The following is a 57,671-nucleotide window of genomic DNA, read 5'->3' on the forward strand; positions in this document are numbered from 1 at the left end:
TGTGATCTCTTATATGGGGCCGGCATTCGTTGGGATTATTACCGGATCAATGGTGATTGAAAGCATTTTTGTTTTGCCCGGAATTGGTCAGCTTTTTGTTAATGGCGCGTTAAACCGAGATTATTCTTTAGTACTCAGTTTAACCATTTTAGTGGGAACATTAACCATCATTTTTAATGCCATCGTCGATATTTTATATGCGGTGATTGATCCGAAAATTCGTTATTAATGGAGTGCCAAAAAAATGATAAAAACAAAAGAAAATCAAGCACTGATGGAAAAATTGGGCGAGCAATTAGAACAGGTTGAAGGACGCAGTTTATGGCAAGATGCAAGACGCCGTTTTTTCCGTAATAAAGCGGCGGTGATGAGCTTGTTTGTGCTGTTTTTAATTTTACTTTTTGTCACCTTTGCGCCAATGTTAATGCCTTTTAGTTATGATGACACGGATTGGGCAATGATGGCTTCACCGCCAGATGTTGAATCAATGCATTATTTAGGCACAGACGGATTAGGACGAGATCTTCTGGTTCGCCTTGCCATTGGTGGACGAATTTCCTTATTAGTAGGGATTGCTGGCGCATTTATCGCTGTTTTAGTTGGTACGCTTTATGGGGCAACAGCGGGTTATGTGGGCGGCAAAACCGATGCCATTTTAATGCGTATTTTAGAGATCTTATATTCTTTCCCCTTTATGTTCTTTGTGATCCTATTGGTGACCTTCTTTGGGCAAAATATTTTGCTTATTTTCGTGGCAATAGGAATGGTCTCTTGGTTGGATATGGCGCGTATCGTGCGTGGACAAACGCTCAGTCTCAAACGTAAAGAATTTATCGAAGCAGCGATTGTATGTGGCGTTTCGCCTCGGCAAATTGTATGGCGACACATCGTTCCAAATGTGTTAGGCGTTGTCGTGGTTTATGCCTCTTTACTCGTGCCGGGAATGATCTTATTTGAATCCTTTTTAAGTTTCTTAGGGCTAGGTACGCAAGAACCACTTAGTAGCTGGGGCGCATTATTAAATGATGGGGCAAAATCAATGGAAGCCACCCCTTGGCTACTGATTTTTCCAGCGGTTTTTTTAGTAATTACATTATTTTGTTTTAATTTTATTGGTGATGGCTTGCGTGATGCGCTTGATCCAAAAGATCGATAAGGTGAGAAAATGAAAAACGAAAAACACCCTCTCCTTGATGTACAAGATTTAAGAGTCACCTTCAAAACACCAGATGGTGAGGTTACCGCCGTGAATAATTTAACCTTTACCCTCAACGCAGGGGAAACCCTCGGTATTGTTGGGGAGTCAGGCTCGGGCAAATCACAAACTGCCTTTGCATTAATGGGATTATTGGCGGATAACGGTAAAACCTCTGGTTCTGCTCGTTTTAATGGAGAAGAAATTTTAGGTTTATCCTCATCACAATTAAATCGCTTAAGAGCGGAGCAAATTGCGATGATTTTCCAAGATCCAATGACCTCGTTAAATCCTTATATGAAAATTGGCGAGCAGCTAACCGAAGTGCTGGTCTTACATAAAGGGTACAGCTATAAGCAAGCCTTTGAAGAATCTGTAAAAATGTTAGATGCGGTGAAAATGCCAGAAGCACGTAAACGAATGGCAATGTATCCACACGAATTTTCTGGCGGGATGCGTCAGCGTGTTATGATCGCAATGGCATTATTATGCCGTCCAAAATTATTGATTGCCGATGAACCAACCACCGCCTTAGATGTAACAGTACAAGCACAGATTATGACCTTATTAAATGAGTTAAAACACGAGTTTAATACAGCAATTATTATGATTACTCACGATCTCGGCGTGGTGGCAGGGAGCTGTGATCAAGTGCTGGTGATGTATGCGGGAAGAACAATGGAATATGGTTCAGCGAAAGAAATTTTCTATCAGCCAACGCATCCTTACTCCATTGGTTTAATCAATGCAGTGCCACGCTTAGATTCTGAAGAAGATAAACTCTTAACGATTCCGGGCAATCCGCCGAATTTATTACATTTGCCAACGGGCTGCCCGTTTAGCCCACGTTGCCAATTTGCCACGGAACAATGTAAAGATAGCCCATTATTAGAGGAATTTGCACCAAATCGTTTACGCGCGTGTTTTATTGCCCCTACTCAGCTGCTAAGAGGAAATTAAGATGAAAAAATTATTACTTGAAGTCGAAGATCTTAGCGTACATTTCAACGTGCAAAGCAACGAAGGCTTTTTATTTAAGAAAAAGCAAACCTTGCACGCGGTAAACCACGTCTCGTTTAAATTATATGAAGGAGAAACCTTAGGCGTGGTAGGCGAGTCTGGCTGTGGAAAATCCACCCTTGCTCGCTCGATTATTGGTTTGGTGAAATCCGCAGGTGGCAATATTTTGTGGCTAGGTAACGATCTCAGCCAACAAAGCGAAAAACAGTGGCATAGCACGCGTAAAGATATTCAAATGATTTTCCAAGATCCCTTGGCATCACTCAATCCAAGAATGACGATTGGAAATATTATTGCTGAGCCACTGAAGATTTACTTCCCGCATTTATCTGCACAAGAAGTCAAAGAGCGTGTGCAAGCAATGATGTTAAAAGTAGGCTTATTGCCAAATTTAATTAACCGCTATCCACACGAATTTTCGGGCGGTCAGTGTCAGCGTATTGGCATTGCTCGTGCATTGATTATTGAGCCTAAACTGATTATCTGTGATGAACCTGTTTCTGCTCTTGATGTTTCCATTCAAGCACAGGTGGTCAATTTACTTAAATCGTTGCAAAAAGAAATGGGGTTATCACTGATTTTTATTGCACACGATTTAGCGGTGGTAAAACATATTTCTGATCGCGTTCTGGTGATGTATTTAGGTAATGCGGTGGAGTTGGGGACTTATGACAAGGTCTATCACGAAACCAAGCATCCTTACACCAAAGCGTTGATGTCTGCTGTGCCAATCCCAGATCCGGATTTGGAACGAGGTAAAAAAATTCAGCTACTCGAAGGTGATCTCCCTTCCCCGATCAATCCCCCTTCTGGTTGTGTGTTTCGTACTCGATGCCCATTAGCGGATACAGAATGTACATTAAGCAAACCGCGTTTAACGGGGAATAATCAGCATTTGGTTGCTTGCTTTAAAGTATAACTGTGACAGTTGAAATTAAAGTGCGGTATTTTTTCAATAGATTTTTTATCGTAAAAATCAAAGAAAAAGCACCGCACTTAATAATCGGATTAGTTTAAATATTTAAATACCTTGATAACCTTTAAAACCCCAGCCACATTGCGAGCAACCTCTGTTGCGGCATCAGCTTGTTGTTGAGTGAGGTTTCCCATTAAGAACACTTCACCGTTTTCTGTGATGACTTTGACATCGGTGGCTTTTACCCCTGAATTGACAAAGAGTTTGGATTTAATTTGGGTGGTGATCCAGCTATCTTGGCTGATTTGCCCAAGCGAGATCGGAGAGCCTACACGCAGTTCATTATAAACTTCAGAAACATTATCAACGCCTTTGGCAAGCCCGGTGGCAATTTCTTTTAGATTTTCATTTGGCACTTGCCCGATAAGTAGAATCCTTCCGCCATATGAAACCACATTGATTCGAGCTTCGCTATCAAGTTGTTGATCTTTATTAATGGCGTGTAGAACTTTTTCTTCAAGGGTTTCATCATCAACCTGTGTTCCCACTGTTCTTGGATCAGTGGCGACTTTTGTTGCTACGGCTGTTGCCCCAACAATGCCGGCAACCGTGGCACTAACGCAGCCTTGTAGCAAGAATGCGCTGCCGAGAATTAGGGCTAGTTTTTTTAAATTCCTTGTTTTCATTGTTGTACTCCTTTTGGGTTGTAAGCGGTTGAGTGCTAGGAATGAGAAAAAAGCGTGTGGTCAATTAACTCACAAATCGTATTAATAATAAAGAGATGATGCTCCAAAATACGGCTTTCTTTTACTGTTGGTGCGGTGATTTCCAAATCCTGTTCTGTCAGAAAGCCTTGAATATGATCGTTATTCGCGCCCGTTAATGCGATGACACTGATTTCTTTATTTAGTGCGGAATTAATGGTATCTAGCACCATTTCTTCATTACCAAAAGGGGAAAATACCACCAACAGATCCCCTTGTTGTGCTATGGCATTAAATTGGCGTTGATAAAATTGCTGTTTAGGGCGATCGGCGATAATGGCGGAGCCAATCGCATTATCTAAACTCAATAGTACAGAAGGAAAGCTCGGGCGTTCTAATTCATAGCGATTGAGTAAATTCGCCACCAGAAATTGTGCATTGGCGTAAGATCGCCCTTGCCCGCAGACGATAATTTTATTACCACGCAATAAGCAGGCGACGATGTTTTGCACGGCTTGAAAAATTGCATTGGGCAATAAGCTTGAGGCTGAAATCTGGGTTTGTATGCTTTCGCTATAAAGATCTTTTATTTTATCTAACATTGTGATTTATCAGGCTTATTCATCAAGAAAATTGGGAATCCATTGTAGGTCTTGTATTGTATTACCAAATGCCACTAAATCAAAACGACAATCGGTATCTTCGAGGCTACAATCTTGTTTAGCCAGCCACATATTGGCGGCATCTAACCATTTTTGCTGTTTTTGCCAATCTACGCTTTCCACCGCAGAGCCAAAAAAATCATTTTTTCTTTGCCGCACTTCGACAAACACAATGGTATCGCCATCTTGCATAATCAAATCAAGTTCACCACATTTAAAGTGTTGGTTAGCGGCAATAAATTTTAGCCCTTTGGATTGTAAAAAAAGGCGAGCTTGTTGCTCAAAGCTCGCCCCTTGATGACGTTTAGATTTAAACATAATTAATTGCTTAATACCACCACGGAGGCATTTTGGTATTGATACCACGTCATTTCTCGTTCGATATTACAGTTTGGACCCGCACTTAATTTACCGGTTAAACCGTTGATATTGAATCCCGGAACTTGACGTAATTCATTAAATTGATTGATTAACAACCACGCATCAGCACCCATAGCATATAAACGCATTAAGGAGTAATCACCATTGGTAACGCTTGCTACTTTTTTATATTGTGCAGAATCTACATCTTTAAAGAAGGGAATATCACTAAATTCTAACCCATTCATTAATAAGCGATATTCAGGTGTGTTGTTTGAGGAATTACTGCGTGAACTTGCGAATAACTTCAGGTTAATATTGCTGTTATCAATTGCCAGTTTAATATCACTAAGCTGATTGTTCGTTGCCACAATATATAACGCTTGAATAGGTTGGCTTAAGCCTGATTGGAGCGTATAAGTGATGTCATCGGCATTATTATAAAATTTGATATTGGCATCTGTACCTGAAAGTTGTTGCCAGCGGGTGTTAAATGCAGAGGCCGTACGGCGACCAAGGTCGCTTTGTGGCACAATGATAAATGGGTTTTGAATACCTTGATCCCAAATGCGATTCGCGGCAGATTCAGCTTCGTCTTCAGGCGCTAAGCCATAATAGCAGAGCTGACCAATTGCTCGAGAATTTTCAGTAGAATTTAAGGTAAGCACGTTTAGCCCTTGCAATAAGTCAGGGCGGTTGGTTAATTTATCTACATTTTGTTTTAACAACGGACCGACAATGGTATTAATTCCCTCTAGTTTGGCTTGTTCAATGATATTTTCCACTGGTGTAGCAAGGGTATCAAAAACTTTAACCTGAATATCCGAATTCCCTCTTGCATCATCAAATCCGCGTTTAATGGTGCTACCAATGATCTGCGCATCGCCACTTAATGGAAGCAGTAGGGCAACTTGGTTTAATTGTGTTTGTTGGAAATTAAATAACCCTTGCAGTTCTGTTGGGAAGAGATAACTTGCGCTATGTCTTGGATAAGCCGCTTTCCAGCTTTGTAAGGCTTGGCTTAATTGTGCTGGGTGATTTAAGTTATCATTATATGCTTTAGCTAATGCTAACCAGCCACCTAATGCGGCACTGCCTTCTGCCGATGTGTTGTTAATTAAGCCACGGTTTGCATTGCGTAATAATGCCCAAGTGCGGTCATTATTTTCTTGTTTTCTTTGGCTGTCCGTTAATAGGGAGTCAATTTGAATACGCGCTTTCACGGCATTCATAATTTGATTACGATTTTTGGCTACACGCGCCACAACCTCATAATAGCGCGCTTGTTGTGAAGGGCTTAATAAGGCAAGATTAATCGCCTTTAAACGGCTATCCGCCGCTTTATTATTCCCTTTCATCGCCGCAATATGCGCTTCAATGATCGCTTTATCAAGTAGCTGTTCTTCATTGAGATCGTTTAATTCTGCTAACATCGCTTGAGCTTGAGGGATTTTATTCTCACGCACTAAAACACGCGCGGCAAGTAATTTATAGGTTTGTTGATCTTCAAGATTTTGCGTGCGTTGAATTTGATTGATGTAATATTCAGAACTGGCATTTGCATCGTTTTTCAGCACATTTGTGAAACTGTTTCCAAATAAATTGGTACAGCCTGCTAAGAGCAATGCAAATAAAAAAGGCATTAATTGATTTTTTAAATTAATGCGTTGTAATAGAATAGTCATAATTACTCCGTTGTTGAAAACAATCTCGGGGATCTTACTTATCTCAATAATTAAAATCAAATAAAAGAAGTAAAAATGGACAATTTAACTGGAATTTTATATATCGTGGCAACACCCATTGGCAATTTGCAGGATATTACGCAACGTGCTTTACAAGTATTGGAACAAGTGGATTTAGTTGCCGCTGAAGATACCCGCCATAGTGGTTTATTGCTCAGCCATTACGGCATTAAAAAGCCTTTTTTTGCACTGCACGATCATAATGAACAACAAAAAGCCGATATTTTATGCGAAAAACTGTTGCAAGGGACAAGCATTGCATTAATTTCTGATGCGGGTACGCCACTGATTAGCGATCCGGGCTTTCATTTAGTGAGAAAGTGTCGCCAAGCGGGGATTAAAATCGTCCCAATTCCCGGCGCGTGTGCGGCGATTGCAGGGCTCTGTGCCTCAGGCATTGCGTCTGCTCGTTTTTGCTTTGAAGGCTTTCTGCCCGCCAAATCCAAAGCGCGTTGCGATAAATTAGAAAATCTTGCAAAAGAAGATCGCACTTTGATTTTCTATGAATCCACTCACCGTATTTTAGATTGTCTTGCGGATATAGAAAAGGTGTTCGGTGCAGAACGTTATGTAGTGCTAGCACGAGAGCTGACTAAAACGTGGGAAACGATTTACGGTGATGAGATAGGGGCATTACGTCAATGGGTCAGTGACGATCCAAACCGCAGCAAAGGCGAAATGGTGCTGATTGTAGAAGGCAATGTGAAGTGCGAGGAGGAAAGTTTTTCACCACAAGCCATCAAAGCCTTAGCACTTATCGCAAAAGAACTTCCACTCAAAAAAGCCGCGGCGATTGTCGCCGAGCTTTATGGTTATAAGAAAAATGCGTTGTATCAGTTTGGGTTGGAGAATTTGTAAATTCAAGCCATTAAAAAAATTGATGTGCTATGTTACCACAAAATATCGCATTCAATATTTTTTGATTTGTAAATGAACAATAACGCTATCCAGTACAACACTGTATAGCATTTTTCTGTTAGAATAGCCGCCAATTTATTTACCCTTAACCCCGAATTGAATGAATGGATAGCCAAACTGTCATCAACGCCTTTGCTGAAAATGGAGTATTAAGTCAGCACATTAAAGGATTTCGCCCACGTGCCGAACAATTAGAAATGGCGCAAGCCGTGTCGGAGGCGATTTCGCACAAGCAAGCGCTTGTGGTAGAAGCGGGGACAGGCACGGGGAAAACCTTTGCGTATTTAGTGCCTGCGTTACTTGCCGGCAAGAAAACCATTATTTCCACAGGCTCAAAAAATTTACAAGATCAATTATTTAATCGTGATCTTCCGGCTATAAAAAAAGCGTTGCGCTATACAGGGAAAATCGCCTTATTAAAAGGGCGTGCCAATTATCTTTGCCTTGAGCGTTTAGATCAGCTTATTGCACAAGGTGTGTTAGGGGATCGCACCGTATTAGCGGATCTTGCTAAAGTGCGAAAATGGAATAATGCCACCAAAACGGGGGATTTAAGCGAATGTGTGGAGATTGCGGAAGATAGCCCGATTTTGCCCCAGCTCACCAGTACTACCGAAAGTTGCCTAGGTTCAGATTGCCCTAATTATGCGGATTGCTATGTGGCAGCCGCTCGCAAAAAAGCGTTAAACGCAGATTTAGTGGTGGTGAACCATCATTTGTTTTTTGCGGATATGGCGGTAAAAGAAAGTGGCTTCGGTGAGCTTATTCCTAATGCGCAAGCCATTATTTTTGATGAAGCCCACCAAATTGCCGATGTGGCGAGCCAATATTTCGGCATATCCCTCACTTCACGTCAATTATTTGATTTATGCAAAGATGCCAATATTGTTTATCGTACAGAATTAAAAGATATGAAACAGCTTGGCGTGGCGGCTGATACTTTACTTAAAGTAGTGCAAGATTTTCGTCTATTATTGGGCGAAGGTAATCGGCGAGGAAATTGGCGAGAGTTATATGCACAACATTCAATGCATTCAGCAGATAAAAGTGCGGTGCAAAAATGCGTAGAATTATTGCAAGAGAAATTAGCCTTTTTATCCGAAGTAGTGAAGCTTTCTCTCGGGCGTTCACAAACTCTAGATAGCATTTTTGAACGTGTTGCCAGTATTCAGTTGGTGTTAAAACGCCTGCAAGAAACCCATTTAGTGGGCTATTGTTATTGGTATGAAACAATGGGGCGTGGTTTTGGCTTGCATATCACACCGCTCACTGTGGCTGATAAATTTGGTGAACAGATCAGTAAAAAAGAGGCGGCTTGGGTTTTCACCTCTGCCACCCTTGAAGTTGGGGGCAATTTTCAGCATTTTTGTCAGCGCTTGGGGATTGAAAATGCGGTGCAGAAAATTTTGCCTAGCCCCTTTAATTACCCTGAGCAAGCCCTATTATGCGTGCCACGGTTCCTGCCTGCATTGAACCAATCTCAGACACAAACGCAGTTAGGGCGAATGTTATTACCGATCATCGAAAAAAATCAGGGGCGCTGTTTTGTCCTTTGCACCTCTTATTCTATGATGCGTGGACTGGCAGATTTTTTTCGTGAACACAGTGATTTAACAGTTTTATTACAAGGGGAAACGGCAAAAAGTCAATTATTAGCACAGTTTACTACCCAATCTCACGCGGTGCTGGTGGCAACCTCAAGTTTTTGGGAAGGTGTAGATGTCCGTGGTGATGCCCTTTCTTTAGTGATTATTGATAAATTACCTTTTACCGCACCAGATGAGCCTTTACTTAAAGCACGAATGGAAGATTGTCGCTTACAGGGTAAAGATCCCTTTAATGAGATTCAAATTCCTGAGGCAGTCATCACCTTAAAACAAGGTGTTGGGCGGTTGATCCGTGATATAACAGACCGAGGGGCGGTGATTATTTGTGATAGCCGTTTGGTGATGCGTACCTACGGCGAAACCTTTTTAAAAAGTTTACCAAACGCAACGCGAACCCGAGATTTAAACAACGTAATTCAATTTTTAACAGAGAAAAAATAATGACAACTTTACTCGCTTTAGATACCTCTACGGAGGCGTGTTCTGTCGCCTTATGGCACAAAGGAGAAATAACGCATTTAGATGAATTGGCACAACGCACCCATACAAAACGTATTTTGCCAATGATTGATGAAATTTTAAACCAGTCTGGTATTACGCTCAATCAAGTGGATGCGTTAGTTTTCGGGCGTGGGCCGGGCAGTTTTACTGGCGTGCGTGTCGGCGCAGGGATTGCACAAGGCTTGGCATTAGGGGCTGATTTTCCAGTGATTCCTATTTCTAATCTGACGACAATGGCTCAGCAAGCGTATGAACAATATGGCACGACGCAAGTCCTCTGTGCCATTGATGCAAGAATGAATGAGGTGTATTTCAGCCAACTTAATGCAGAACAAGTGCGGTTGGATTCTCATCAATTTTTACAATGGAATGAGGTGGTTACTGAACAGGTGTGTTCTGCACAACAGGTACTTGAACTTGCACAACAGGGACAAGGCGAGTGGCGTAAAGTTGGCACAGGCTGGGCGGCTTATGAAGCACTTTCGCAGCTTGACTGGGCAACCGCGTCAGACATTCTTTTACCTTCCGCTAGAGCAATGCTACCGTTGGCATTGCCTTATTACTGGCAAAAACAATGGATAAGTGCGGTGGAAATTGAACCCGTTTATTTACGCAATGAAGTTACTTGGAAAAAGTTGCCGGGGCGTGAATAACGCATCAGGATTTGGCACATTCGCGAGCGAGTGATAAAATCCACAAGATTTAATAAAAATAATAAGGATAACAAATGGAAAAGCCTTGGTTTATCAATTATCCAGAGGGGGCAGAAAGGGAACTGGATACCTCCGCTTATGAAAACATCTTAGATATGTTTGATAAAGCCGTGAGAGAACATCCTGATCGTGCCGCTTATATTAATATGGGGCAGGTGCTGACCTTTCGTAAATTAGAAGAGCGTAGCCGTGCCTTTGCTGCTTATTTACAAAATGAATTGAAGTTACAACAAGGCGATCCTGTGGCGTTAATGATGCCTAATTTATTGCAGTATCCTATTGCCTTATTCGGCATACTACGCGCGGGAATGATTGTCGTCAATGTGAATCCGCTTTACACCCCAAGAGAACTCGAACATCAGCTGCAAGACAGCGGTGCCAAAGCGATTGTGGTAGTATCGAATTTTGCCTCAACCCTTGAAAAAGTGGTGTTCAATACCGCGGTTAAACACGTTATTTTAACCCGAATGGGCGATCAGCTTTCTTTTGGCAAACGAACATTGGTGAATTTTGTGGTGAAATACATTAAAAAGCTCGTGCCAAAATATAAACTCCCGCACGCCGTTACTTTCCGTGAAGTGCTTGCCGTTGGCAAATATCGCCAATATGTCCGCCCTAATTTAACACGCAATGATCTTGCCTTTTTACAATATACAGGGGGAACAACAGGCGTTGCGAAAGGGGCAATGCTTTCTCATCACAATATTATTACCAATGTATTTCAGGCAAAATGGATTGCTTATCCTTTTGTTGGCGATCATACCCGTGAACGAAAAGCGATCTTGGCGTTACCGCTGTATCACGTTTTTGCCCTGACGGTGAACTGTTTATTGTTTATTGAATTGGGTGTTACAGCAATTCTGATCACCAATCCACGTGATATTGACGGTTTTGTAAAAGAGCTGAAAAAACATCGCTTTGTGGCGATTACAGGGGTGAACACCTTATTTAATGCCTTATTAAATAATGAGAATTTCAAAGAAATTGATTTTTCACAACTTAAACTTTCTGTGGGTGGCGGAATGGCAATTCAGCAATCTGTCGCAACACGTTGGCACGAAACCACAGGTTGTAGCATTATTGAAGGTTATGGTATGACAGAATGTTCACCACTGATTGCCGCTTGCCCAATTAATGTGGTGAAACACAATGGTACTATTGGGGTTCCTGTTCCCAATACGGACATTAAAATTATCAAAGACAATGGCGAACAAGCGCAACTTGGCGAGCCGGGGGAGCTTTGGGTGAAAGGTGATCAAGTGATGCAAGGTTATTGGAAACGCCCAGAAGCAACCGCTGAAGTACTGAAAGATGGCTGGCTTGCAACGGGAGATATTGTGGTGATGGACGACTCTTACAGCTTGCGTATTGTCGATCGTAAAAAAGATATGATCATCGTTTCGGGATTTAATGTCTATCCAAATGAAATTGAAGATGTGATTATGCTCAATTATAAAGTCGCAGAAGTGGTTGCGATTGGCGTGCCACACGAAGTATCAGGCGAAACAATTAAGGTGTTTGTGGTGAAAAAAGATGAAAGCCTCACACGTGATGAGCTACGCCAACATTGCAGACAGCATCTTACAGGATATAAAATCCCGAAAGATATTGAGTTTAGAGATGAGTTACCGAAATCCAATGTCGGTAAAATTCTCCGCCGTGTGTTACGCGATGAAGAATTAGCGAAGCGTCCATCGCATTAATCGGTTTAAGCGATAAAAATAAATCAAGGGCGGACAAAAAGTTCGCCTTCATTTTATCTTCATTTGAAATAAAGCAATGCGTTAATGCCATTGCAGTATTTTTTATGAGATGTGATTAAAAATGAATGAAATAAGGTTATGTCAGCAATAAAAAAAGAAATCAAAAATCCACCGCACTTTCAAATAATTACTTCAATATTGGCATTGGAGGAAGTTTGCCAACGCGCGAGAGAAAAATCTTACGTTGCATTGGACACCGAATTTATTCGTACCAGAACTTTTTATCCAAAGTTGGGGTTGATCCAACTTTATGATGGTGAGAAGGTAAGTCTGATCGATCCTTTAGTCATTGATGATTTTTCCGCTTTTATTGCGTTGCTTGCAGATATCAATGTCATTAAAATTCTACACGCGAGTAAAGAAGATCTTGAGATTTTTTACCACTACTTCAAACAGTTACCTACACCATTAATCGACACACAGGTTGTAAGTCAATTTTTAGGTTTTGGTCATTCTATGGGATTTGCCAGTTTAATTTATCATTATTTTCAGTTAGAGCTAGATAAAGGTGCTTCACGCACAGATTGGCTCGCACGCCCATTATCCGATGTCCAATTACGCTATGCGGCAGCCGATGTTTGGTATCTCCTTCCTTTATATGAAAAAATGCAACAACATTTATTACAAACACCGTGGCAAAGTGCGGTACAAAATGAATGTGAATTATTGTTAGAAAAAATTAGCAAACCAAGAGATCCTGAACGTGCTTATTTTGATATTCCCAATGCGTGGAAATTAAATGAACAAGCGTTAATGGCGTTAAAACTTCTTGCAAAATGGCGTTTAGAAGAAGCCATTAAACGTGATGTGGCGTTAAATTTTATTGTAAAAAGCGAACATTTGTGGCTTGTGGCGAAACATCTTCCTAAGCACACTTCGGCATTACTTGATTTAGGATTATTGCCGATGGAAGTGCGAGTGAATGGTAAAAAAATGTTACAGCTTGTTGAGAAAGCAAAACGCACGCCTAAAGAAGCGTATCCCTCCCCGATTGTTCGTTTGGTTGATGAACCACGCTATCGCGCTGGATTAAAAATGTTGCAACAAAAATTAAACGAAATCACGCCAGCGGAGTTGCCCATAGAGACTATCTCAAGCAAACGAGGGTTAGAAAGTTTAATGAAATGGTGCTGGATAAAACACCAAGATCCGAATGATTTACCTGATTTATTAAAAGGATGGCGCAAAGAGTTTGGTGAAACATTGCTCAAATCTTTACAAAGTTTTTAATTATATTGCTTGGCAATTTCTTAGCACAGAGATTAGAATAGCGTTCTCTCAATGAGAATAATCCTATAGTTAAACTTTTTTGGCTATATTAGTTATCTATTATTTAAAGGAAAATGTAATGAATAAAATTATTAAATTAACCACGGCGATTATTTTTGCTCTTTTTGTTGCGGCTTGTAATAAAGCTGATCCCGCAGCAGATTATCAAAAATTAGTGGAATGGAGTTTAGCAAATCAGCAAAGTCAAGTCGCTTTTCAGCAAGAATATATGGAAAAATTATCTTCTGGTGATGAAAAACAAATCGTAGAGGCGATGAATGCGTTAAGTGCAAGAAATGCAGAAGTGCAAAAAAGCTTGAATGCGTTAGATATTAAAAGCCCTGAAATCAAACAGTTAAAAGATAAAATGCAATCTGTATTAACATTAACCTCAGAGCTTGCAAAAGATGGCTTAGCATTAATGAATAATGCGTCAGAAGAAGCGACAAAAGCCGTTCAAGCAAAAACAGAAAAAACAACCGCGGCAACAGCAGAGTTACAAAAACTTCAAGCTGAATTAGCCGAAAAATATGGTAAAAAAGCACAATAAAATCTGCTTTATCCTTTTCTAAAAGCCGCCGTTAAGGCGGTTTTTTTTCGTTTAAATTTATAGGCAGATCGGGAAGCTGGCAAAGGTGATTAAGAGAGTAATAAAAATGATAACAGCAATGATAAAAGGGATTTTAGGTGTGCTAAGGGTAGGAAAGAACAATAAAAGAGCAAACGACTTAAACATATCGCTAAACTTACTTAAATACCAGACAATTTAAAAAGCGTATCAATACAATTAATCTGGTATTTTTTCATTTATTTTTGATTTCAGCTCATCTCTTTTCAATGGAATTTAAGTCAGGGCTATATGGCGACAACCAAGGATTTCATAACTCACTTTCTCAATGAATATCAGGGTTGTTTTCCGTTTGTGAAATGTCGCATTATTCATAATGATAACACTCTTTGGAGGTAAAACACTGTTTAACCCATACCTCAAAAAGATGACCATTGACTGACCGTACTGTCAAATAACCCAACAGAGAACAGTTTTCTATTGGACAAAGCCGCTATTGCATTACTCCTATAGAAATCACTTTCATTTAAATGAACCAAATTTCTGCCCGCTATTTTGAGTTTTTTATGCTTTTCTGAAAAGCATCTCTCAGCTTAGGGCAGACTTTGGGGGGCTTCAGCGTCTTTTTTATAAGTGATACTTAGGCGTCGTAAGGCAAAGAAAATACTATTTATAGAATAGCCTAGACATTTTGTACGCTCATATTGATAAGTATCTGGATAAAGATGCACATCTTCTAATAGCGAGACATCATCAATCTTTTTGTTGTTTACTGTAATATATTTGGTTAGTACTAAGTCTTTGCGATTTTTTCTTAAATCTAGGGAGTAACTCGTTTTTGTGTCCTGTGAGGAGTTTGTGAAGGGGGTACGATGTTTGAATAAGCTTAGCTATATAGCCCTGACTTAAATTCCATTGAAAAGAAGTTGGCTGAGATCAAAAATAAACGGAAAAAATATCAAGTTGATTGTATTGATATGCTTTTTAAATTGATGGTGTTTAAGTAAGTTTAGCTATACGTGGTCGGTGAGTCTTCTATTTGAGCTTCCAAAAATGGCGTAATGTCTCGCTCTTTCAGAAAATATGTCCTCAGTAAAGCAATTGTGTTTTTATTTATTGCAGTTAGATTGTAAATTCAAGACATAAAAAAACCGCCACACGAAAATCAGGTGGCGGAGAGGTCTTAAATAAGAAAATTAGTTTGAAAAAGACAACTGCAATTTGCAGTGCACTAGCATTTACTAAGACTCACGAGGCGCGGAATAGTTCACAACTATTTTAAATTTTTTTACGTTTTTGTAAAAATGTTGTGATTTGTGCTTCAATACCTTGTGCGTCCAGTTTCAAGTCTGCCAAAATTTCTTGCTGTGTACCTTGTGGAATGAAGAAATCGGGCAAGCCTAATTGTAATAGTGCGGTAGTTTTGCACTGAGAATTTAGCACTTCAGCCACTGCGCTCCCTGCTCCGCCTTGAATCGCGTTTTCTTCAAGTGTAACCAATAAAGCGTGAGTGTCAGCCAGTTGTTGAATTAAGGTTTCATCAATTGGTTTGACGAATCGCATATCTACAAGGGTTGCGTTTAATTTTTCAGCCACTGCGTTGGCATTTGGCAATAACGTACCAAAATTTAAAATAGCGATCGTTTCCCCTTCACGCAGGACTTTACCTTTTCCGATAGGCAGCATTGCTAATGGATCAAGTGAAACGCCGATAGCGTTGCCTCTAGGGTAGCGTACTGCAGCAGGTTTACCACATTGATAGCCCGTATAAAGCATTTGGCGACATTCATTTTCATCGCTAGGGGTCATAATCACTAAATTTGGAATACAGCGCATAAAGCTAATATCGAATGCCCCTTGATGAGTTTGCCCGTCTGCACCAACTACGCCTGCACGGTCAATGGCAAATAACACGGGAAGATTTTGAATAGCCACATCGTGAATGACCTGATCGTAGGCACGTTGTAAGAACGTCGAATAGATGGCGACGACAGGTTTAAAACCTGCAATCGCTAAGCCTGCGGCGAAGGTAACCGCGTGTTGTTCGGCAATAGCAACATCAAAATATTGCTGTGGAAAACGGTTGGAAAATTCCACCATTCCTGACCCTTCACGCATAGCTGGGGTGATGCCGATTAATTTTGGATCTTGTTCAGCGATTTCACATAGCCAGTTGCCAAAAATTTGTGAATAGGTTGGGGTGGTGGATTTAGGCAATTTTCCGCTCGAAGGATCGAATTTTGGCACACCGTGAAAACCAATAGGATCTTTTTCCGCGGGGGCATAGCCTTTGCCTTTTTTGGTTTTTATATGCAAGAATTGCGGACCTTTTAGGCTGCTCATATTCTTTAATGTGCTAATTAATTCGTCCACATTATGTCCATCAATCGGACCAATATAGTTAAAGCCTAGCTCTTCAAACATTGTGCCGATAGGGGAAACAAAGCCTTTAACGTGTTCTTCCGTTTTTTTGACAAACTCTTTAATAGGCGGCACGCCAGAGAGAATTTTTTTACCGCCTTCGCGCAAAGTGGAATAGAAAGAGCCAGAAAATAGGCGAGCAAGATAATTATTCAACGCCCCCACGTTCTCGGAAATGGACATTTCATTGTCATTGAGAATCACCAACATATCGGTGTGCAATGCACCTGCGTGGTTGAGTGCTTCAAAGGCCATTCCAGCGGTAATTGCCCCATCACCAATCACACAAACGGTTTTACGTCCTGCATTTTCTTTTTCTGCCGCAACGGCAATACCAAGCCCAGCGCTGATTGAGGTAGAAGAATGCCCCACGCTTAGCACATCAAATTCGCTTTCATCACGCCAAGGAAAAGGATGAAGTCCATTTTTTTGACGAATGGTGGACATTTTATCGCGGCGTCCAGTGAGAATTTTATGCGGATAGGCCTGATGCCCTACATCCCAAATAAGCTGATCAAATGGGGTATTAAACACATAATGCAAGGCAACCGTGAGTTCTACCGTGCCTAAACCTGATGCCAAATGTCCGCTACTTTGACTAACACTTTCTAACAAATATCCGCGTAATTCATTACAAAGTTGGGGAAGTTGATCTTTATTTAAAAGACGCAAATCGTCCGGTGAATTAATCAGTGATAAAAGAGGATATTTTTCCATTGTTAATCAAATCCAAAAAGGGTTAAATTTCGACCGCACTTTAACTGAATAAGGCTTAGGCGGTGTCCAATATATTAATTTTTTCTTGTTACAATAAATTCGCTCAACGCCTTTAAGGGTGAGCTATCAAAAGATAATTCCGCTAAAGCATTAAGGGCTTGTTGATGCAGTTCTTGTGCTTTTTCTTTCGCCCCTTGTAAGCCTAGTAATTTCGGGTAAGTGCTTTTATCTGCGGCTAAATCAGCACCTACGGTTTTGCCGATTACGTCGCTTTCCCCTTCAATATCTAAAATATCATCTTGTACTTGGAAGGCTAGCCCAATGGCATCGGCATAGCGTTCGAGCTGTTGGCAAAGTTGTTGATCGGCAAAATATGGCGAACAAAGAAAGCCCATTTTTAACGCACAGCGCAATAATGCGCCTGTTTTATTGCGATGAATTCTTTCCAATTCAGCTAAGCTGACTTGCTGATGTTCTGCTTGTAAATCTAGGCTTTGCCCCAAACACATTCCTTGTACGCCAGAGGCTTTTGCTAATTCTGCGATTAAAGCAACACGTTGTTCGGCTGACAAATTAGGCGTTTGGCTGAGTAATTCAAAGGCAAAGGCTTGTAAAGCATCACCTGCAAGAATAGCGGTAGCTTCATCAAAGGCGATATGACAAGTTGGGTGACCGCGACGTAGCGTATCGTTATCCATTGCAGGCAAATCATCGTGGACTAAGGAATAAGCGTGAATTGCTTCAATGCTTGCTGCGGCATAATCTAAATGCACGAGTTCTGCACCTAACATTTTGCCTGTGGCATACACCAAGAATGGACGCACACGCTTTCCACCTAGCAAAAGGGCATATTTCATTGCGCGAGCAAGGGGGGAGGGATGCGTATCAATTTGCTCAAATTGTTGTTCGAGAAATTGATTTATCCGTTGTTGAACTTGTTGTAAATCCTGTGCAAATTGATCCATAGCAGTGGCTTATTTGTTGAGTTGCTTATTCGTTATGTTGATAGTTGCTCAATTCTGCTTTATCGCTTTTTGAAAGCAAAATTTGAATGCGTTGTTCCGCTTGTTGTAAGCGCGCTTGACCTAATTGCGCCAGTTTAATGCCGTTTTCAAAATCCTGCAAAGCCTGTTCTAAGGGTAATTCACCACTTTCTAAACGCGCAACGATGCTCTCTAATTGAGTTAAGGTAGCTTCAAAATCTAAGCTATGTTCATCTTTTGTTGGTTTGCGTGCCATTTGTTTTTCCTAAATCCAACCTGAATAAATGCCACATTGTACTGTATTTTTATGGACTTGTTAAAGCATATAGCGAGATTGTTGCACAAAAAATCACAGAAAAAGCACCGCACTTTTGTTTATCTTGCATTGCCGAGAAAACAGCGAGAAAAATTGGGGATTTGCAAAAGATGTTGTACAATATCGCCCAATTTTTGCTTGAAATAGAAGTATTCTAATGAAATTTATTATTAAACTTTTCCCTGAAATTATGATTAAAAGTGAAAGCGTGCGTAAACGCTTTATTAAAATTCTTACAGGGAATATTCGCAATATTTTGAATAAATATGATGATACTGTCGCCGTGGTGAAACACTGGGATTATATCGAAGTGCGGTCAAAAAATGCAGAAAATCACGCATTATTAATTGAATTATTAGAGCGAATTCCGGGCATTCACCATTTTCTTGAAGTGGAAGAAAAACCATTTAACAACGTGCAAGATATTTTCCAACAAACTTTGCAAGATGTTGCACATCTACTTGAAAATAAAACCTTTTGTGTGCGTGTAAAACGTAAAGGAAAGCACGATTTTTCTTCCCTTGATGTGGAGCGTTATGTTGGTGGCGGATTAAATCAACACATTGCCAGTGCAAAAGTGAAACTCAGCAACCCTGATGTGACTGTTCGCATTGATATTGAAGACGACAAAATGATGTTGGTGAAAGCACGCCATACGGGGCTAGGTGGTTATCCTATTGGTACACAAGAAGATGTGCTTTCACTTATCTCTGGCGGTTTTGACTCAGGGGTATCGAGCTATATGCTGATTCGCCGCGGCTCGCGCGTTCATTATTGCTTCTTTAATCTTGGCGGCGCGGCACACGAAATTGGTGTGAAACAAATGGCCTATCACATTTGGCATCGCTTTAGTGGCTCGCACAAAGTGCGTTTTGTTGCAATCAATTTTGAACCTGTGGTAGCAGAAATTTTAGAAAAGATTGATAACGGGCAAATGGGTGTGGTGTTAAAACGAATGATGGTGCGTGCCGCAAGTAAAGTGGCAGAGCGTTTCGGGATTCAAGCGATTGTTACTGGGGAGGCGCTTGGCCAAGTTTCCAGCCAAACACTGACCAATTTACGCTTGATTGATGAAGCCGCAGAGGCTCTAGTATTACGTCCACTTATCACCCACGATAAGGAACAAATTATTGCAATGGCAAAAGACATCGGCACAGAAGATATTGCTAAATCAATGCCTGAATTTTGTGGCGTAATTTCAAAAAATCCAACGGTTAAAGCGGTGCGTGAAAAAATTCTTAGCGAAGAAAATCATTTTGATTTCAGCGTGTTAGAAAGTGCGGTGCAAAATGCACAATATTTAGATATTCGTCAAATTGCAGAACAAACGGAAAAAGACGTGGTTGAAGTGGATACGATTTCTGTATTAGGCGAAGACGATATTGTCATTGATATCCGTAGCCCTGAAGAAACAGATGAAAACCCATTAGAACTCGAAGGGCAAGAAGTGCGTTTAATCCCATTCTATAAACTTTCTTCCCTATTTCCAGAACTGGATCAACATAAAAATTACGTCCTTTACTGCGAACGCGGCGTAATGAGTAAACTCCAAGCGCTTTATTTGAAAGAAAATGGGTTTAAAAATGTGAAGGTGTTTAGACAGATAAAATAGAGAAATCTGCATAGGTTAGATTAAATGAGAGTTAGATTAAATGAGCAGATAGGCTAGTTTAATCTAACCCTTAAATTTATCTGAAAATAAAAAGGATTAAGTAACATAATTAATTCTATTACGCCAATTAATCCTTTTTATCCTAAATTTGGTGGAGCTGGGGGGAGTTGAACCCCCGTCCGAAATTACTCTACCTTCAGTACTACACGTTTAGTCTGGTCTTTAATTTCACTTAATCACTGCGGACAGACACGCGATAACTAAGCTAGCTTGATTTAATTTAACGTTTCGATCCTCAAGCGGAGGCTTCCACGCGATCTCGTTTGGGTTTGACTCCTCTTGATCCCCGTCTTACGAGCGAAAGCTGGGGAGAGAAGGCGATGAGCAGGTTATTAAGCTGCTAAAGCGTATTGTTCGTCGTTTGCGACTATTTTTTTGCGGTTTATTTACGAGGCCAACCGCACCTCGACGTGCACCTTGGGCTTCGCTAATCCCGTCGAATCCAGAATCAGCCCCAAAAACTTGTTAATTCTATCAAGGAATTGATTGAATTTAAAGAGAAATAAAGTAAAAAGGCTAGAATATTTCTAGCCTTTCTTAGTTATAACTAGGTTCCTAAACTATTTAGTTAAACTTTCAATTTTTTCAACTGCGGCGTCTTTTGCTTCAGTTACTTTTTCTACTGCAGCATCTTTTGCTTCAGCTACTTTTTCTGCTGCTGAATTCGCTTTTTCTACTGCGGCATCTTTTGCTTCTACAGCAGCATCTTTAACATCTGCAACCTTATCCATTGCTGTGTCTTTTACATCCACTGCTTTTTCTACTACAGCATCTTTAGCACCAGTTACTTTTTCTACTGCTGCGTCTTTCATTTCAGCTGCTTTTTGGGTAGCTGCATCAGCCATAGAAGTTACTTTCTCCGCCGCTGCATCTTTCATTTCAGTCACTTTTTGAGTAGCATCATCCGCCATTGAGCTTGCTTTTTCAGTAATCGCATCTTTAGCTTCTGCAATTTTGGATACTGCAGTGTCTTTCACGTCTTTTGTAGCTTCAACTGCTGTGTCTTTAAGATCTGATGCAGCTTGAGCGACAGCATCTTTTGCTTCAGCAGCACTTGCTTTTGCTTTTTCAACCTGCTCTGAAACTTTACTTTCTTTATCGAAACAACCGGTTACAGTTAAGGTTGCACCTAATACTAATGCAGCTAATAATGATTTTTTCATTTTTACTCCTAAATAATTCAAATAATGAGATACAAACCCCACGTTTGGGTTGCATAGTCTGTAACAAAAATGTGGAAAAATAAACTACATTTACATTTTTTTACGTATTAATTTCAATGATGTTTAAAATAATGTTTTTAACTTATTGAAATCAAATAAAAAAACATTTTTTAAAATTACTATAGTTAAAGCACAGATAAGTGGTAAAAGGTATAAACAATTATCGTTTGTTGCTACATAAGTAGGCAATCAGCTTATTGTGCCTATAACTTGTAAAAATAGGATGTCCAGTGTGTTTTTTGAAGCGTGGCGTAGGCAATTATTGCCAGAATTGACTCAAAAATCGGTCATTATTTTAGGTAATGTGGGATTTCATCGTATGAGTGTCTTGTGAGAAATGGCAGAGAAATTAGGGCATAAAGTAACACATATGGGCAAATATCAAAGGATATATATTGATTGTATTACCTGATTATGCCTTAATTCAATAATGCATTATCGTCCTGTTTTTATTTTAAATAATGATAGTTAAATTATTAGAACAGATTAGAAAGGATAGAATAAAAATACTACGTTAATTTTGCTAAATTATAATAGGAAGAAAATTTGGAGCGGGAAACGAGGCTCGAACTCGCGACCCCAACCTTGGCAAGGTTGTGCTCTACCAACTGAGCTATTCCCGCAAGAGATAAGAAAATTGGAGCGGGAAACGAGGCTCGAACTCGCGACCCCGACCTTGGCAAGGTCGTGCTCTACCAACTGAGCTATTCCCGCATATTCCGTAAGGAACGGGGCGTATTATACGAAAAATTTTTACGCCCGCAAGTAAAATTATAAAAAAGTTGATTGCTTGTTTAGTTATTGATCAGAAAGCAAGGATCTCCTCTTCCTAAATAATAAATAGGCTAAGGCATTTTGATAAAATGCTCTCGATAATAAGCTAGCTCGGCAATAGATTCACGGATATCATCTAAAGCAAGATGCGTATTTTTCTTACTAAATCCTTTTAACATTTCTGGGTTCCAACGTGAGGCAAGCTCTTTGAGCGTGCTAACGTCAAGATGACGATAATGAAAATAGTTGGCCAGTTCGGGCATATATTTGAATAGAAAGCGTTTATCTTGTGCCACGCTATTGCCACAAATTGGGGAAGCCCCTTTGGGTACCCATTTTTTGAGAAAATCTAAAGTTTGTAATTCCGCGGCACGTTCGCTGAGTTTGCTTTGTTTTACACGTTCAATTAAGCCGTTTTCACGATGAGTTTTTTGACACCAATCACTCATTTTGGCAAGTAGACTATCGGGCTGATGAATTGCAAGCACAGGCCCCTCAGCAAGAATATTAAGATTTTTATCTGTGACAATGGTGGCGATTTCAATAATGCGTTCTTTTTCTGGATCTAAGCCCGTCATTTCTAAGTCAATCCAAATAAGGTTTTGTTTATCTAATTGCATTAGGGTATCCTATATCAGTGTTATTTTGATGAGTTCGGGATAGTTTAACCGAAAACCAACCGCACTTTAAGGATTTATCTTTGAGCAAACAAAAATTAACTTACAATCAGCAACGTAGAATTCGTTCTAACAACGCAAAAACATTACAACGTCACAAATTGAAGGAAAGTAAAGAAATTCAGTGGCAAGATGAAATGCTAGGTCCAACGCAAGAAGGTACAGTGGTAACGCGTTATTCTTTACACGCTGATGTAGAAAATGAGCAAGGGCAAATTTTTCGTTGTAATTTACGCCGCACTTTAGCTAATGTGGTTGTTGGGGATAATGTCGTATGGCGAGAGGGCAATGAGCAATTGCAAGGAGTAAGTGGCGTGATTGAAGCAATTCATCCACGTCGTAACGAGATTGCTCGCCCAGATTATTATGATGGATTAAAGGTTATTGCTGCCAATATTGATCGCATTATTATTGTGTCAGCCGTTGTGCCAGATTTGTCTTGGAATATTGTCGATCGCTATTTGGTGGTGTGTGAAAATGCGAGAATTCCTGCAGTGATCGTGATTAATAAAGCTGATTTATTCTCTCAAACTCAGCGAAGCGCAGTAGAAAATCAGCTTAAGGTTTATGAAAAAATTGGTTATCAAACGCTGATGATTTCCGCAAAAACTGGCGAAAATATGCAAAATCTTACCGCACTTTTGTCTAACGGATCATCTATTTTTGTCGGACAATCAGGCGTAGGGAAATCCAGTTTAATCAACAGTATTTTGCCTGATGTTAATGCTCAGGTTGGAACTGTGAGTGAAGGATCGGGATTAGGACGTCATACCACAACCTCTTCTCGCCTGTACCATTTACCACAAGGAGGAAATTTGATCGATTCACCGGGGATTCGAGAGTTTGGTTTATGGCATTTAGATGCCGATCAAATCACAAAAGGATACCGCGAATTCCAATACGTGTTAGGTACTTGCAAATTTAGGGATTGTAAACATTTGAATGATCCGGGGTGCGCCTTGCGTGAGGCTGTAGAGCAAGGAAAAATTGATCCAGTAAGATTTAAAAACTATCATAATTTAATTGAGAGTTTGTTAGAAACAAAAGATCATAGACACTTTTCAGTTAAGGCAATGGTTAAATAAAGGTTAATAACCGCATAAAAAACCGTCGCTTTAAGTGTTTTTTTGTGATTTAGTTCAAATTTTATGGTGATTGGGGTTGATTATTGTTGTGTTAAGTTGAATACTATTTCGAGATTTATTTTTAGAGATGAAATAAATACATAATTGAACAGCCGTTGTTGCTGTTTGATGTCAAAACAAAATTTATACTCAAACAATGATTAAGAGGATTTTACTATGTACTCAAAAGATGTTGAAATTATTGCTCCAAATGGTTTACATACTCGCCCAGCAGCGCAGTTCGTAAAAGAAGCAAAAGCCTTTGCTTCAGATATTACAGTAACTTCTGGGGGCAAAAGTGCAAGTGCAAAAAGCCTTTTCAAATTACAAACTTTAGGTTTGACTCAAGGTACGGTGATCACCATTTCTGCTGAAGGTGAAGATGAGCAAAAAGCAGTAGATCATTTAGTTGCATTAATTCCTACTTTAGAGTAATCACATCATTAGCCACAAATTTTACTTCCTAGAAAAAGTTCGTTTGTGGCTATTGTTCTATTTTATAGCCAAATTTAATTATTAGTTCGGAAGGTCATTATGATTTCAGGTATTCCAGCATCACCCGGTATTGTTTTCGGTAAAGCGCTTGTTTTAAAAGAAGAAAAAATCGTACTTGATACGCAAAAAATTCAAGACGACCAAGTTGACGCTGAGGTTGCACGTTTTTATGAAGGACGCAATGCAGCCATTGAGCAATTAACCGCAATTAAAGATCGTGCTTATGCTTCATTAGGTGAAGAAAAAGCCGCGATCTTTGAAGGTCACTTAATGATTTTGGAAGATGAAGAATTAGAAGAAGAAATCATTGATTATTTACGTTCTAATAAAGTGAATGCAGGCGTTGCTGCAAGCACAATTATTGATCAGCAAGTGGCAATGTTATCAGAAATTGATGACGAGTATTTAAAAGAACGTGCAGGAGATATTCGTGATATTGGTAATCGTTTAATCAAGAATATTTTAGGTATGCACATTGTTGATCTAGGTGAGATTAACGAAGAAGCTATTCTTGTGGCTTATGATTTAACGCCATCAGAAACCGCACAGCTTAACCTTGATAAAGTACTTGGTTTTATTACAGATATTGGCGGTAGAACATCTCATACTTCTATTATGGCGCGTTCGTTAGAATTGCCGGCCATTGTGGGAACAAATACGGTTACGCAGCAAGTAAATACAGGAGATTTCTTAATTCTTGATGCGGTGAATAATTGTGTTTATGTGAATCCAAGCCAAGACGAAATTGAACGCTTAAAAGCCTTAGAAGCCCAATTAGCGGAAGAGAAAGCAGAATTAGCTAAATTAAAAGATTTACCAGCACTTACTTTAGATGGACATCGTGTTGATGTGGTAGCAAATATCGGTACGATTCGTGATGTAGAAGGAGCAGATCGTAATGGTGCGGAAGGCGTAGGCTTATATCGCACAGAATTTTTGTTTATGGATCGCGATCAACTTCCAACAGAAGAAGAACAATTTATTGCTTATAAAGAAGTCGTTGAAGCAATGAATAGTCGTTTAGTTGTATTAAGAACGATGGATATTGGTGGGGATAAAGAATTACCTTATTTGAACCTACCAAAAGAAATGAACCCATTCTTAGGCTGGCGTGCGATTCGTATTGCGTTAGACCGTAAAGAAATTTTACATGCTCAATTAAGAGCGGTATTAAGAGCGTCTGCTTTCGGTAAATTAGCAGTAATGTTCCCAATGATTATTTCTGTGGAAGAAATTCGTACCTTAAAAGAAGAAATTACACGATTAAAAGAGCAGTTACGTAATGAAGGTAAGGCGTTTGATGAAAATATTCAAATTGGTGTAATGGTGGAAACCCCATCAGCCGCAGTAAATGCGAAATTCTTAGCGAAAGAAGTTGATTTCTTCAGTATCGGTACTAATGATTTAACACAATATACCCTTGCGGTGGATCGTGGTAACGAGTTAATTTCTCATTTATATAACCCAATGACACCATCTGTATTGAGCTTAATTAAGCAAGTGATTGATGCCTCTCACGCAGAAGGTAAATGGACGGGAATGTGTGGTGAGCTAGCAGGTGATGAGAGAGCCACTTTATTATTACTCGGTATGGGTTTAGACGAGTTTAGTATGAGTGCCATTTCTGTGCCAAGAATCAAAAAATTAATCCGTAATGTAAATTATCAAGATGCTAAAGTCTTGGCAGAGAAAGCCTTAGCGCAACCAACTGCCGCAGATATTGAAAAATTGGTGGCTGATTTTTTAGCAGAAAAAGCATTAAACTAGATACCAATTATTCAAGTTTTGGGCTAGAATAGCCCAAACATTCACTTAGTAGGAGACTAAAAATGGGTTTTTTTGATAAATTATTTGGTTCAAAAAGCAATAAAACCGTTGAAGTAGAGATTTATGCACCGCTTTCAGGTGATATTGTGAATATTGAAGATGTGCCTGATGTGGTTTTTTCAGAAAAAATTGTAGGTGACGGAATTGCAATTCGCCCAACCGGCAATAAACTTGTTGCCCCTGTTGATGGCGTTGTAGGCAAAATCTTTGAAACTAATCATGCTTTCTCAATGGAATCTACCGATGGTGTGGAATTATTTGTACACTTTGGTATTGATACCGTTGAATTAAAAGGGGAAGGTTTTAGACGTATTGCCGAAGAAGGTCAAACAGTAAAACGTGGTGATACCATTATTGAATTAGATTTAGAATTACTTGAAGCTAAAGCTAAATCTGTGCTTACCCCAGTGGTCATTTCTAATATGGATGAAGTTAGCCATATTGAGAAAAAAACAGGTGAAGTTGTTGCGGGTGATTCTGTTGTTCTTGTCGTGAGAAAATAAAAGACCTCATATAATCAAGCCCATTCCATTAAGTGAATGGGCTTTTTGTTATGCAGAAATGTGGTTAAACACCGGTCAAGTTTATCCGTAAAAAAGATGATTAGCTATTTACGCACTTTACTCATTATTTAAAGTGCGGTGGAATTTTTTCATAAATTTTTTGTCTTTCTATAGACTTAGCAATATTTTCTCATTTCAACAAATCTTATATTTTTTATAATCTTTGTTAAATATTTGTAAACGGATTTTAATAGTTGTAGAATAGCCCAGATATAAGTATTAGTTATCCATTCGTTGTTCAGTTTCAGATAGAAATTGAACTTAACTTCAACTTAATAAATAAGGAAAAGACTATGTCAGAAATGTTAAGAAATGACGTAGATCCGATCGAAACCAATGATTGGTTATTGGCGATCGACTCAGTAATTCGTGAAGAAGGTGTTGAAAGAGCACAGTTTATTATTGAGCAATTAATGCAGCACGCACGTGCAAATTCAGTCTCTTTACCAACGGGTGTTAGCACTGATTATATTAATACTATTCCTGTTGAGGAAGAGCCAAACTACCCGGGTAATTTAGATCTTGAACGCCGTATCCGTAGTGCAATTCGTTGGAATGCAATTATGATGGTATTAAGAGCTTCTAAAAAAGATCTAGAGCTTGGCGGTCATATGTCATCTTTCCAATCTTCTGCGACAATCTATGAAGTTTGTTTCAACCATTTCTTTAAAGCGCGTACCGAAAAAAATGGTGGCGACTTAGTTTTCTTCCAAGGTCATATTTCTCCGGGGATTTATGCGCGTGCTTTTGTTGAAGGACGCTTAACTGAAGAACAACTAGATAATTTCCGTCAAGAAGTGCACGGAAAAGGGCTTTCTTCTTACCCGCACCCTAAATTAATGCCTGAATTCTGGCAATTCCCAACGGTATCAATGGGGCTTGGTCCATTGAATGCCATTTATCAAGCACGTTTCTTAAAATATTTACATAATCGTGGCTTGAAAGATACCGCAGATCAAACTGTTTACGCTTTCTTAGGTGATGGCGAAATGGACGAAGTAGAATCTCGTGGTGGGCTTGCTTTTGCCGCTCGTGAAAAATTAGATAACCTTGTTTTTGTTATCAACTGTAACTTACAACGCTTAGACGGCCCTGTAACAGGTAATGGCAAAATCATTCAAGAATTAGAAGCGCAATTTAACGGTTGTGGCTGGGAAGTAATTAAAGTTGTTTGGGGGCGCCGTTGGGATCGTTTATTACAACGTGATACTTCAGGTAAATTATTGCAATTAATGATGGAAGTGGTTGATGGCGATTATCAAACCTTCAAAGCAAAAGATGGTGCTTATGTTCGTAAACACTTCTTTGGACGTTACCCTGAAACTGAAGCATTAGTGGCTGAAATGACCGATGATGAAATCTGGGCATTGAACCGTGGCGGTCACGATCCATTAAAAGTCTTTGCCGCATTCAATAAAGCAAAACAAGTTAAAGATAAACCTGTTGTGCTATTAGTGAAAACCATTAAAGGTTATGGTATGGGTGATGCTGCGGAAGGTAAAAACATTGCTCACCAAGTTAAGAAAATGGATATGTCGGGCGTTAAACACGTTCGCGATCGTTTCAATATTGCGGTATCAGATGAAGAGATTGAAAAATTACCATATATCAAGTTTGAAGAAGGTTCAGAAGAATACAAATATCTTCACGAGCGCCGTCAAGCATTAAATGGTTATTTACCAACGCGTGCGCCACGCTTTACCTATGAGCTTGAAGTGCCTGCGTTAGAGGAGTTTGCCCAATTATTTGAAGCCCAATCTCGTCCAATTTCAACCACAATGGCGTTTGTTCGTTCATTAAACGTATTGTTGAAAAATAAATCTGTGGGTAAACACATTGTGCCAATTATTGCAGACGAAGCACGTACTTTCGGTATGGAAGGGTTATTCCGTCAAATTGGTATTTATAACCCACACGGACAAAACTATACGCCACAAGATCGCGAACAAGTTTCTTACTATCGTGAAGCCATTGATGGTCAAGTGTTACAAGAAGGGATTAATGAACAAGGTGCAACCGCATCTTGGATTGCGGCAGCAACCTCTTATAGCACAAACAACGTACCAATGATTCCATTCTTTGTGTATTACTCAATGTTTGGTTTCCAACGTGTTGGTGATTTAATGTGGTTAGCTGGCGACCAACGTGCGCGTGGCTTTATGATTGGTGGTACATCAGGTCGTACAACGCTAAACGGTGAAGGCTTACAGCACGAAGATGGTCATAGCCATATTCAATCTTCAGTTATTCCAAACTGTATTTCTTATGATCCTGCTTTTGCGTTTGAAGTGCCTGTGATTATTCAAGACGGTGTTCGCCGTATGTATGGTCCAGAGCAAGAAGATGTGTACTACTACATCACAACCTTAAATGAAACCTATGAGCAACCTGCAATGCCAAAAGGTGCAGAAGAGGGTATTCGTAAAGGTATTTATAAATTTGAAACGGTAACTGGACAAGGTAAAGGCAAAGTTCAATTATTAGGTTCAGGTGCGATTTTACGCCACGTTCGTGAAGCAGCGAAATTGCTTGCAGATGACTTTGGTGTTACTTCTGATGTGTATAGCGTCACTTCATTTACGGAAGTTGCACGTGATGGCGCGAATGTAGAGCGTTGGAACTTATTACATCCTGAAGCAGAAGCCAAAACACCATACATTGCACAAGTAATGAATGATGCGCCGGCTGTGGCAGCGACAGATTACATCAAGCTTTATGCAGAACAAGTACGTGCTTATGTACCAGCACAAAGTTATCGTGTATTAGGTACAGACGGTTTTGGTCGTTCAGACAGCCGTGAAAACTTACGTGAACATTTTGAAGTGAATGCACATTATGTGGTGATCGCCGCATTAACTGAGCTTGCAAAACAAGGTACAGTTGATAAGAAAGTTGTGGCAGATGCTATTGCAAAATATGGCATTGATGCAGATAAAATTAATCCACTTTACGCATAATTAACATCGCTCCCCTTGCTTTGGTGAGGGGAGTTTTGAGGAAAAAAGAAAATGGCTAAAGAAATTCAAATTCCAGATATTGGTGGCGATGAAGTAACCGTTACCGAAGTAATGGTAAAAGCGGGTGATACGGTTGAAGTTGATCAATCAGTAATTAATGTTGAAGGTGATAAAGCCTCTATGGAAGTGCCTTCACCTGAAGCGGGTGTCATTAAAGAAGTATTAGTAAAAGTTGGTGATAAAGTTTCAACAGGTACACCGATGTTTATTTTAGAAGGTGCAGCTGCTGCACCAGCACCTGCCGTGGAAGAAAAAGCTGCGCCTGCTGCTCCACAAAGTGCGGGTGGTTCTGTGATTGAAATTCACGTTCCAGATATTGGTGGCGATGAAGTAAACGTGACTGAAATTTTAGTGAGCGTAGGCGATTCTGTTTCAGAAGAACAATCTATTTTAAACGTAGAAGGTGATAAAGCCTCTATGGAAGTGCCTGCGCCTGTAGCTGGTGTGGTAAAAGAGATTCTTATTAAAGTAGGCGATAAAGTTTCAACGGGTTCATTAGTGATGAAATTTGAAACGACTGCCGCAGCGCCAGCAACGCAACCAGCGGTTGAGGAGACAACTGCTCCTGCAGCAGTCTCTGGTGGCGTGCAAGACGTTCACGTTCCAGATATTGGTGGTGATGAAGTAAACGTGACTGAAATTATGGTTGCCGTGGGCGATAGTATTTCTGAAGAGCAATCATTAATCACGGTTGAAGGCGATAAAGCCTCAATGGAAGTGCCTGCCCCATTTGCTGGTGTAGTGAAAGAAATTTTAGTGAAATCAGGTGATAAAGTTTCAACGGGTTCATTGATTATGCGTTTTGAAGTTGCAGGTTCAGCACCAACTGCTGCGCCAGTGGCACAACCAGCTGCACAAGCCCCCGTACAAACTCAAGCAGCTAGCCCAGCACCAGCAGCGCAATCTGCGCAATCGGCTAACCAAGCAGAAGTTACAGCGAGTGCAAGTTTTGCTCACGCAACACCAGTTGTTCGCCGTTTAGCGCGCGAATTTGGCGTAAACCTAGATAAAGTGAAAGGAACAGGTCGTAAAGGTCGTATCCTAAAAGAAGACGTTCAAGCTTATGTGAAAGCGGCAGTGAAAGCCGTAGAAAGCGGTTCTGTCTCTGCAACATCAACAGGTGCAGCAAATGGTGCGGGTTTAGGCTTACTCCCTTGGCCGAAAGTGGACTTCAGCAAATTTGGTGAAGTAGAACAAGTGGAATTAGGTCGTATCCAAAAAATCTCTGGTGCAAACTTACACCGTAACTGGGTAATGATTCCGCACGTTACACAATGGGATAAAGCGGATATCACGGATTTAGAGCAATTCCGTAAAGAGCAAAATGTGCTTGCGGAAAAACAAAAACTTGATGTAAAAATTACCCCACTTGTATTTATTATGAAAGCGGTAGCGAAAGCCTTAGAAGCTTATCCACGCTTCAATAGCTCGTTATCCGAAGATGCACAAAGCTTGATCTTGAAAAAATACGTTAATATTGGCGTCGCAGTCGATACGCCAAATGGTTTGGTTGTACCAGTATTTAAAGATGTGAACAAAAAAGGCATTATCGAACTTTCACGTGAATTAGCGGAAATCTCGAAAAAAGCACGTGCAGGTAAATTAACTGCTTCGGATATGCAAGGTGGTTGTTTCACCATTTCAAGCTTAGGTGGTATTGGTGGTACACAATTTACGCCAATTGTAAATGCCCCAGAAGTGGCGATTTTAGGTGTGTCTAAATCTGAAATGACACCAGTGTGGAATGGTAAAGAATTCACACCACGCTTAATGTTACCATTATCACTTTCTTACGATCACCGTGTGATTGATGGGGCAGATGGCGCAAGATTTATCACCTTCATTAATGGTGTATTAAGCGATCTTCGCCGTTTAGTAATGTAATTTCCTGAGCGTTTCTCATTAATAATGGGAAACGCTGTTTAGTTAAAGTGCGGTGTAAAAATCGCAAGAATTTAACGAGGTAAAAAATGAATAAAGAGATTAAAACACAAGTTGTTGTACTTGGTGCAGGCCCAGCTGGTTATTCAGCAGCATTCCGCTGTGCGGATTTAGGCTTAGATACCGTTATTGTTGAACGTTATTCAACCCTTGGTGGAGTGTGTTTAAACGTTGGTTGTATCCCATCTAAAGCCTTATTACACGTTGCGAAAGTGATTGAAGAAGCAAAATCTTTAGCGGAACACGGTATCGTATTTGGTGAGCCACAAACCGATATTGACAAAATCCGTGGTTGGAAAGAAAAAGTTATCAATCAACTTACAGGCGGCTTAGCTGGAATGGCTAAAATGCGTAAAGTACAAGTCGTAAATGGTTATGGTAAATTCTCAGGCCCTAATACGATTATTGTTGCGGGTGAAGAAGGTGAAACAACCATTCATTTTGATAATGCGATTATCGCAGCGGGTTCACGCCCAATCCAATTACCATTTATCCCACACGAAGATCCACGTATTTGGGATTCAACAGATGCACTAAAATTAAAAGAAGTACCACAAAATCTATTGATTATGGGCGGTGGTATTATCGGTCTTGAAATGGGTACAGTATATCACGCACTTGGTTCTAATATTGACGTAGTAGAAATGTTTGATCAAGTGATCCCGGCTGCCGATAAAGATATTGTTCAAATCTACACAAAACGTATTGAGAAGAAATTCAACTTATTACTTGAAACCAAAGTGACTGCGGTTGAAGCAAAAGAAGATGGGATTTATGTTTCAATGGAAGGCAAAGCAGCGAATGAAACTCGCCGTTATGACGCCGTGTTAGTTGCAATCGGTCGTACACCAAATGGTAAGTTGATCGATGCCAATGTTGCTGGTGTAGAAGTGGACGATCGTGGCTTTATCCATACGGATAAACAAATGCGTACCAATGTGCCACATATCTTTGCGATTGGCGATATTGTTGGGCAACCAATGCTTGCTCACAAAGGGGTACATGAAGGTCATGTCGCTGCAGAAGTGATTGCAGGACAAAAACACTATTTTGATCCGAAAGTCATTCCTTCTATTGCCTATACTGAGCCAGAAGTAGCTTGGGTAGGTAAAACAGAAAAAGAATGTAAAGCTGAAGGTATTAACTACGAAGTTGCAAAATTCCCTTGGGCAGCATCAGGTCGTGCGATCGCTTCTGATTGTGCAGATGGTTTAACTAAATTGATCTTTGATAAAGATACTCACCGCATTATCGGTGGTGCTATTGTCGGTACAAACGGTGGTGAGTTGCTAGGTGAAATTGGTTTAGCCATTGAAATGGGTTGTGATGCAGAAGATCTTGCATTAACTATCCACGCACACCCAACTTTACATGAATCTGTGGGCTTAGCCGCCGAAGTATTTGAAGGTTCAATTACAGATTTACCAAATCCAAAAGCGAAAAAGAAAAAATAAATTTCTTATCTCTTTAAAGCCTTTCATTAGAAAGGCTTTTTTATTATCAAACTATTTTGCCAAGTTGTGATCTTCATCACAGTGAAATTATGACTATCATCATAATTGACTTTCTTACCCACCAAGTAAACTAAATCTACGGTTAATTGACGGAGGAGAAGTTATTATGTGGCTGACGATTTTTAGTTTTCTATTTGTAACAGGGGCAGTTGCGTGGGTCGCTTGGCAAAAAACCAAAAATGATGATTTATCAACAGCGAAAGGATATTTCCTTGCTGGACGGGGATTAAGTGGTTTAGTTATTGGTTGCTCTATGGTATTAACATCATTATCTACAGAGCAAATTATCGGTGTCAATGCGAATTCCTATAAAGGTAATTTTTCCATTATAGCTTGGACGGTTCAATCGGTTATTCCACTTTGTTTCTTAGCACTGTATTTATTACCAAAATATATTCGCAATGGCTATACCACCATTCCAGAGTTTTTTGAAAGTCGTTTTGATCGCCAAACTCGCTTGATTATGTCTGGATTATTTTTAATTTTTTATTTATTTATCGTAATTCCGACCGCACTTTATACTGGAGCAATTGCGTTTAATAAAATTTTTAACTTAGAAAGCGTATTTGGAATGAGTTACGCTGAATCTATTGTTTATACCGTGATGGCAATTGGTTTTATTGGCGCAATTTATGCCATCTTTGGTGGTTTAAAAGCGGTGGCTGTATCAGATACGGCGAATGCGATTATCTTAGTTATTGGTGCTATATTAGTCCCTATTTTTGCGCTAATTTATTTGGGAAATGGGAGTTTCATTGAAGGGCTACATATTGTTGGAACAACCCATATTGAAAAATTTAATGCAATCGGTAGTGCAACGGATGCGGTACCTTGGCCAGCTATGTTTACAGGCATTTTGATTGTAAACTTTTTTTATTGGACGACGAACCAAGCGATTGTGCAACGTGCATTAGGGGCAAAAGATTTAAAATCAGGCCAGAAAGGGATTTTGATTGCAGCCCTCTTCTTGCTTTTACTCCCTACCATTTTAAATTTACCGGGTTTATTGAGTTTTCATATTTTAGGGGAAGGAATAAATCCAATCGATTTGTCCTATCCAGAATTAGTCAATCGAGTATTACCAACCGTATTACAAGGGTTCTTTATTGCGGCATTATTTGGTGCAATTTTAAGTACATTCAATTCCTTCTTAAATTCAGCGGCAACCATTTATTGTAAAGATTTATTACCTTCACTAACGCAAAGAACTTTCAGTGAAACCGAATTAATTGTTTATGCGAAAAAGGTTTCAGCAATAATGGCAATTATCACGATCATTATTGGTCCTTTATTAATGTTTGGTACAGAGGGGATTTTCTTGCTTACTAAACGTTTTGCCGGTTTTGTCAATATTCCTATTGTTGCTTTATTTGCTGTCGGGCTATTTAATAAAACCGTATCAGGGTTAGCCGCACGTATTGCTTTATTGGTGCATATTATCTTGTATTTCCTCATTGTTTGGGTGTTTAATGTAAAAGTAAATTTTGTATATGTTATGGCAGCACTATTTGTTTTTGATGTCATATTAATGCTCGTCTTAGGGTTATTCTTACGCAGAAAAACGCCTTATGCTGATAATCTCTCTAACCAAAGCAATGTCGATTTAAGTAATTGGGAATATATTAATATTACGGTAGCCTCCCTTGCTTTAGGTTTGGTTTCACTTTATGCACTGCTTTCACCTATTGGGCTTGCTTCAGAAAATGGGAAACCACTTTGGGTGCTTGCAGCTTACGTTATTCTTCAAGTGATTTTATTTGTGGTAATTGGTCGAAATAAGAAAAAGGTGTAATCAATGAAAAATGTAATTTATATTCTTTTAGATCAAGTTAGAAAAGATATGCTCGGTGCGTATGGGCATCAGATTGTCAAAACGCCGAATTTAGATCGTCTAGCGCGAGAAGGCGTGCGTTTTAACAACGCTTTCACGCCAGCTTCAGTATGTGGACCTGCACGTACGTCATTATTTACAGGGCAAATGCCGTCCACACACGGCATTATTCGTAATGGAGAAAAAGGCGGAATAGGGGAAGTGCCTCCTGAGCAGCCTCATATCGGTAAATTGGCAGGATACAATTGCTATGTAGCAGGAAAATGGCACGTTGGCACGCGATCTGTGCCAAAAGATTACGGTATTAAAGGGCATAATTTTGACGGGTATGGCTACCCAGGAAGTCGCGTTTATAAAAATTTAGTCTTCGATCAGGCGCCAACTCAACCAAATCGTTATCCTGAATGGCTTGCAGAAAAAGGTTTCCCAACACCTGAAGTAAGTTTAGCTTATTTTGGTGACAATCCTCATCTACGCGTTCAAGAGCTGTGTGGTTTGCTTTCTGGCACAAAAGAACAGACATTACCTTATTTTATTATTGATGAAGCGAAAAGTTTTATCCAAGAATCGCTAATACAACACAAACCTTTTTTTACTTGGATTAATTTTTGGGGACCACATACTCCTTGCATTGTACCGGAGCCTTATTATTCAATGTATGATCCAAAAGACGTCGTGTTAGATCAGAGCTTCTTTAAGCCTTTAGAAGGAAAACCGGGACATTATCGTACGATTTCTAAAATGTGGGGAATGTGGGAAGCTAGTGAAGAACGCTGGAAAGAGGTCATAACCAAATTTTGGGGATATATCACATTAATTGATGATGCCATTGGTGACTTATTTGACTTCCTTGAAAAACACAATCTTTATCAGGATTGTTTTATTGTCGCCACCGCAGATCACGGCGATGCAATGGGCGCACATAGAATGATCGAAAAAGGGGAGTTTATGTTTGATACTACCTATAATATTCCTCTGATTATTAAAGATCCACAATCCCAACGTATCAACGAAGTAGATGATAATTTAGTTTATTTGCACGATTTAACTTCCACCGTTTTTGATGTTGCAGGACAACCCATTCCAGAAACTTTTCAAGGGGAAAGCCTATTGCCCATTTTACGAAAAAGTGAATCCAATGATCGCAAAGGGCTACTCGCTCAACTAGCGGGGCATTTTGTTTATTTTGAACAAAGAATGTGGCGTAGGAAAGATTACAAACTGGTCTTTAATGCAAGTGATGTAGGAGAATTGTACGATGTTCGTAATGACCCTGAAGAGTTACATAATTTATTTTCTGATCCCAAATATCAGCAAGTGAAAAAGGAAATGTTAGAAGAAATGCGGGCAGAAATGCTGAAATATAAAGATCCACTAGAAAACTGGGTATATCGTATTATTAATGAAGTGTAGTGCCATAAAAAAGTGCGGTAGAAAATTTTTGAGTTTTTCACCGCACTTTGAATTTCCCCTAAAAAAGCGAGAAACGAAATCAACTTATGAAACATAAAAGACAAACTGAATGTATTTTAGTTTATTTTAGTTAAAATCGCTTTCTGATCTGGCGTAATAATTTCAATTTGTTTTGGAGGTCTTTTTTGTCGGTGTAAAATGGCAATGATATTGTCAAATTTCACGAGATCTTGAAATTCACCATTGACTTGATATTGCGCGGTATCTACATCGGGCAGAAAGATTAAAAAGGTACTAATTTTTGTACTCCGGATCGTTTCCAGTTTTATTCCATCTTTATTCTCCACCTGATAACGAGGTTGTTCACGTTTAGTATATTTAGCTAACAGTTTGCTATCTTGACTTAATTTTAAGATAGACTTTAATTTCTCAAACTGTGCTTTATCAATGGGTTTTTCTTTAGTTTGCTTCTCCGCAGTAGTTGAATGTGCATCTATTACAGTGGTGGCACTTGTTACTGGGAGTTCTGCAACTTTGGGGGCGGTGTCGTTTCCTCTAGTGGAGCATTTTGTTTATTTAGCGGGGTGAGCGTATTTTTTGCACTTGGCTCATCTGTTTTTTCATTCTTTTGGAAATCAATAGTAGAAAACGCTGGAGGGGTTTCTTCTTGATAACTGATGTCGCTAATAAATTGCGGTTTTTCAAGCGGTTGCGTGTTTTCCCCCACTAAAGTGAGTACAACATTATCATTAAGTATATCGAAACGAATACGTTGTCCCTTTATTTGTTGGTTAATATGAGAAAAGAGTTGGTTAAGGCTTGCTTTGGGCATTTTTTCTAAATTAATTTTAGTTGAAGGATGTGCCTGAAAGCTGTAATAACCCACACCAAGTTTGTCTGCAAGAAGTTGTGAAAACTCGCCAATATTTCCTTTGTAATTTACCGAAAGCGTTGCATTTTCATAATAGGATAACGGGGGCGTTGATAACGCCACCGTGTTTATTGAAATGCCAAGTAATCCTAAGAATGTTTTGATCTTACGTAAATTTTTCTTTTTCATTCTGTTATCCTTTTTATTCTTTTACTATCCGTTTACCAAGCAAAGCCTACGCCAGCGCCAAAGGCTACATTACCAGTTTGTGAGGCGGCACCACTAAATTTGTAAGAAATTCGACCATTATCAGATAAATGACTAAGACCGACAGAAATTGCCGTGATGCCATTACTGTATCCTGTTCCCGCAGAAAGATAGCTTTGCCCCGCCCTGACAGCTGTTGGCATATTTGCCATTGCCACAGCGGTGGAAACAGCGCCTTTAATCTGTTTCACATCATGCTCCACTTTATTTACGCGTCCATCTAATCGCCTGATTTCCCGATCAAATTGTGCTACATCATGCTCCACTTTATTTACGCGTCCGTCTAATCGCCCTATTTCCCGATCAAATTGGGCTTTATTAATGGCATCTGTTGGCGCAATCCCTTCACTAATGCCGGTTAAACGGCGAGTTTCACCTTGGTTATTGTAGAATGAAACCAATTTGCCATCACGATGTCCCGCCACAGAGATAAGGCGAGAGCTTGGGTCTTGCTTCACTAAACCTAATTTCCCTTCATCAACCGCTTTTGCCATTTGATAAAGCTGGCTACCATTAACAGCATCGGTGCTTTTCTCGTTAATTAGCCCAGCGGCAACATATTGAATACGGCGTTCTTTGCCTTTATCCCCCACGGTTACCACCCCTTGAATATTTTCACCACCAGCGAATTTATAGATTTCACCGAGAATTTGGGCGGAATTATAATCTGTGGTACCCGCAGTTTCCTCGGTGCGAGAGGTGGTTGCCGTAGAGCCATTCCCTAAATTGACCGAGTTTTCAGCGGTTTGGGTAATGTTGGCACCAATGGCTACCGCATTATTATGGGTGACAACGTTATCAGCACCAATGCTAATGGCATTTTCTCCTGTTACAAGGCTATTAGCACCGATACCGACCGCTTTTTTTCCTGATACGCCAATATTCTCACCAATTCCTACCGCACTTTCGCCATTAACGATTGCCTTATTACCAATTGCAATTGCGCCTTCTTTTAAGGCTTGTGCTTCATTACCTAGTGCAACAGAATTTTTACCACTTGCCTTGGATTTATTACCTATCGCAACCGCATTTTCCGCAGTCGCTGTGCTTTCTGTACCAAACGCAATGCTATTTTTGCCGGAAGCAAAGGCATTAGTGCCTTGGGCAAGGGCGTTTTCGCCTTGATTCATAGAGGTGTTGTCGAGTTGTTGCTGTAAGCCTAATAAGGCGTTACGTTTTTCGGTTAATTCCTGCTCCAAGCGGTTTTTTTCTGCCTGTTTTTCTGCAATTTGTTGCTCTGTTTCTGCTTTGAGTTGTGTAGCATTTTGTTCTTCAGGGGTTAGCTGAATTCTTGCTATTTGATTTTCTAACGTTGAAATTTGATTATTAATACGGTTAATTTGATTTTGTTTTTCCGTTATTGCGTTAGCTTGTTTATTCGCTTCAGAAATAACTGCTTGGATTATCTCGTTTTTAGGGTCATAAACGCGTAATCCCTTATCTACTTCATTTTCAATTTCTTGCCAATTTTTAATTAACTTATCAAATTCAGCCTGTGCGGTATCGGTTAATTTGGTTGGCTTGAAATAATGAACAAAATTTGATTTATCTTTTGCTTTTTCAATAATTAATTTACGCTGTGCAATGAGTTCAGCATTAATTTTATCCCGCTCATCATCTGCAAGAGTGCTATTTTCGAGTTTAGCTAAATTATTGAGGTAATTTCCTACGAGATCATTAAACGCTTTATGTTTATCTAGTGTGATTTTAAATTCTTCTTTATCAAATGCCCATTTGTCAGTGTTCCAGTCAATTTTTTCATAATATTCATTAAAACTCTTATTTAAGCTTTTTAGTCTAGATACAGTTTCATCCTCTAGATTGACATTTGATGCTAGATTCCTAACTGCTCGATCATACGATTCAAAATCAGCATAATAAGTTTGATTGTAACTAGCAAACTCAACTTTACTTGTTAAGGGGGGTCTGTATAACCTAAAGTAATCTGATGAGTAATGCTTACCATAACTCTTTATTGTATTTAGTAGGATACTATCTTTCCCTAGAATATCTGAAATATTGGCTGGGGTTAGTATATGCCAAAGAAGAGCTTTTGCTATATAGTTAGTGGAGTTGTTAATAGTAAGATCAAGACCTTGACGATAAGGTGATTCACGAGTGACAAGATATGTGTTTATGCTTTGTTTAATACCCTCAGTATTCATTCTATAATTGTTGTCTATAACAAGTTTTTTTAGATTGTTTGAACCAGTCCTGGTGGCAAAAAACCTATCACTATTATATAAATCAGAAGATGAACGTTTGAGCTTCTTGTCAATTGCTTCGCTATTAGTAGCATATCCGCCTTGAGCATTGATATAACCATCAATAATTTTACGATAGTCTGCGGTAGTATATTGTAGGTTAGCAAAGTCTTTTTCAATTATCCCTTTCAGATCATTAGCTAATTCATCACGACGATCGTTATTACTATCTTTTAATTTATTCCAATCTAATAGATTTAAGGTATTCTCGAAATTTTTATATTCTATTTTAGTTTTGCCTTTGAATACGTTGGAATTAAAGCGATTTTGTAGCGCAGCAAGCTGGTTATTTTCCGTGGAAAGATCTTGTTCTTTTTGTTGCTTTTGCTGAGTGAGTTGATCACGCTGAGTGAGTTTTCGATCTGCTCGTGTAATTGCATTTTGATAGCGGTTCAGGTAATTGAGTAGAATAGTTTGCTCACGTTCATTTTCTTGTAAACGAAGGGTGTTGTTATTGATGAGCGTTTCAGTTGCTTTTATATTATTGACGAGCTGATTATATTCATTTAAAAGAAGGTGAAACTCTTCTTTACTGATATCGCCCCCTGTCGCAATCGCATTACTCCCGATTGCTTGGCTATGGGTTCCCGTTGCAATGCTTTCTTTACCCAACGCAATATTATTTGTGCCTACGGTAATGCCTTTTGGCAGACTATCTTCAGCAAAAGAAAAAGAGGAAAAAGTGGTGGATAATCCACAAAAAATAAGAAATGAGAGTTGATTTAGTTTAAAGCGGGAGCTACGCTTTGACTGACTGACTGACTGACTGACTGACTGACTGACTGACTGACTGACTGACTGACTGACTGACTGACTGACTGACTGACTGACTGACTGACTGACTGACTGACTGACATTGTTTACCTCCAAATTGGGTTGTTACTCTGCTTATTCACCCTATTTTTGTTTGCGTTAGTTAGGTAGAAAAAATAGCAAGGGTGATAAAGTTGGCTATTTTATATTAAATTTAAGGAGGTTGGAAAGTATTTCTTAATCCTACTGTCATTTCTTTTTAAACTGTCAATTGATAGATTGAACGTATTATTTATGACATAAAATGATGTAATCGCGATTACCTTGGTAATCTAATGGCGACTTGAGCATACAAAAAGTGCGGTGAAAAATCACCGCACTTTTGTTTTTGGGGCTTGAGCGCGTTTAAAATTTTGCTTTCCAATAACCGAGCCACTCTTTTAGGGCTTGCATATTCGCAGGCATTGCGCTGGCTTGGGGAATAAAGTGCATCAGAGTTAAGTCATAATTTTCAGGGGTAATGCCATTGCCTACGCTTGCAGGAAGAACACGAAATCCTTGTTTTTCAAATAAGAATTTTGCACGTTGCATATGCCATTGATTTGTTACCAAAATAATACGTTGAATATGTGCTTTTTCTAATAAAGCGCGCGTAAATTGTGCGTTTTGAATGGTGGTTTGTGCTTTTTCTTCTAGCCATTGTGTTGGGGTGTGGAAAAAATCTTGTAGCTCTTTTGCCATAATTTTAGCCTCCGAATTACCATTTGGACTTGCACCAGTAATCAAAATCGGCAATTGGGTTTGTTGATGTAAATAAGCAGCATAACGTAAGCGTTCAAGAGGAATGGCAGGCACAGCAAGCGGACCAAATAATTCGTTACTATCTCGTAAACCGCCACCTAGCACGACGATTGCTTGTGCTGTTTTGTAATCGGCAAGGCTGAGTGGGGGTTCTTTAACGAGGCTATCTTGCAATTTTTGTGCGGTATAGGGAATACTGAACACATACAAAATTGTAATGCCTAAAACAGCGCAAATAAGGCTCAGTTTTTTGTATTGTTTTCTCGCCAAAAGTAAAGAAAAAATCCATAAAATCAAAATATTAAATGGCGGAAGAATGAGGGCTGTAATAAGTTTGGTGAGTAAATACATAAATAATATTGAGTTGAACAATTTGCTGTTTAGCATAAAGGGCTTGTAATCTTTTGTAAAGATACTCAATCCTTTTGGAACTCTGGCGTATTCTGTTTTAAAATAGCCACTTTACGCTGATAAGTAGCTTTATAGGAAAGATGGTTAAACAATGAACGAGATTTTAGTTTCTCTGAAACAAGATTTAAAGCAAATCCTTGATGTGATCGTGGATAAAAATGATGTGTTGTATTTTGATTATCCGCTCCATCTAAATGTGGGGGATTTGCTCATTTATGCGGGAACAGAGGAGTTTTTTCAGGATTATCAAATTCATATTCGATTAAGACGTTGTTTACAAAGCTTCGATCTTGATGAAGTAAAAAAATATGTCAAGCCGACGACGACCTTAGTGTGCCACGGCGGTGGTAATTTTGGTGATCTTTACCCCGCAATTCAGGCAATGCGTGAGGCGTTGGTGCAAGCCTTTCCGAATAATCGCATTATTGTTATGCCACAAACCGCCTATTTTTCTCACCCGCAAGCAAAAGAAAAATCAGCAGCCATTTTTTCTGCGCATAAAGATTGTTATTTATTTGCACGTGATCAAGCCACTTATCAATTAATGAAAGCACAGTTTTCTGATAAGGTGTTTTTATCGCCTGATATGGCACATCAACTTTATGGTTCAGCATTGTTGCAAAAGCAACGTGCGGTGCAAAAATCGGCAGAAAAAACCTTATATTTTTTGCGTAAAGATATTGAAGCAAGCCATTTGGAAAAAAATATCCAAGCCGCATTGCCTACAAGTGCGGAAATAAAAGATTGGGAAGATATTCTTACCACTCAAGATAAATATTATGAACGTATTTGTAGCGGATTGGCGAAAATAGCCAATAAATATCATCAACCTTGGTTAAAAAATGTTGTTAATAATTTATGGTATCGCCATAGCTTGGCGGTAATTGAACGTTGCAAGGAGATTTTTCAAGGCTATGATTTAGTGGTAACAAGCCGATTACACGGGCATATTTTTTCTTGTTTGTTAGAACTCCCTAATGAAGTTTGTGATAATTCTTATGGTAAAAATTTAGGCTATTATCATCAATGGACGCAACATATTGATTTTGTGAAAGTTTATGAAGAATAAATCCTTTACAAAACTGCTGATTACCACCTTCTTAACCACGGGACTCACAATGGTGAGTTCCTTTTTACTGGCTCGTTTGCTTGCAGTGGAAGAACGTGGTGCATTGCAGCTTTTTATTACTTCTGTTACCTATGTGGTTACGATTGCCACGGGGGGAGTAGGGTTTTCTCTTGCACTTTGCATGCGTAATAACCAATATCATCATTGGCGTTATTATTTTGCGGCTTTTTTATTATTTTCACTATTTGTATCCAGCCTTGCGCTTTTATTTTTTAATATTACATCATTTCATTATTTATTTATTTTAAATGTTGTTTTTACCGCTATTTTTACGATTACCCTAGAAAAAAGTAAAATTGATGCTAATTTATCTCTTTATCGCTTACTTTCTTTGCAACAGCCTATTTTAGCCGTAGGCCTATATGGCGGGTATTATTTTCTTTTTGGTCAGCAACATTTAGAAAAAGTGGTTCAACTCTTAACAATTTTAACATCAATACAGGCTTTATTTGCACTTTATGCCCTAAATAAAATAGAAAAGCAAGTTAAGCAAAAAACGGAAATACAAAAGATTATTCCAACTAATTTCTTTAAAAATTGGTTAAAACAAAATTTACTACAAGTTTTTGGTGCGACAACAGTGAATTTAGACCGATTTCTAATTGTCGCGTTAATGGGCAATTATACCCTAGGTTTATATACTGTTTGCATTGCTTTTGATGCGTTGCTAACTCGTATTATCAATATGATGGTGGATTATTATTATTCAGGTTTACTTAATAACCTAAATCGTATTCGTGCCGTGTTAGGGCTTATCATATTAATGGGAATCAGTGCGGTGGTCATTGTGCCGTTTTTAGCAGAGCCAATTATTCATTTATTTTTTGGTAATGCCTATGTTGAAGTTGCGCCTGTGTTATTATGGTTCATTATTAATTCATTATTAGCGGGGCTTTCTTGGCTATTATCACAAAATATGCTGATGTTAGGTAAGCAAGTCTTATTATTTACCCGCCAAATTATTTCTATCCTTGTGTTAGTTGGCTTATTTTTTATTTTCAAAGATCAAGGGTTATATGGAGTGGCTTACGCGTTAATTGGCGCGAGTTTAGTGAGATTGATGATTTCACTGATTTACTATTATAAGTTTCCAATAAAAGTAATTAATTAAGTTGGATAAAATGAAAAAATTTCTTATTTCTTTAGATAAAGATCATCAACGCAGAGAACTGTTTTTTTCTCAGCCTGACACACAAGATTTTACGGTGTTTAGTGCCATTAATACGATGCAAGAGACGCCAGAAAATCTCACCGCACTTTATGATCAAGAAAAATTTTTACAACGCTACGGAAGAAACGTAACCAAAGGGGAAATTGGTTGTACATTAAGCCACTTGGCGGTATATGCCTTAATTGCCAAGGATACAAGCATTCAGGAAGATGAATATTGTTTAATTTGTGAAGATGATGCGTTGTTTAATCAAGATTTTCAATATCATTTAACGGCATTGCTTAAAGAAAATATTCAGTCAGATATTATACTTATTGGACAATCAAAAATTGATCATTTCAATCATTCAGAATTAGAAATTAATTATCCAACCACCTTTTCCTTTTTACGTCATCGTATTTCTGGTACTGGGTTTTCTTATTCATATCCTTACCGTAATTATTTTGCCGGTACGGTCGCTTATTTAATTAAAAAATCTGCAGTAAAACCTTTCTTAGCAGAAGAAAAACCCTATTGGTTAGCCGATGATTATATTTTATTTGAAAATAAATTTGCTTTAGATATACAAGTTATTCGCCCTTTATTAGCCATTGAAAATCCAACATTAATGAGTAATTTAGAAGCGGTGCGTGGCAGTGCCAAACATTATTTTTGGCAAAAATTAATGAAATACCCATTGAAAAAATTACTTGCCATTAAGCGTAATCTAATAGGTGGAAAATAATGTCTGCGCTAGCTAATTTATTTTATCTTTATGATCCTTGGTTATTTCATTTTTTCCGAATGGCATTTTTTGTTGGCGGCATTACGCTTGTTTACTTGGCTTATCAGGTGTTAAAAAAGCAACGTTCACAAGGCATTTTTATTCCTTTAGATAGTTTAATCGCAATTATTACGTTAATTGCGTTAAGTGCAATTCCAATGTGGCTACACCAAACGAAAGATTATTCTGTTTTATTACAATACAGCAAAACCCTTATTTTGTTTATTTTTGCTATTGGAATTTATAATGTTTTTTATTTTAATAAGCAGGGGAAAGGCTTGCTTATTCGAGATTTAAAAATCGGTATTATTATTCAATGGATTGTTGGCATTACAGCATTAATAGGGATTGAGTTTATGGTAGAGTTGGCGATTTCAAGCCATATCCTACTGCCACGTTTTTATGGTTCAGAACAAGAATATCGTTTATATAATCTGACTTCATCGGCGTTCTTCCAATTAAGTGCTTTTTATCTATTTTTGTTACATTTCTTACTGGCTTACAACAAAGTGCAGAATAAATTAAGTGCGGTGTATTTATTTTTAATTTTATGTATTGGGCTTATTTCAGGAAGAACATTTTTATTGCTTTCAATGGTAAGCATTGCCATTTATTTTAAATGGAAATATCTTCCTGCTGTCCTCTTATTTGGATTGCTCTGTTTAGGGTTGGCATTTTATTGCCCTGAAAATCCTTATGTCGCTCACGCATTAGAACCGTTAATTAATTTACTAAACCATCAAGGACTGACTAGTTCATCAACAGATACATTAATGAAGCGCCATTTATTTATTCCCGAATTAAACCAATTTCTATGGGGTGATGGACAATATGTTATGCCAGATGGAAAATATTATGGTCTGACAGACAGCGGTTTTTTACGCCAATTACTTTATGGTGGAATAGGGTATTTAGCTATTTGTTTTTTATTTACCGCTTATTTTGTGCGTAAAGTTGCATTAAATTGGTTTAATGGGAGCTGGCTATTTAGTTTATCTACATTATTGATATTTTCCGTATTAAATATTAAAGCGGATACTTATGCTTTCCCGGGAATAATGTTAGTGCTACTAATGTTCTTATCTTTATTTGGACAGCAAGGGAAAAATCTCTTCTTATTTAGAAAAGAAGGAAAACAAAATGTTTAGTATTATCGTGCCATCTTATAATCGGCAAGAGGAAATTCCAGCCTTATTAGAACATTTAATTCAACAAACCGTGCATAATTTTGAGGTCATTATTGTTGATGATTGTTCTAAAGAAAAGGTGTTTATCAAAAAAGATTATCCTTTTAAGGTAACCGTTATTCGTAATGATCAAAATCAAGGGGTAGCAGAAAGCCGTAATATTGGGGTAAAAAATGCAACGCAAGATTGGTTATTATTTTTAGATGATGATGACCGTTTTGAAAAGCATAAATGTGAAATTTTAGGAAAAAAAATTGCAGAAAATCCAGTGATGAATTTTATTTATCATCCTGCAAAATGCGTAATGGTTAATGAAAAGTTTAGCTATGTTACGCATCCTTTGACACAGCAAAAAGATCTCAATTTAGAAAGTATGTTATTAGCCAATAAAATCGGTGGAATGCCGATGATAGGGATTAAAAAATCTTTCTTTTTCGCTTTAGGTGGGCTTTCAACCCAATTAAAATCGTTGGAAGATTATGAATTTGTATTAAAAGTGATTTCATCACCTGAATTAAAACCGTGCTATGTCGATCACGCTTTAACTGAATGTACATTTCATACCCAACGTGCGAGCGTTTCAACGAATTTAACCAATACGGAACAAGCGATTGCATTTATTCAGAAACATTATGTGAAAACGCCTATTCAGCAACAACGCTTTGCAATAAATTCACTTTATATGCTTGCTTATCCTTATATTATGAATTTATCACGCAAGGCGAGTATTTATTATTGGAAAATGTTTAAATTAAGCAAGAATATCAAACCACTGATTATTGCAATCATTATTTTTATTTCACCGAAATTAGCCATTCATTTGAAAAGGTTTATCTAATGAAATTTTCAGTTTTAATGTCCTTATATATAAAGGAAAACCCACAATACTTGCGTGAATGCTTAGAAAGTTTGCGCGCACAAACCTTGCCCGCAGACGAAATTGTTTTAGTGTTTGATGGTGCAGTTACGCCTGAGCTAGAAAGTGCGGTGCAAAAATTTGTGAATTTTTTACCGTTAAAATTAGTTAAATTACCTGTAAATCAAGGGTTAGGTAAAGCATTAAATGAGGGGTTACGGCATTGTACCAATGAATGGGTGTTGCGTATGGATACGGATGATATTTGTGATCCCCAGCGTTTTGAAAAACAAATCAATTTTATTAAGCAACATCCTGAAACCATTATTTTTGGAGGGCAAATTGCTGAATTTGGTACGGATATTCAAGACATTGTAAGCTATCGTAATGTCCCCACTGAGGCGAAAGAGATTGTTGATTTCACGAAAATGCGTAGCCCCTTTAACCATATGACCGTGGCCTACCAAAAAGCAGCGGTATTGGCTGCGGGAGGTTACCAAGATATTCAGGAAGATTATTATTTATGGATTAATTTAGTTGCGAAATATCCGCAAAATGTCGCTAATTTACCTGATATTTTAGTTTATGCGCGTGTAGGGAATGGAATGGTATCTCGTCGCCGAGGCTTAGCTCAAGCGAAATGCGAATGGAATTTATTTAAATTAAAACGGAAAGTTCAATTGCAATCGCTTATTTCGGGATTTATCGTTTTTTTATTACGAGTTTTACCACGTTTATTACCTGTTTCATTATTGAAATTGGTATATAAATTTTTACGTAAATAATGTTTTATTTTTTAAGGAAAGCCAATGTTTAGCAAAAAGTTAATAGTGACTTCATTATTTTCAGCCGTTTTATTATCAGCCTGCTCAAGTAATGATTCCATTAAACCCGTGGGGGAAAATGCGCAATATAATAAGCCTCGTACATTAAATAATTTTGATGATTATGTACGGTTTTTAAAAGCCAAAGCCGCAGGGCAAGGAATTTCAAGTGCGGTGCTAAATGCACAACAAAATATTCAATATATTCCTAAAGCAGTGGCATTGGATAAACAACAAGCGGGGAAAGTAAAAAAACGTGATCCTAGTGCGCCAAAAGTGGTTAATCCTAATGGGGTAACGAATTATCTTAACCGCGTACTGACCACAAATAAAGTGAACATTGCGGAAGAACGTTATTGGCAACAGTTACCACAATTAGAAAGTGCGAGTAAAAAATTTGGCGTACAAAAAGAATATTTAATGGCACTGTGGGGAATGGAAAGTAGTTTCGGTTATTATCAAGGCTATTATGATGTGCTTTCCGTATTAGCAACCCTTGCTTTTGATGGACGCCGTGAGCCATTATTCAGTAAAGAATTTATTGCGGCAATGAAAATGTTAGAACATGATCATATTCAACGTCACAAAATGAAAGGCTCGTGGGCAGGCGCAATGGGACAAACGCAGTTTATGCCAAGTTCTTACCTTAGCTATGCCGCAGATGGCAATGGTGATGGTGAAAAAAGATATCTGGAAAAACCATTATGATGTCTTTGCTTCTATCGCCCGTTATTTACATACGGTGGGCTGGGACGACAAATTGCCTTGGGGCGTGGAAGTACGCTTAAATCAGTATATTAGCCCGAATTTAACAGGCATTGAAACGCACAAAGCGCGTTCATTACAAGATTGGCAAGCTCAAGGCGTTGAACTCAAATCCTTCAATTTAGAAAGTACGCAAAATCTCACCGCACTTTCTCATACAACCTTATGGCTTGTGCAACCAGATGGTGAAAATGGACGTACTTTCTTAGTTTCAAACAATTTCCGCACCTTGCTTGACTGGAATCGCTCTAATTATTTTGCGGTAAGTATAGGAATGTTTGCCGATCGTATTCGGGCGAAAGTGGGGGGATAAGGTCAGTATTTTCCCTTCTTTTTCTAAGAAGGGAAAATTTTATCCTTTCATTGCCTTAATATGCGATTTTAAAGTCTGCTCAATTTCATAAATCCAATCTAATTCAAATTGGGTGAAACCTGCTTGAATACGGGCATCTGTGTTGATCGCACCTTTAAAAATCACAATACGATATTTACGCAATAAATCGCTGAAACATTGCATTGCATCCAGTCCTCGTTTGGCAGAAAGGGCGTGATACCAATGGTTACCAATAGCAACGTGACCAATTTCATCACGCAAAATAACATCGAGAATTTTCACCGCATCAAAATCTTTGCGTTGTGCGATTTTTTCTTGCATCACTGGTGTGGCGTCTAAGCCTCTTGCTTCCAAAACACGCGGTACTAATGCCATTCGTTCCCAAATATCGTGTGCGGTAGCCTGTGCCATTTCCCATAATCCGGCGTGTGCTTCAAAATCGCCATATTCATAACCTAAGGTTTTTAAGTGATTGTTTACTAAAGTAAAATGCGTGCTTTCTTCATAAGCAACGCGTAACCAATCACGCGTAAAAGCCAACCCTTCGCCTAATTCTTTTTCCGCTTCACGGGCAAACCGCCACGCTGCATCTAAGCCTAAATTAATCGCATTAAATTCAATATGTGCAATAGCGTGTAATGTCGCTGCATAGCCTTCTTGTGTGGCAAAAGAACGTTTTGGCACAGCGTGTGGTGCAACCAATTTGGGTTTATCCGGAAACGTAGCCATTTCTTGATCTTTTTTTACCACGGGGAAATCCGCCAATTCCGCTTGTTCAATGCGAGGTAGCAGTTCGCTATATAGGGCGTTTACTTGTTCACATTTTTTCGCGGGATCTTTTTCTTGCAAGGCTTGTGTAACCTGTTCCCAAAGTTGTGTGATTAAAAGTGCGGTCATTTTTTTCCTTATTTTTCGCTAAATCGAATTAAACCTTCTTGTTGAGTGGTGGCAATTAAACGCCCTTGGCGATCGAAAATTTGCCCACGAGATAAGCCTCTTGCGCCAAAGGCGTTAGGGCTTTCAATGGCGTAAAGTAGCCAATCATTAAGATCGCTGGCACGATGAAACCAAATAGAATGATCAATGGTTGCCAATTTCATTCCTGCTTCTAAAAAGCCTTTTTGATGTGGGTGAAGGGCAGTGAGCAATGGATGAAAATCAGAGAAATACGCCAATAAGCATTGCTGAATAGCGCGATCTTGTGGGACTTCACCGTTTGCTTTCACCCAAACATATTGTTCGGGTGGCAACACCTTGCCTTGAAAAGGATTATTGATGTATTTGCTACGAATATCAAAAGGTCGGTCGGCAGTAAATTTCTCACGAATTGGCTCAGGAATATATTGTGCCAGTTTTTGCAACGCCACATTTTCAGCAAGAAAGCTATCTGGCTCACCCACATTTGGCATTGTCGTTTGATGATCAAAGCCATTTTCCTCCATTTGGAATGAGGCAGTAATATGGCAAATCGCTTGATTATGCTGAACGGCCTTCACTCGCATTGCTGTGAAATGATGCCCTTCGCGCAGCACTTCCACATCGTAAATGATTGGGTAGAGGCTGTCTCCGGGCGCGAGGAAATAAGCGTGGCAAGAATGTAATAGACGATCTTTTGGTGCAACTTGAATTGCCGCAGAAAGTGCTTGTGCTACCACCTGCCCACCAAATACTTGACGTAAACCTAAATCTTGGCTTTGTCCTCGAAAGAGAAAATCATCAAGTTTTTCAAGCTTTAGGAGTTCAATAAGTTGTTTTAATACAATACACATTTATAGTTACCTTTGATTGATTTGTTGGCATATTTTACGTTAAGTTTTACTCGTGTTAAATCTCTTTTTAGGAAGGTTCTTGTAGTCAGATCTGCAACACAAATAGCTTAATGAGTTTATTTTGTTTATGCTGACTTAGAGGATTTTTTCTCATAGATATATCTTACCTAAATGAAGCTTTTAGTTGTCATCTAGGACGGATAGCCAAAAAATTTGTAAAAAATTGTCAAAAAAGACTTGCAAAGATTTTCGAGATGTCTATAATACGCCGCACACAACGACGCGACGTTGTAGAAATTAAGATGATACAAATCGCGTCGTTCTTTTTTGCTCTTTAACAATCAATCAGACAATCTGTGTGGGCATTCGTTGATTTTCAAAAAGATTTAAAATTTAGAAATCAATGATGCTTAACTTGAAATTCGAAAAGAATATAACGTTATGTATTCATTGAGCGAGATTAAACTGAAGAGTTTGATCATGGCTCAGATTGAACGCTGGCGGCAGGCTTAACACATGCAAGTCGAACGGTAACGGGTTGAAAGCTTGCTTTCGATGCTGACGAGTGGCGGACGGGTGAGTAATGCTTGGGAATCTGTTTTATGGAGGGGGATAACCATTGGAAACGATGGCTAACACCGCGTAATATCTGAGGATTAAAGTAGTGGGACCGGAAGGGCACTAGCCATAAGGTGAGCCCAAGTGGGATTAGGTAGTTGGTGGGGTAAAGGCCTACCAAGCCTGCGATCTCTAGCTGGTCTGAGAGGATGACCAGCCACACTGGGACTGAGACACGGCCCAGACTCCTACGGGAGGCAGCAGTGGGGAATATTGCGCAATGGGGGGAACCCTGACGCAGCCATGCCGCGTGAATGAAGAAGGCCTTCGGGTTGTAAAGTTCTTTCGGTGATGAGGAAGGTGGACGTGTTAATAGCACGTTGATTTGACGTTAGTCACAGAAGAAGCACCGGCTAACTCCGTGCCAGCAGCCGCGGTAATACGGAGGGTGCGAGCGTTAATCGGAATAACTGGGCGTAAAGGGCACGCAGGCGGTAAATTAAGTGAGATGTGAAATCCCCGAGCTTAACTTGGGAATTGCATTTCAGACTGGTTTACTAGAGTACTCTAGGGAGGGGTAGAATTCCACGTGTAGCGGTGAAATGCGTAGAGATGTGGAGGAATACCGAAGGCGAAGGCAGCCCCTTGGGGAGATACTGACGCTCATGTGCGAAAGCGTGGGGAGCAAACAGGATTAGATACCCTGGTAGTCCACGCTGTAAACGCTGTCGATTTGGGGGTTGGGCTTTGAGCTTGGCGCCCGTAGCTAACGTGATAAATCGACCGCCTGGGGAGTACGGCCGCAAGGTTAAAACTCAAATGAATTGACGGGGGCCCGCACAAGCGGTGGAGCATGTGGTTTAATTCGATGCAACGCGAAGAACCTTACCTACTCTTGACATCCAAAGAAGGTTTTAGAGATAAGACTGTGCCTTCGGGAACTTTGAGACAGGTGCTGCATGGCTGTCGTCAGCTCGTGTTGTGAAATGTTGGGTTAAGTCCCGCAACGAGCGCAACCCTTATCCTTTGTTGCCAGCATGTAGAGATGGGAACTCAAAGGAGACTGCCAGTGATAAACTGGAGGAAGGTGGGGATGACGTCAAGTCATCATGGCCCTTACGAGTAGGGCTACACACGTGCTACAATGGTGCATACAGAGGGAAGCGAGCCTGCGAGGGTGAGCGAATCTCAGAAAGTGCATCTAAGTCCGGATTGGAGTCTGCAACTCGACTCCATGAAGTCGGAATCGCTAGTAATCGCGAATCAGAATGTCGCGGTGAATACGTTCCCGGGCCTTGTACACACCGCCCGTCACACCATGGGAGTGGGTTGTACCAGAAGTAGATAGCTTAACCGAGAGGGGGGCGTTTACCACGGTATGATTCATGACTGGGGTGAAGTCGTAACAAGGTAACCGTAGGGGAACCTGCGGTTGGATCACCTCCTTACCGAAGAGAAGACGAATGTTCACACAGATTGGTTGATTGATGTTAGACAATAAGAAGCAAAGGAATACCCGAATCCTTGAGGGTCTGTAGCTCAGGTGGTTAGAGCGCACCCCTGATAAGGGTGAGGTCGGTGGTTCAAGTCCACTCAGACCCACCACTCAAGTGATGAGGAAGAAGAAATGATTGGGGATATAGCTCAGCTGGGAGAGCGCCTGCCTTGCACGCAGGAGGTCAGCGGTTCGATCCCGCTTATCTCCACCAAATCATTTAATGAGATGTAAATCATTAGTAAGTTCTTTTAGATTGTCTTAAGTAAGTATACTTAAGATAGATTTTAGTCAGAGAATTTACTAATGATAGTACACAAAATCAGTATTATCCTATTTGCTCTTTAACAATGTAAAAACAAGCTGAAAACTGAAGAGACTTTCAAGCCGGTGATAAAGGATAAAGTTTATCACTGAATTGAAGAAGTCTGAGTAGAAGAAGACTTACTTGAACAAAAGCAAGTAAGCGATTCTCAACGAATGACGATAGCTTTAAGGAAAAAAATCCTTGAGGTTGTATAGTTAAGTGAGAAAGCGTACAGGGCGGATGCCTTGGCAATCAGAGGCGAAGAAGGACGTGCTAATCTGCGAAAAGCGTGGGTGAGTTGATAAGAAGCGTTTAACCCACGATGTCCGAATGGGGAAACCCGATAGGTGAAGAACCTATCATTGTTTACTGAATAAACTAGGTAAACAAGGCGAACCGGGAGAACTGAAACATCTAAGTACCCCGAGGAAAAGAAATCAACCGAGATTCTGTGAGTAGCGGCGAGCGAAAGCGGAGTAGCCAGTAAGTGATAGCAAGTGATTTAGGAGAATTGACTGGGAAGTCAAGCGAAACAGGGTGATAGCCCCGTATCTGAAAAATTGCGTGTGGTACTAAGCTTACGAGAAGTAGGGCGGGACACGAGGAATCCTGTTTGAAGATGGGGGGACCATCCTCCAAGGCTAAATACTCCTGATTGACCGATAGTGAACCAGTACTGTGAAGGAAAGGCGAAAAGAACCCCGGTGAGGGGAGTGAAATAGAACCTGAAACCCTGTACGTACAAGCAGTGGGAGCCCCATCACTCAAGCCTATTGAGTGATGGACGTTTAGTAAAAAAATACCGCACTGAAAGGTTAATTTTTACGAAGTAAAAATTTAACCCCCAAAAATAGCAGTGGGATTGAGTGATGGGGTGACTGCGTACCTTTTGTATAATGGGTCAGCGACTTATATTTTGTAGCGAGGTTAACTGAATAAGGGAGCCGAAGGGAAACCGAGTCTTAACTGGGCGGCTAGTTGCAAGGTATAGACCCGAAACCCGGTGATCTAGCCATGGGCAGGTTGAAGGTTGGGTAACACTAACTGGAGGACCGAACCGACTAATGTTGAAAAATTAGCGGATGACCTGTGGCTGGGGGTGAAAGGCCAATCAAACCGGGAGATAGCTGGTTCTCCCCGAAATCTATTTAGGTAGAGCCTTGTGTGAATACCTTTGGGGGTAGAGCACTGTTTCGGCTAGGGGCCCATCCCGGGTTACCAAACCGATGCAAACTCCGAATACCAAAGAGTAATGCACAGGAGACACACGGCGGGTGCTAACGTCCGTCGTGGAGAGGGAAACAACCCAGACCGCCAGCTAAGGTCCCAAAATCTATATTAAGTGGGAAACGAAGTGGGAAGGCTTAGACAGCTAGGATGTTGGCTTAGAAGCAGCCACCATTTAAAGAAAGCGTAATAGCTCACTAGTCGAGTCGGCCTGCGCGGAAGATGTAACGGGGCTAAAATATAGTACCGAAGCTGCGGCATCAATCGAAAGATTGTTGGGTAGGGGAGCGTTGTGTAAGCGGAAGAAGGTGAATCGAGAGGTTTGCTGGACGTATCACAAGTGCGAATGCTGACATAAGTAACGATAAAACGGGTGAAAAACCCGTTCGCCGGAAGACCAAGGGTTCCTGTCCAACGTTAATCGGGGCAGGGTGAGTCGGCCCCTAAGGCGAGGCTGAAAAGCGTAGTCGATGGGAAACGGGTTAATATTCCCGTACTTGGTAAAGCTGCGATGTGGGGACGGAGAAGGTTAGGTTAGCGTACTGTTGGAGATGTACGTTTAAGTTGGTAGGTGGGTAGACTAGGCAAATCCGGTCTACTGTGAACACAGAGAGATGATGACGAGGCTCTAAGGAGCTGAAGTAACTGATACCACACTTCCAGGAAAAGCCACTAAGCTTCAGGCTTTACTAAACCGTACTGAAAACCGACACAGGTGGTCAGGTAGAGAATACTCAGGCGCTTGAGAGAACTCGGGTGAAGGAACTAGGCAAAATAGCACCGTAACTTCGGGAGAAGGTGCGCTGGCGTAGTGTGAAGTTCTTTGCGAATGGAGCATGAACCAGTCGAAGATACCAGCTGGCTACAACTGTTTATTAAAAACACAGCACTCTGCAAACACGAAAGTGGACGTATAGGGTGTGATGCCTGCCCGGTGCTGGAAGGTTAATTGATGGTGTAATCGAAAGAGAAGCGCCTGATCGAAGCCCCAGTAAACGGCGGCCGTAACTATAACGGTCCTAAGGTAGCGAAATTCCTTGTCGGGTAAGTTCCGACCTGCACGAATGGCATAATGATGGCCAGGCTGTCTCCACCCGAGACTCAGTGAAATTGAAATCGCCGTGAAGATGCGGTGTACCCGCGGCTAGACGGAAAGACCCCGTGAACCTTTACTATAGCTTGACACTGAACCTTGAATTTTGATGTGTAGGATAGGTGGGAGACTATGAAGCGGTAACGCCAGTTATCGTGGAGTCGTTGTTGAAATACCACCCTTTAACGTTTGATGTTCTAACGAAGCGCCTGAAACGGGTGTTCGGACAGTGTCTGGTGGGTAGTTTGACTGGGGCGGTCTCCTCCCAAAGCGTAACGGAGGAGCACGAAGGTTTGCTAATGACGGTCGGACATCGTCAGGTTAGTGCAATGGTATAAGCAAGCTTAACTGCGAGACAGACAAGTCGAGCAGGTGCGAAAGCAGGTCATAGTGATCCGGTGGTTCTGAATGGAAGGGCCATCGCTCAACGGATAAAAGGTACTCCGGGGATAACAGGCTGATACCGCCCAAGAGTTCATATCGACGGCGGTGTTTGGCACCTCGATGTCGGCTCATCACATCCTGGGGCTGAAGTAGGTCCCAAGGGTATGGCTGTTCGCCATTTAAAGTGGTACGCGAGCTGGGTTTAGAACGTCGTGAGACAGTTCGGTCCCTATCTGCCGTGGGCGTTGGAGAATTGAGAGGGGCTGCTCCTAGTACGAGAGGACCGGAGTGGACGCATCACTGGTGTACCAGTTGTCTCGCCAGAGGCACTGCTGGGTAGCTAAATGCGGAAGAGATAAGTGCTGAAAGCATCTAAGCACGAAACTTGCCTTAAGATGAGTTCTCCCCGACTTTAAGTTGGTAAGGGTTGTTTGAGACTAAGACGTAGATAGGCTGGGTGTGTAAGCGATGTGAGTCGTTGAGCTAACCAGTACTAATTGCCCGAGAGGCTTAACTATACAACGCTCAAGGGTTTTGGCTTGTTTTTGATTGAGAGAGTAGAGATTTTAGAGCGGAAGGCTTTGAAGTCTGTAGATAAGAGAGATAAGCTTTAGATAAGCGAAAGAATTATCTTGGCGGCGTTAGTGCAGTGGACCCACCTAAATCCATGCCGAACTTAGAAGTGAAACGCTGTAACGCTGATGGTAGTGTGGGAGCTTCCCATGTGAGAGTAGGGCACCGCCAGGTTTTGAATGAAAGAAGAACGTCATTGAGGGAACTCAGTGGCGTTTTTTGTATTTGGAGGGAATAAAAGCAGATAGACATCACTGAGAATGAATAGGCTAGATTAGACCATAATCCAGAGATATATAGTAAAACCCATGAAATACGCTACAATAGCCACCTTGCATAGCCACTTACTGACATGCCTGAGGCACAAGATCTCAAGAATTGGCAGAGGCATTTCAGATCAGTACCAATACCATTTAACGATGGAAGAAAAAATCTGAACGGAAGAAGTAACCTTATAAGCTTGATAACACACTTCTTAAAACCGATGTTGAGGCTTATCCTGACGATTATGGCACAATGGGCAAACAGCGTTTAGGCTGTAGTCAAAACGTCATTTGTGTTGCTTTAAAAAGACTAGGGGTAATACGTAAAAAAGACGTTAGCTCATCCTCAATCAGATGCTGAGAAACGTGCCTCTTTCCTGAATAAACTTAGGGGCTGTCCTAGATAACGACTAAAAACTCTATTTAGGTTAAAATGACCAAATGAGAAAAAGTCGCTTAAGTCAGCATAAACAAAATAAACTCATTGAGCTGTTTGTCGCAGGTGTTACTGCAAGAACAGCAGCTGAGCGAGTAAATGTAAACAAAACGACGGCAGCGTATTACTTTCATCGCTTGCGATTACTTATCTATCAAAACAGCTCCCATTTGGAAATGTTCGATGGCGAAATTGAAGCCGATGAAAGCTATTTCGGTGGCATTCGCAAAGGCAAGCGAGGGCGAGGTGCAGCAAGTAAAACGGCTGTATTTGGGCTTTTAAAGCGCAATGGTAAGGTTTACACCGTCGCGATGCCAAATACCCAATCTGCGACATTGTTGCCAATCATTCGCGAGCAAGTAAAGCCTGATAGTATTGTTTACACTGATTTCTACCGAAGTTATGATGTACTTGACGTAAGTGAATTTAACCATTTTCGCGTCAATCACAGTACACACTTTGCAGAAAAACAAAATCACATTAACGGAATTGAGAATTTCTGGAATCAAGCGAAACGCCATTTACGCAAGTTTAACGGTATTCCTAAAGCTCATTTTGAACTTTATTTGAAGGAATGCGAATGGCGTTTTAATAACAGTAACTTAAAATCTCAAATTTCTATTTTAAAACAATTAGTTAAAGGGAATTTAGCCTAGTTATCTAGGACAGCCCCTAAACTTAAATCATTTGAAAAAAGTAAAAGAAAAGTCATTTATTTAGG

The 57,671-nt window shown here is 39.9% G+C and carries 41 protein-coding genes, 4 tRNA genes, 3 rRNA genes, 1 other RNA gene and 3 pseudogenes (1 of these 52 cut by a window edge); 34 read left to right on the forward strand and 18 right to left on the reverse strand.

What is annotated here, in order from left to right:
• The 4 genes in view from oppB to oppF are tightly spaced (at most 15 nt apart) and all read left to right on the forward strand, a layout consistent with a single transcriptional unit that may run on beyond the window.
• Positions 1-229, forward strand: partial view of an oligopeptide ABC transporter permease OppB gene (gene oppB / locus L5B83_RS07255; RefSeq protein WP_265778011.1) — the 3' end only. It extends 692 nt beyond the left edge of the window; 229 of the gene's 921 nt are visible here — the last part of the coding sequence; the start codon falls outside the window, past its left edge; it ends in the stop codon at positions 227-229.
• A gap of 15 nt (positions 230-244) precedes the next feature.
• Positions 245-1,156 carry an oligopeptide ABC transporter permease OppC gene (gene oppC, locus L5B83_RS07260; RefSeq protein ID WP_250363149.1) on the forward strand — a complete coding sequence of 304 codons (912 nt, stop codon included), beginning with the start codon at positions 245-247 and terminating at the stop codon, positions 1,154-1,156.
• A 9-nt stretch (positions 1,157-1,165) separates the two neighbouring features.
• Positions 1,166-2,155, forward strand: coding sequence for an ABC transporter ATP-binding protein (locus L5B83_RS07265; protein ID WP_250350034.1), 990 nt, complete (start codon positions 1,166-1,168; stop codon positions 2,153-2,155).
• Position 2,156: 1 nt separating this feature from the next.
• On the forward strand, positions 2,157-3,134 hold the full coding sequence (gene oppF, locus L5B83_RS07270) for a murein tripeptide/oligopeptide ABC transporter ATP binding protein OppF (protein ID WP_265761828.1): 978 nt from the start codon (positions 2,157-2,159) through the stop codon (positions 3,132-3,134).
• 89 nt (positions 3,135-3,223) lie between these two features.
• Here oppF and dolP read toward each other — a convergent pair whose 3' ends face one another.
• The 4 genes from dolP to L5B83_RS07290 are packed head-to-tail and all read right to left on the reverse strand — an operon-like array spanning position 3,224 to position 6,542.
• Positions 3,224-3,817 (reverse strand): division/outer membrane stress-associated lipid-binding lipoprotein, encoded by a 594-nt coding sequence (gene dolP, locus L5B83_RS07275; RefSeq protein ID WP_265778012.1) that lies wholly within the window; start codon positions 3,815-3,817, stop codon positions 3,224-3,226.
• A gap of 35 nt (positions 3,818-3,852) precedes the next feature.
• Complete coding sequence (locus L5B83_RS07280) at positions 3,853-4,437, reverse strand: D-sedoheptulose-7-phosphate isomerase (protein ID WP_265778013.1); 585 nt, start codon at positions 4,435-4,437, stop codon at positions 3,853-3,855.
• Between the two features lie 15 nt (positions 4,438-4,452).
• Positions 4,453-4,815 (reverse strand): YraN family protein, encoded by a 363-nt coding sequence (locus tag L5B83_RS07285; protein WP_250350038.1) that lies wholly within the window; start codon positions 4,813-4,815, stop codon positions 4,453-4,455.
• A gap of 2 nt (positions 4,816-4,817) precedes the next feature.
• Positions 4,818-6,542: a penicillin-binding protein activator gene (locus tag L5B83_RS07290; RefSeq protein WP_265778014.1), complete on the reverse strand. Its 1,725-nt coding sequence runs from the start codon at positions 6,540-6,542 to the stop codon at positions 4,818-4,820.
• Between the two features lie 75 nt (positions 6,543-6,617).
• Here L5B83_RS07290 and rsmI point away from each other — a divergent pair, with 75 nt between their 5' ends.
• The 6 genes from rsmI (at position 6,618) to L5B83_RS07320 (ending at position 13,923) form a co-directional block, all read left to right on the forward strand.
• Positions 6,618-7,460 carry a 16S rRNA (cytidine(1402)-2'-O)-methyltransferase gene (gene rsmI, locus L5B83_RS07295; RefSeq protein WP_265778015.1) on the forward strand — a complete coding sequence of 281 codons (843 nt, stop codon included), beginning with the start codon at positions 6,618-6,620 and terminating at the stop codon, positions 7,458-7,460.
• A gap of 164 nt (positions 7,461-7,624) precedes the next feature.
• On the forward strand, positions 7,625-9,568 hold the full coding sequence (locus tag L5B83_RS07300) for an ATP-dependent DNA helicase (protein ID WP_265778016.1): 1,944 nt from the start codon (positions 7,625-7,627) through the stop codon (positions 9,566-9,568).
• Complete coding sequence (gene tsaB, locus L5B83_RS07305; RefSeq protein ID WP_265778017.1) at positions 9,568-10,281, forward strand: tRNA (adenosine(37)-N6)-threonylcarbamoyltransferase complex dimerization subunit type 1 TsaB; 714 nt, start codon at positions 9,568-9,570, stop codon at positions 10,279-10,281. The genes L5B83_RS07300 and tsaB overlap by 1 nt, the downstream gene beginning before the upstream one ends.
• 74 nt (positions 10,282-10,355) lie before the next feature.
• Positions 10,356-12,044, forward strand: a complete 1,689-nt coding sequence (fadD, locus tag L5B83_RS07310; protein WP_265761887.1) for a long-chain-fatty-acid--CoA ligase FadD — start codon at positions 10,356-10,358, stop codon at positions 12,042-12,044.
• Positions 12,045-12,182: 138 nt separating this feature from the next.
• Complete coding sequence (rnd, locus tag L5B83_RS07315) at positions 12,183-13,334, forward strand: ribonuclease D (RefSeq protein WP_265778018.1); 1,152 nt, start codon at positions 12,183-12,185, stop codon at positions 13,332-13,334.
• A 118-nt stretch (positions 13,335-13,452) separates the two neighbouring features.
• Complete coding sequence (locus tag L5B83_RS07320) at positions 13,453-13,923, forward strand: hypothetical protein (protein WP_265778019.1); 471 nt, start codon at positions 13,453-13,455, stop codon at positions 13,921-13,923.
• Between the two features lie 611 nt (positions 13,924-14,534).
• On the opposite strand, the pseudogene L5B83_RS12460 reads toward L5B83_RS07320, so the two are convergent.
• From L5B83_RS12460 to xseB, 4 genes and pseudogenes are all read right to left on the reverse strand, one after another.
• Positions 14,535-14,738 (reverse strand): annotated as a pseudogene (locus tag L5B83_RS12460) (IS630 transposase-related protein); the annotation flags it as partial.
• Positions 14,739-15,219: 481 nt separating this feature from the next.
• Positions 15,220-17,079, reverse strand: coding sequence for a 1-deoxy-D-xylulose-5-phosphate synthase (gene dxs, locus L5B83_RS07325; protein ID WP_265778020.1), 1,860 nt, complete (start codon positions 17,077-17,079; stop codon positions 15,220-15,222).
• 74 nt (positions 17,080-17,153) lie between these two features.
• Positions 17,154-18,044 (reverse strand): (2E,6E)-farnesyl diphosphate synthase, encoded by an 891-nt coding sequence (gene ispA, locus L5B83_RS07330; protein WP_265778021.1) that lies wholly within the window; start codon positions 18,042-18,044, stop codon positions 17,154-17,156.
• Between the two features lie 25 nt (positions 18,045-18,069).
• Positions 18,070-18,318 (reverse strand): exodeoxyribonuclease VII small subunit, encoded by a 249-nt coding sequence (gene xseB, locus L5B83_RS07335; RefSeq protein ID WP_265778022.1) that lies wholly within the window; start codon positions 18,316-18,318, stop codon positions 18,070-18,072.
• 217 nt (positions 18,319-18,535) lie between these two features.
• Between xseB and thiI the strand changes: the two genes are divergently transcribed.
• Positions 18,536-19,990, forward strand: a complete 1,455-nt coding sequence (gene thiI, locus L5B83_RS07340; protein WP_265778023.1) for a tRNA uracil 4-sulfurtransferase ThiI — start codon at positions 18,536-18,538, stop codon at positions 19,988-19,990.
• Positions 19,991-20,139: 149 nt separating this feature from the next.
• On the opposite strand, the gene ssrA is transcribed toward thiI, so the two are convergent.
• The 5 genes from ssrA to orn all read right to left on the reverse strand — a co-directional run bounded on the left by ssrA (position 20,140) and on the right by orn (position 22,667).
• Positions 20,140-20,506, reverse strand: a transfer-messenger RNA (tmRNA) gene (gene ssrA, locus L5B83_RS07345).
• 104 nt (positions 20,507-20,610) lie between these two features.
• Positions 20,611-21,213, reverse strand: a complete 603-nt coding sequence (locus L5B83_RS07350; protein WP_265778024.1) for a hypothetical protein — start codon at positions 21,211-21,213, stop codon at positions 20,611-20,613.
• A 607-nt stretch (positions 21,214-21,820) separates the two neighbouring features.
• Positions 21,821-21,896: transfer RNA gene (locus L5B83_RS07360), tRNA-Gly, on the reverse strand.
• Between the two features lie 15 nt (positions 21,897-21,911).
• A tRNA-Gly gene (locus tag L5B83_RS07365) sits at positions 21,912-21,987 on the reverse strand.
• 131 nt (positions 21,988-22,118) lie between these two features.
• A complete protein-coding gene (gene orn, locus L5B83_RS07370; protein ID WP_250350220.1) occupies positions 22,119-22,667 on the reverse strand; it encodes an oligoribonuclease in 549 nt (182 codons plus the stop codon).
• 80 nt (positions 22,668-22,747) lie between these two features.
• Here orn and rsgA point away from each other — a divergent pair, with 80 nt between their 5' ends.
• From rsgA to L5B83_RS07415, 9 genes are all read left to right on the forward strand, one after another.
• Positions 22,748-23,809: a small ribosomal subunit biogenesis GTPase RsgA gene (gene rsgA / locus L5B83_RS07375; RefSeq protein ID WP_250350221.1), complete on the forward strand. Its 1,062-nt coding sequence runs from the start codon at positions 22,748-22,750 to the stop codon at positions 23,807-23,809.
• A gap of 216 nt (positions 23,810-24,025) precedes the next feature.
• Complete coding sequence (gene ptsH, locus L5B83_RS07380; protein ID WP_100295592.1) at positions 24,026-24,283, forward strand: phosphocarrier protein Hpr; 258 nt, start codon at positions 24,026-24,028, stop codon at positions 24,281-24,283.
• Between the two features lie 99 nt (positions 24,284-24,382).
• Entirely contained in the window at positions 24,383-26,110 is a 1,728-nt protein-coding gene (gene ptsI, locus L5B83_RS07385) for a phosphoenolpyruvate-protein phosphotransferase PtsI (protein ID WP_265778025.1), read from the forward strand.
• 62 nt (positions 26,111-26,172) lie between these two features.
• Complete coding sequence (gene crr / locus L5B83_RS07390) at positions 26,173-26,673, forward strand: PTS glucose transporter subunit IIA (RefSeq protein ID WP_265778026.1); 501 nt, start codon at positions 26,173-26,175, stop codon at positions 26,671-26,673.
• 353 nt (positions 26,674-27,026) lie between these two features.
• Positions 27,027-29,690 carry a pyruvate dehydrogenase (acetyl-transferring), homodimeric type gene (aceE, locus tag L5B83_RS07395; RefSeq protein WP_265778027.1) on the forward strand — a complete coding sequence of 888 codons (2,664 nt, stop codon included), beginning with the start codon at positions 27,027-27,029 and terminating at the stop codon, positions 29,688-29,690.
• A gap of 51 nt (positions 29,691-29,741) precedes the next feature.
• Positions 29,742-31,634, forward strand: coding sequence for a pyruvate dehydrogenase complex dihydrolipoyllysine-residue acetyltransferase (aceF, locus tag L5B83_RS07400; protein WP_265778028.1), 1,893 nt, complete (start codon positions 29,742-29,744; stop codon positions 31,632-31,634).
• An 86-nt stretch (positions 31,635-31,720) separates the two neighbouring features.
• Positions 31,721-33,145, forward strand: a complete 1,425-nt coding sequence (lpdA, locus tag L5B83_RS07405; RefSeq protein ID WP_250350226.1) for a dihydrolipoyl dehydrogenase — start codon at positions 31,721-31,723, stop codon at positions 33,143-33,145.
• 166 nt (positions 33,146-33,311) lie between these two features.
• Positions 33,312-34,997 carry a solute:sodium symporter family transporter gene (locus L5B83_RS07410; protein ID WP_265778029.1) on the forward strand — a complete coding sequence of 562 codons (1,686 nt, stop codon included), beginning with the start codon at positions 33,312-33,314 and terminating at the stop codon, positions 34,995-34,997.
• 3 nt (positions 34,998-35,000) lie between these two features.
• Positions 35,001-36,449 carry a sulfatase-like hydrolase/transferase gene (locus L5B83_RS07415; protein ID WP_265778030.1) on the forward strand — a complete coding sequence of 483 codons (1,449 nt, stop codon included), beginning with the start codon at positions 35,001-35,003 and terminating at the stop codon, positions 36,447-36,449.
• A 514-nt stretch (positions 36,450-36,963) separates the two neighbouring features.
• Here L5B83_RS07415 and L5B83_RS07420 read toward each other — a convergent pair.
• The 3 genes from L5B83_RS07420 to L5B83_RS07430 form a co-directional block, all read right to left on the reverse strand.
• Positions 36,964-37,509, reverse strand: a complete 546-nt coding sequence (locus tag L5B83_RS07420) for a hypothetical protein (RefSeq protein WP_265778031.1) — start codon at positions 37,507-37,509, stop codon at positions 36,964-36,966.
• Between the two features lie 32 nt (positions 37,510-37,541).
• Positions 37,542-40,721 carry a YadA-like family protein gene (locus L5B83_RS07425; protein ID WP_265778032.1) on the reverse strand — a complete coding sequence of 1,060 codons (3,180 nt, stop codon included), beginning with the start codon at positions 40,719-40,721 and terminating at the stop codon, positions 37,542-37,544.
• 288 nt (positions 40,722-41,009) lie between these two features.
• Positions 41,010-41,756, reverse strand: coding sequence for a YdcF family protein (locus L5B83_RS07430; protein ID WP_265778396.1), 747 nt, complete (start codon positions 41,754-41,756; stop codon positions 41,010-41,012).
• Between the two features lie 151 nt (positions 41,757-41,907).
• On the opposite strand from L5B83_RS07430, the gene L5B83_RS07435 reads away from it, so the two are divergent.
• The 7 genes and pseudogenes from L5B83_RS07435 (at position 41,908) to L5B83_RS07465 (ending at position 48,824) form a co-directional block, all read left to right on the forward strand.
• Positions 41,908-42,885 carry a polysaccharide pyruvyl transferase family protein gene (locus tag L5B83_RS07435; RefSeq protein ID WP_265778033.1) on the forward strand — a complete coding sequence of 326 codons (978 nt, stop codon included), beginning with the start codon at positions 41,908-41,910 and terminating at the stop codon, positions 42,883-42,885.
• Positions 42,875-44,056, forward strand: a complete 1,182-nt coding sequence (locus L5B83_RS07440) for a lipopolysaccharide biosynthesis protein (protein ID WP_250350522.1) — start codon at positions 42,875-42,877, stop codon at positions 44,054-44,056. Before L5B83_RS07435 ends, L5B83_RS07440 begins: the two co-directional genes overlap by 11 nt.
• A 10-nt stretch (positions 44,057-44,066) precedes the next feature.
• Positions 44,067-44,840, forward strand: coding sequence for a glycosyltransferase family 25 protein (locus L5B83_RS07445; RefSeq protein WP_265778034.1), 774 nt, complete (start codon positions 44,067-44,069; stop codon positions 44,838-44,840).
• Positions 44,840-46,027, forward strand: a complete 1,188-nt coding sequence (locus L5B83_RS07450; RefSeq protein ID WP_265778035.1) for a hypothetical protein — start codon at positions 44,840-44,842, stop codon at positions 46,025-46,027. The genes L5B83_RS07445 and L5B83_RS07450 overlap by 1 nt, the downstream gene beginning before the upstream one ends.
• Positions 46,020-46,904 carry a glycosyltransferase family 2 protein gene (locus L5B83_RS07455; protein ID WP_265778036.1) on the forward strand — a complete coding sequence of 295 codons (885 nt, stop codon included), beginning with the start codon at positions 46,020-46,022 and terminating at the stop codon, positions 46,902-46,904. The genes L5B83_RS07450 and L5B83_RS07455 overlap by 8 nt, the downstream gene beginning before the upstream one ends.
• Positions 46,904-47,707 (forward strand): glycosyltransferase family 2 protein, encoded by an 804-nt coding sequence (locus tag L5B83_RS07460; protein WP_250350518.1) that lies wholly within the window; start codon positions 46,904-46,906, stop codon positions 47,705-47,707. Before L5B83_RS07455 ends, L5B83_RS07460 begins: the two co-directional genes overlap by 1 nt.
• Before the next feature lie 24 nt (positions 47,708-47,731).
• Positions 47,732-48,824 (forward strand): annotated as a pseudogene (locus L5B83_RS07465) (lytic murein transglycosylase).
• Between the two features lie 39 nt (positions 48,825-48,863).
• Here the strand turns inward: L5B83_RS07465 and L5B83_RS07470 are convergent.
• Entirely contained in the window at positions 48,864-49,742 is an 879-nt protein-coding gene (locus tag L5B83_RS07470; protein ID WP_250363191.1) for a ferritin-like domain-containing protein, read from the reverse strand.
• Positions 49,743-49,750: 8 nt separating this feature from the next.
• Complete coding sequence (gene tesB / locus L5B83_RS07475; RefSeq protein WP_265778037.1) at positions 49,751-50,614, reverse strand: acyl-CoA thioesterase II; 864 nt, start codon at positions 50,612-50,614, stop codon at positions 49,751-49,753.
• Between the two features lie 462 nt (positions 50,615-51,076).
• Between tesB and L5B83_RS07480 the strand changes: the two genes are divergently transcribed.
• The 7 genes and pseudogenes from L5B83_RS07480 (at position 51,077) to L5B83_RS07505 (ending at position 57,606) form a co-directional block, all read left to right on the forward strand.
• Positions 51,077-52,620, forward strand: a 16S ribosomal RNA gene (locus tag L5B83_RS07480).
• A gap of 80 nt (positions 52,621-52,700) precedes the next feature.
• A tRNA-Ile gene (locus L5B83_RS07485) sits at positions 52,701-52,777 on the forward strand.
• 28 nt (positions 52,778-52,805) lie between these two features.
• Positions 52,806-52,881: transfer RNA gene (locus L5B83_RS07490), tRNA-Ala, on the forward strand.
• Positions 52,882-53,187: 306 nt separating this feature from the next.
• Positions 53,188-56,196, forward strand: a 23S ribosomal RNA gene (locus L5B83_RS07495).
• Positions 56,197-56,309: 113 nt separating this feature from the next.
• A 5S ribosomal RNA gene (gene rrf, locus L5B83_RS07500) occupies positions 56,310-56,425 on the forward strand.
• Together the 16S, 23S and 5S rRNA genes with 2 tRNA genes alongside form the textbook arrangement of a ribosomal RNA operon.
• 294 nt (positions 56,426-56,719) lie before the next feature.
• Positions 56,720-56,875: pseudogene (locus L5B83_RS12465) on the forward strand (hypothetical protein); the annotation flags it as partial.
• Positions 56,876-56,955: 80 nt separating this feature from the next.
• Complete coding sequence (locus L5B83_RS07505; protein WP_265778038.1) at positions 56,956-57,606, forward strand: IS1595 family transposase; 651 nt, start codon at positions 56,956-56,958, stop codon at positions 57,604-57,606.
• The last annotated feature ends 65 nt before the right edge of the window (positions 57,607-57,671 follow it).

The sequence above is a fragment of the Avibacterium sp. 21-599 genome (genome assembly GCF_026226765.1).
In the GTDB taxonomy this organism is placed as follows: domain Bacteria; phylum Pseudomonadota; class Gammaproteobacteria; order Enterobacterales; family Pasteurellaceae; genus Avibacterium.

Excerpts from the sequence above, each read along its gene's own strand:
- oppC (WP_250363149.1), top strand. The coding sequence starts at position 245 with ATGATAAAAACAAAAGAAAATCAAGCACTGATGGAAAAATTGGGCGAG.
- L5B83_RS07265 (WP_250350034.1), top strand. The coding sequence starts at position 1,166 with ATGAAAAACGAAAAACACCCTCTCCTTGATGTACAAGATTTAAGAGTC.
- oppF (WP_265761828.1), top strand. The coding sequence starts at position 2,157 with ATGAAAAAATTATTACTTGAAGTCGAAGATCTTAGCGTACATTTCAAC.
- dolP (WP_265778012.1), bottom strand. The coding sequence starts at position 3,817 with ATGAAAACAAGGAATTTAAAAAAACTAGCCCTAATTCTCGGCAGCGCA.
- L5B83_RS07280 (WP_265778013.1), bottom strand. The coding sequence starts at position 4,437 with ATGTTAGATAAAATAAAAGATCTTTATAGCGAAAGCATACAAACCCAG.
- L5B83_RS07285 (WP_250350038.1), bottom strand. The coding sequence starts at position 4,815 with ATGTTTAAATCTAAACGTCATCAAGGGGCGAGCTTTGAGCAACAAGCT.
- L5B83_RS07290 (WP_265778014.1), bottom strand. The coding sequence starts at position 6,542 with ATGACTATTCTATTACAACGCATTAATTTAAAAAATCAATTAATGCCT.
- rsmI (WP_265778015.1), top strand. The coding sequence starts at position 6,618 with ATGGACAATTTAACTGGAATTTTATATATCGTGGCAACACCCATTGGC.
- L5B83_RS07300 (WP_265778016.1), top strand. The coding sequence starts at position 7,625 with ATGGATAGCCAAACTGTCATCAACGCCTTTGCTGAAAATGGAGTATTA.
- tsaB (WP_265778017.1), top strand. The coding sequence starts at position 9,568 with ATGACAACTTTACTCGCTTTAGATACCTCTACGGAGGCGTGTTCTGTC.
- fadD (WP_265761887.1), top strand. The coding sequence starts at position 10,356 with ATGGAAAAGCCTTGGTTTATCAATTATCCAGAGGGGGCAGAAAGGGAA.
- rnd (WP_265778018.1), top strand. The coding sequence starts at position 12,183 with ATGTCAGCAATAAAAAAAGAAATCAAAAATCCACCGCACTTTCAAATA.
- L5B83_RS07320 (WP_265778019.1), top strand. The coding sequence starts at position 13,453 with ATGAATAAAATTATTAAATTAACCACGGCGATTATTTTTGCTCTTTTT.
- dxs (WP_265778020.1), bottom strand. The coding sequence starts at position 17,079 with ATGGAAAAATATCCTCTTTTATCACTGATTAATTCACCGGACGATTTG.
- ispA (WP_265778021.1), bottom strand. The coding sequence starts at position 18,044 with ATGGATCAATTTGCACAGGATTTACAACAAGTTCAACAACGGATAAAT.
- xseB (WP_265778022.1), bottom strand. The coding sequence starts at position 18,318 with ATGGCACGCAAACCAACAAAAGATGAACATAGCTTAGATTTTGAAGCT.
- thiI (WP_265778023.1), top strand. The coding sequence starts at position 18,536 with ATGAAATTTATTATTAAACTTTTCCCTGAAATTATGATTAAAAGTGAA.
- L5B83_RS07350 (WP_265778024.1), bottom strand. The coding sequence starts at position 21,213 with ATGAAAAAATCATTATTAGCTGCATTAGTATTAGGTGCAACCTTAACT.
- orn (WP_250350220.1), bottom strand. The coding sequence starts at position 22,667 with ATGCAATTAGATAAACAAAACCTTATTTGGATTGACTTAGAAATGACG.
- ptsH (WP_100295592.1), top strand. The coding sequence starts at position 24,026 with ATGTACTCAAAAGATGTTGAAATTATTGCTCCAAATGGTTTACATACT.
- ptsI (WP_265778025.1), top strand. The coding sequence starts at position 24,383 with ATGATTTCAGGTATTCCAGCATCACCCGGTATTGTTTTCGGTAAAGCG.
- crr (WP_265778026.1), top strand. The coding sequence starts at position 26,173 with ATGGGTTTTTTTGATAAATTATTTGGTTCAAAAAGCAATAAAACCGTT.
- aceE (WP_265778027.1), top strand. The coding sequence starts at position 27,027 with ATGTCAGAAATGTTAAGAAATGACGTAGATCCGATCGAAACCAATGAT.
- aceF (WP_265778028.1), top strand. The coding sequence starts at position 29,742 with ATGGCTAAAGAAATTCAAATTCCAGATATTGGTGGCGATGAAGTAACC.
- lpdA (WP_250350226.1), top strand. The coding sequence starts at position 31,721 with ATGAATAAAGAGATTAAAACACAAGTTGTTGTACTTGGTGCAGGCCCA.
- L5B83_RS07410 (WP_265778029.1), top strand. The coding sequence starts at position 33,312 with ATGTGGCTGACGATTTTTAGTTTTCTATTTGTAACAGGGGCAGTTGCG.
- L5B83_RS07415 (WP_265778030.1), top strand. The coding sequence starts at position 35,001 with ATGAAAAATGTAATTTATATTCTTTTAGATCAAGTTAGAAAAGATATG.
- L5B83_RS07420 (WP_265778031.1), bottom strand. The coding sequence starts at position 37,509 with ATGAAAAAGAAAAATTTACGTAAGATCAAAACATTCTTAGGATTACTT.
- L5B83_RS07430 (WP_265778396.1), bottom strand. The coding sequence starts at position 41,756 with ATGTATTTACTCACCAAACTTATTACAGCCCTCATTCTTCCGCCATTT.
- L5B83_RS07435 (WP_265778033.1), top strand. The coding sequence starts at position 41,908 with ATGAACGAGATTTTAGTTTCTCTGAAACAAGATTTAAAGCAAATCCTT.
- L5B83_RS07440 (WP_250350522.1), top strand. The coding sequence starts at position 42,875 with ATGAAGAATAAATCCTTTACAAAACTGCTGATTACCACCTTCTTAACC.
- L5B83_RS07445 (WP_265778034.1), top strand. The coding sequence starts at position 44,067 with ATGAAAAAATTTCTTATTTCTTTAGATAAAGATCATCAACGCAGAGAA.
- L5B83_RS07450 (WP_265778035.1), top strand. The coding sequence starts at position 44,840 with ATGTCTGCGCTAGCTAATTTATTTTATCTTTATGATCCTTGGTTATTT.
- L5B83_RS07455 (WP_265778036.1), top strand. The coding sequence starts at position 46,020 with ATGTTTAGTATTATCGTGCCATCTTATAATCGGCAAGAGGAAATTCCA.
- L5B83_RS07460 (WP_250350518.1), top strand. The coding sequence starts at position 46,904 with ATGAAATTTTCAGTTTTAATGTCCTTATATATAAAGGAAAACCCACAA.
- L5B83_RS07470 (WP_250363191.1), bottom strand. The coding sequence starts at position 49,742 with ATGACCGCACTTTTAATCACACAACTTTGGGAACAGGTTACACAAGCC.
- tesB (WP_265778037.1), bottom strand. The coding sequence starts at position 50,614 with ATGTGTATTGTATTAAAACAACTTATTGAACTCCTAAAGCTTGAAAAA.
- L5B83_RS07505 (WP_265778038.1), top strand. The coding sequence starts at position 56,956 with ATGAGAAAAAGTCGCTTAAGTCAGCATAAACAAAATAAACTCATTGAG.